Source organism: Alistipes communis (assembly GCF_006542665.1).
Taxonomy (GTDB): domain Bacteria; phylum Bacteroidota; class Bacteroidia; order Bacteroidales; family Rikenellaceae; genus Alistipes; species Alistipes communis.
The window spans coordinates 2,017,076-2,073,656 of sequence record NZ_AP019735.1; the positions used below are offsets into that span (position 1 = coordinate 2,017,076).

General features: G+C 63.2%; 50 protein-coding genes (2 of these 50 cut by a window edge). 17 read left to right on the forward strand and 33 right to left on the reverse strand.

The window, feature by feature from the left end:
• From gcvH to FMF02_RS08295, 3 genes are all read right to left on the reverse strand, one after another.
• On the reverse strand, window positions 1-262 hold the 5' portion of the coding sequence (gene gcvH / locus FMF02_RS08285) for a glycine cleavage system protein GcvH (protein ID WP_019130235.1). The gene continues 116 nt to the left of window position 1, outside the view; 262 of the gene's 378 nt are visible here — the first part of the coding sequence; the start codon lies at window positions 260-262; its stop codon lies off the left edge, out of view.
• A 165-nt stretch (window positions 263-427) separates the two neighbouring features.
• The gene (locus tag FMF02_RS08290) at window positions 428-1,177 is read right to left on the reverse strand and encodes a biotin--[acetyl-CoA-carboxylase] ligase (protein ID WP_141412803.1); all 750 of its coding nucleotides are present in this window, start codon (window positions 1,175-1,177) and stop codon (window positions 428-430) included.
• A 61-nt stretch (window positions 1,178-1,238) separates the two neighbouring features.
• Entirely contained in the window at window positions 1,239-2,066 is an 828-nt protein-coding gene (locus FMF02_RS08295; RefSeq protein ID WP_141412804.1) for a 2,3,4,5-tetrahydropyridine-2,6-dicarboxylate N-succinyltransferase, read from the reverse strand.
• 397 nt (window positions 2,067-2,463) lie between these two features.
• Here FMF02_RS08295 and FMF02_RS08300 point away from each other — a divergent pair, with 397 nt between their 5' ends.
• From FMF02_RS08300 to FMF02_RS08310, 3 genes are all read left to right on the forward strand, one after another.
• Window positions 2,464-4,608, forward strand: a complete 2,145-nt coding sequence (locus tag FMF02_RS08300) for a prolyl oligopeptidase family serine peptidase (protein ID WP_141412806.1) — start codon at window positions 2,464-2,466, stop codon at window positions 4,606-4,608.
• Window positions 4,609-4,996: 388 nt separating this feature from the next.
• On the forward strand, window positions 4,997-6,250 hold the full coding sequence (locus FMF02_RS08305) for an aspartate kinase (RefSeq protein ID WP_019130231.1): 1,254 nt from the start codon (window positions 4,997-4,999) through the stop codon (window positions 6,248-6,250).
• Window positions 6,251-6,419: 169 nt separating this feature from the next.
• A complete protein-coding gene (locus FMF02_RS08310; protein WP_141412808.1) occupies window positions 6,420-7,721 on the forward strand; it encodes an FAD-dependent oxidoreductase in 1,302 nt (433 codons plus the stop codon).
• A gap of 73 nt (window positions 7,722-7,794) precedes the next feature.
• Here the strand turns inward: FMF02_RS08310 and efp are convergent, their stop codons facing one another.
• Entirely contained in the window at window positions 7,795-8,361 is a 567-nt protein-coding gene (gene efp, locus FMF02_RS08315) for an elongation factor P (protein WP_019130229.1), read from the reverse strand.
• A gap of 220 nt (window positions 8,362-8,581) precedes the next feature.
• Complete coding sequence (locus tag FMF02_RS08320) at window positions 8,582-9,136, reverse strand: UbiX family flavin prenyltransferase (RefSeq protein ID WP_019130228.1); 555 nt, start codon at window positions 9,134-9,136, stop codon at window positions 8,582-8,584.
• 105 nt (window positions 9,137-9,241) lie between these two features.
• Between FMF02_RS08320 and FMF02_RS08330 the strand changes: the two genes are divergently transcribed.
• Complete coding sequence (locus FMF02_RS08330) at window positions 9,242-10,339, forward strand: hypothetical protein (protein ID WP_162502288.1); 1,098 nt, start codon at window positions 9,242-9,244, stop codon at window positions 10,337-10,339.
• A 147-nt stretch (window positions 10,340-10,486) separates the two neighbouring features.
• Here FMF02_RS08330 and FMF02_RS08335 read toward each other — a convergent pair whose 3' ends face one another.
• Window positions 10,487-11,095, reverse strand: a complete 609-nt coding sequence (locus FMF02_RS08335) for a polysaccharide deacetylase family protein (RefSeq protein ID WP_179952756.1) — start codon at window positions 11,093-11,095, stop codon at window positions 10,487-10,489.
• 221 nt (window positions 11,096-11,316) lie between these two features.
• On the opposite strand from FMF02_RS08335, the gene FMF02_RS08340 reads away from it, so the two are divergent.
• The 5 genes from FMF02_RS08340 (at window position 11,317) to recN (ending at window position 16,515) form a co-directional block, all read left to right on the forward strand.
• The gene (locus tag FMF02_RS08340) at window positions 11,317-12,327 is read left to right on the forward strand and encodes a DUF4837 family protein (RefSeq protein ID WP_141412813.1); all 1,011 of its coding nucleotides are present in this window, start codon (window positions 11,317-11,319) and stop codon (window positions 12,325-12,327) included.
• Window positions 12,328-12,498: 171 nt separating this feature from the next.
• A complete protein-coding gene (locus FMF02_RS08345) occupies window positions 12,499-13,326 on the forward strand; it encodes an outer membrane protein assembly factor BamD (RefSeq protein WP_019130224.1) in 828 nt (275 codons plus the stop codon).
• On the forward strand, window positions 13,316-13,639 hold the full coding sequence (locus FMF02_RS08350; RefSeq protein ID WP_019130223.1) for a DNA-directed RNA polymerase subunit omega: 324 nt from the start codon (window positions 13,316-13,318) through the stop codon (window positions 13,637-13,639). Before FMF02_RS08345 ends, FMF02_RS08350 begins: the two co-directional genes overlap by 11 nt.
• Before the next feature lie 28 nt (window positions 13,640-13,667).
• Window positions 13,668-14,864: a bifunctional phosphopantothenoylcysteine decarboxylase/phosphopantothenate--cysteine ligase CoaBC gene (gene coaBC / locus FMF02_RS08355; protein ID WP_141412815.1), complete on the forward strand. Its 1,197-nt coding sequence runs from the start codon at window positions 13,668-13,670 to the stop codon at window positions 14,862-14,864.
• A gap of 4 nt (window positions 14,865-14,868) precedes the next feature.
• Window positions 14,869-16,515 carry a DNA repair protein RecN gene (gene recN / locus FMF02_RS08360; protein WP_141412817.1) on the forward strand — a complete coding sequence of 549 codons (1,647 nt, stop codon included), beginning with the start codon at window positions 14,869-14,871 and terminating at the stop codon, window positions 16,513-16,515.
• An 89-nt stretch (window positions 16,516-16,604) separates the two neighbouring features.
• Here the strand turns inward: recN and FMF02_RS08365 are convergent, their stop codons facing one another.
• The 7 genes from FMF02_RS08365 to FMF02_RS08395 all read right to left on the reverse strand — a co-directional run bounded on the left by FMF02_RS08365 (window position 16,605) and on the right by FMF02_RS08395 (window position 25,171).
• Window positions 16,605-17,009: a hypothetical protein gene (locus FMF02_RS08365; RefSeq protein WP_026074856.1), complete on the reverse strand. Its 405-nt coding sequence runs from the start codon at window positions 17,007-17,009 to the stop codon at window positions 16,605-16,607.
• Window positions 17,010-17,147: 138 nt separating this feature from the next.
• Window positions 17,148-18,149, reverse strand: a complete 1,002-nt coding sequence (locus tag FMF02_RS08370) for an aspartate-semialdehyde dehydrogenase (protein WP_019130220.1) — start codon at window positions 18,147-18,149, stop codon at window positions 17,148-17,150.
• A 134-nt stretch (window positions 18,150-18,283) separates the two neighbouring features.
• Window positions 18,284-18,760 carry a GNAT family N-acetyltransferase gene (locus FMF02_RS08375; protein WP_141412818.1) on the reverse strand — a complete coding sequence of 159 codons (477 nt, stop codon included), beginning with the start codon at window positions 18,758-18,760 and terminating at the stop codon, window positions 18,284-18,286.
• Between the two features lie 26 nt (window positions 18,761-18,786).
• Window positions 18,787-21,186, reverse strand: coding sequence for a transglycosylase domain-containing protein (locus tag FMF02_RS08380; RefSeq protein WP_019130218.1), 2,400 nt, complete (start codon window positions 21,184-21,186; stop codon window positions 18,787-18,789).
• A gap of 48 nt (window positions 21,187-21,234) precedes the next feature.
• The gene (locus FMF02_RS08385; protein WP_141412820.1) at window positions 21,235-21,675 is read right to left on the reverse strand and encodes a hypothetical protein; all 441 of its coding nucleotides are present in this window, start codon (window positions 21,673-21,675) and stop codon (window positions 21,235-21,237) included.
• Window positions 21,676-21,708: 33 nt separating this feature from the next.
• Window positions 21,709-24,627 carry a DUF2268 domain-containing putative Zn-dependent protease gene (locus FMF02_RS08390; RefSeq protein ID WP_244611551.1) on the reverse strand — a complete coding sequence of 973 codons (2,919 nt, stop codon included), beginning with the start codon at window positions 24,625-24,627 and terminating at the stop codon, window positions 21,709-21,711.
• A gap of 172 nt (window positions 24,628-24,799) precedes the next feature.
• On the reverse strand, window positions 24,800-25,171 hold the full coding sequence (locus tag FMF02_RS08395; RefSeq protein WP_019130215.1) for a translation initiation factor: 372 nt from the start codon (window positions 25,169-25,171) through the stop codon (window positions 24,800-24,802).
• 577 nt (window positions 25,172-25,748) lie between these two features.
• On the opposite strand from FMF02_RS08395, the gene FMF02_RS08400 reads away from it, so the two are divergent.
• Complete coding sequence (locus FMF02_RS08400; protein ID WP_019130214.1) at window positions 25,749-26,813, forward strand: DUF4435 domain-containing protein; 1,065 nt, start codon at window positions 25,749-25,751, stop codon at window positions 26,811-26,813.
• Window positions 26,814-26,861: 48 nt separating this feature from the next.
• On the opposite strand, the gene FMF02_RS08405 is transcribed toward FMF02_RS08400, so the two are convergent.
• Together FMF02_RS08405 and cls are read right to left on the reverse strand one after the other, a co-directional pair.
• Window positions 26,862-27,452 (reverse strand): DNA-3-methyladenine glycosylase I, encoded by a 591-nt coding sequence (locus FMF02_RS08405; protein WP_141412822.1) that lies wholly within the window; start codon window positions 27,450-27,452, stop codon window positions 26,862-26,864.
• Window positions 27,453-27,495: 43 nt separating this feature from the next.
• Window positions 27,496-28,839 (reverse strand): cardiolipin synthase, encoded by a 1,344-nt coding sequence (gene cls, locus FMF02_RS08410; protein ID WP_141412824.1) that lies wholly within the window; start codon window positions 28,837-28,839, stop codon window positions 27,496-27,498.
• Window positions 28,840-29,012: 173 nt separating this feature from the next.
• On the opposite strand from cls, the gene greA reads away from it, so the two are divergent.
• Window positions 29,013-29,489: a transcription elongation factor GreA gene (gene greA / locus FMF02_RS08415; protein WP_019130211.1), complete on the forward strand. Its 477-nt coding sequence runs from the start codon at window positions 29,013-29,015 to the stop codon at window positions 29,487-29,489.
• A gap of 392 nt (window positions 29,490-29,881) precedes the next feature.
• On the opposite strand, the gene FMF02_RS08420 is transcribed toward greA, so the two are convergent.
• From FMF02_RS08420 to FMF02_RS08435, 4 genes are all read right to left on the reverse strand, one after another.
• The gene (locus FMF02_RS08420; RefSeq protein WP_141412826.1) at window positions 29,882-32,101 is read right to left on the reverse strand and encodes a S9 family peptidase; all 2,220 of its coding nucleotides are present in this window, start codon (window positions 32,099-32,101) and stop codon (window positions 29,882-29,884) included.
• 72 nt (window positions 32,102-32,173) lie between these two features.
• Complete coding sequence (locus FMF02_RS08425) at window positions 32,174-33,376, reverse strand: TlpA family protein disulfide reductase (RefSeq protein WP_141412828.1); 1,203 nt, start codon at window positions 33,374-33,376, stop codon at window positions 32,174-32,176.
• Between the two features lie 29 nt (window positions 33,377-33,405).
• Window positions 33,406-34,092 carry a hypothetical protein gene (locus FMF02_RS08430; RefSeq protein WP_019130208.1) on the reverse strand — a complete coding sequence of 229 codons (687 nt, stop codon included), beginning with the start codon at window positions 34,090-34,092 and terminating at the stop codon, window positions 33,406-33,408.
• A 159-nt stretch (window positions 34,093-34,251) separates the two neighbouring features.
• Window positions 34,252-35,250, reverse strand: coding sequence for a glucosaminidase domain-containing protein (locus FMF02_RS08435; RefSeq protein WP_141412829.1), 999 nt, complete (start codon window positions 35,248-35,250; stop codon window positions 34,252-34,254).
• Between the two features lie 78 nt (window positions 35,251-35,328).
• On the opposite strand from FMF02_RS08435, the gene FMF02_RS08440 reads away from it, so the two are divergent.
• From FMF02_RS08440 to FMF02_RS08450, 3 genes are read left to right on the forward strand one after another with little or no spacing between them, the layout of a single operon-like run.
• Window positions 35,329-35,934 (forward strand): DUF4254 domain-containing protein, encoded by a 606-nt coding sequence (locus FMF02_RS08440; protein WP_019130206.1) that lies wholly within the window; start codon window positions 35,329-35,331, stop codon window positions 35,932-35,934.
• A gap of 4 nt (window positions 35,935-35,938) precedes the next feature.
• Entirely contained in the window at window positions 35,939-36,964 is a 1,026-nt protein-coding gene (locus FMF02_RS08445; RefSeq protein WP_244611552.1) for a glycosyltransferase family 9 protein, read from the forward strand.
• Window positions 36,965-37,007: 43 nt separating this feature from the next.
• Window positions 37,008-37,364: a putative quinol monooxygenase gene (locus FMF02_RS08450; protein ID WP_141412833.1), complete on the forward strand. Its 357-nt coding sequence runs from the start codon at window positions 37,008-37,010 to the stop codon at window positions 37,362-37,364.
• 83 nt (window positions 37,365-37,447) lie between these two features.
• On the opposite strand, the gene FMF02_RS08455 is transcribed toward FMF02_RS08450, so the two are convergent.
• The 5 genes from FMF02_RS08455 to FMF02_RS08475 all read right to left on the reverse strand — a co-directional run bounded on the left by FMF02_RS08455 (window position 37,448) and on the right by FMF02_RS08475 (window position 43,409).
• The gene (locus FMF02_RS08455; RefSeq protein WP_141412834.1) at window positions 37,448-38,275 is read right to left on the reverse strand and encodes a glycerophosphodiester phosphodiesterase; all 828 of its coding nucleotides are present in this window, start codon (window positions 38,273-38,275) and stop codon (window positions 37,448-37,450) included.
• 267 nt (window positions 38,276-38,542) lie between these two features.
• Window positions 38,543-39,370, reverse strand: a complete 828-nt coding sequence (locus FMF02_RS08460; RefSeq protein WP_141412835.1) for a glycerophosphodiester phosphodiesterase — start codon at window positions 39,368-39,370, stop codon at window positions 38,543-38,545.
• Between the two features lie 46 nt (window positions 39,371-39,416).
• A complete protein-coding gene (locus FMF02_RS08465; protein ID WP_141412836.1) occupies window positions 39,417-40,658 on the reverse strand; it encodes an anaerobic sulfatase-maturation protein in 1,242 nt (413 codons plus the stop codon).
• A gap of 104 nt (window positions 40,659-40,762) precedes the next feature.
• Entirely contained in the window at window positions 40,763-42,304 is a 1,542-nt protein-coding gene (locus FMF02_RS08470) for an arylsulfatase (protein WP_141412837.1), read from the reverse strand.
• Between the two features lie 97 nt (window positions 42,305-42,401).
• On the reverse strand, window positions 42,402-43,409 hold the full coding sequence (locus FMF02_RS08475) for a LacI family DNA-binding transcriptional regulator (protein WP_019130199.1): 1,008 nt from the start codon (window positions 43,407-43,409) through the stop codon (window positions 42,402-42,404).
• A 216-nt stretch (window positions 43,410-43,625) separates the two neighbouring features.
• On the opposite strand from FMF02_RS08475, the gene rbsK reads away from it, so the two are divergent.
• Entirely contained in the window at window positions 43,626-44,543 is a 918-nt protein-coding gene (gene rbsK, locus FMF02_RS08480) for a ribokinase (RefSeq protein ID WP_141412838.1), read from the forward strand.
• Window positions 44,544-44,688: 145 nt separating this feature from the next.
• Here rbsK and argH read toward each other — a convergent pair whose 3' ends face one another.
• From argH to FMF02_RS08525, 9 genes are all read right to left on the reverse strand, one after another.
• Window positions 44,689-45,984: an argininosuccinate lyase gene (argH, locus tag FMF02_RS08485; RefSeq protein WP_141412839.1), complete on the reverse strand. Its 1,296-nt coding sequence runs from the start codon at window positions 45,982-45,984 to the stop codon at window positions 44,689-44,691.
• Between the two features lie 2 nt (window positions 45,985-45,986).
• The gene (locus tag FMF02_RS08490) at window positions 45,987-47,057 is read right to left on the reverse strand and encodes a M20 family metallo-hydrolase (protein WP_141412840.1); all 1,071 of its coding nucleotides are present in this window, start codon (window positions 47,055-47,057) and stop codon (window positions 45,987-45,989) included.
• Window positions 47,058-47,079: 22 nt separating this feature from the next.
• Window positions 47,080-47,856 carry an acetylglutamate kinase gene (argB, locus tag FMF02_RS08495; protein WP_019130195.1) on the reverse strand — a complete coding sequence of 259 codons (777 nt, stop codon included), beginning with the start codon at window positions 47,854-47,856 and terminating at the stop codon, window positions 47,080-47,082.
• 2 nt (window positions 47,857-47,858) lie between these two features.
• Complete coding sequence (locus FMF02_RS08500; protein WP_141412841.1) at window positions 47,859-48,815, reverse strand: N-acetylornithine carbamoyltransferase; 957 nt, start codon at window positions 48,813-48,815, stop codon at window positions 47,859-47,861.
• 15 nt (window positions 48,816-48,830) lie between these two features.
• A complete protein-coding gene (locus FMF02_RS08505) occupies window positions 48,831-49,964 on the reverse strand; it encodes an aspartate aminotransferase family protein (protein WP_019130193.1) in 1,134 nt (377 codons plus the stop codon).
• 352 nt (window positions 49,965-50,316) lie between these two features.
• On the reverse strand, window positions 50,317-51,276 hold the full coding sequence (gene argC / locus FMF02_RS08510; RefSeq protein WP_141412842.1) for an N-acetyl-gamma-glutamyl-phosphate reductase: 960 nt from the start codon (window positions 51,274-51,276) through the stop codon (window positions 50,317-50,319).
• The gene (locus FMF02_RS08515; RefSeq protein WP_019130191.1) at window positions 51,273-52,484 is read right to left on the reverse strand and encodes an argininosuccinate synthase; all 1,212 of its coding nucleotides are present in this window, start codon (window positions 52,482-52,484) and stop codon (window positions 51,273-51,275) included. Before FMF02_RS08515 ends, argC begins: the two co-directional genes overlap by 4 nt.
• 22 nt (window positions 52,485-52,506) lie before the next feature.
• A complete protein-coding gene (locus tag FMF02_RS08520; protein ID WP_026074849.1) occupies window positions 52,507-53,130 on the reverse strand; it encodes a GNAT family N-acetyltransferase in 624 nt (207 codons plus the stop codon).
• A gap of 673 nt (window positions 53,131-53,803) precedes the next feature.
• Window positions 53,804-54,724 (reverse strand): helix-turn-helix domain-containing protein, encoded by a 921-nt coding sequence (locus FMF02_RS08525; protein WP_019130189.1) that lies wholly within the window; start codon window positions 54,722-54,724, stop codon window positions 53,804-53,806.
• 212 nt (window positions 54,725-54,936) lie between these two features.
• Here FMF02_RS08525 and FMF02_RS08530 point away from each other — a divergent pair, with 212 nt between their 5' ends.
• The gene (locus FMF02_RS08530) at window positions 54,937-56,361 is read left to right on the forward strand and encodes an L-fucose/L-arabinose isomerase family protein (RefSeq protein ID WP_141412843.1); all 1,425 of its coding nucleotides are present in this window, start codon (window positions 54,937-54,939) and stop codon (window positions 56,359-56,361) included.
• A gap of 10 nt (window positions 56,362-56,371) precedes the next feature.
• On the forward strand, window positions 56,372-56,581 hold the 5' end (the start) of the coding sequence (locus FMF02_RS08535; RefSeq protein ID WP_162502289.1) for a calcineurin-like phosphoesterase C-terminal domain-containing protein. 1,326 nt of this gene lie beyond the right edge of the window; 210 of the gene's 1,536 nt are visible here — the first part of the coding sequence; it begins with the start codon at window positions 56,372-56,374; its stop codon lies off the right edge, out of view.

The window sequence follows — 56,581 nt, forward strand, 5'->3', positions numbered from 1 at the left end:
AAGGATCGGCGTCGACGGCTGCATTGAATTCGACGATCTCGCCCGATACGGGGAGGAATGCGTCCGACACGGTCTTCACCGCCTCGATCGTACCGAAAACCTCGCCTGCCGCGACGGTCTCGCCCTCGGTGGGCACATCGACGAAGACGATGTCGCCCAACTGGCTCTGCGCGAAATCCGTAATGCCGACGTAGGCCGTGTCTCCCTCCATACGGCACCACTCGTGGTCGTTGGAGTACTTCAAATTGGAAGGAACATTCATATTTTATCTTTTTTGCATGGAACTATCCGTTTCCGTCGCAGCGGTGCGATCCCGAAGGCCGTTCCGCCGGTTGCACCGGTCGCGCCGTTCCGGCCTTCTGTCCGGCAGGATGATCCGCGTCCCGAATTCCTGCGGCTTGAAGCGCCGGCGACACAAAGATACGTCTTATTTTTTCATTCCCAACTCCTCCGGCGATTTTTTCACCTCGAACTCGATCTCCCTGAAAAGATAGTCGTGCAACGTGCCGTCGGGGTGTTCGACCTGCAACGCGCCCCCTGCGCGGACACCGCGGATCACGCCCGTGAAACGGGTTCCGTCGGGCAGCCGGAAGGCCTGCGGAGCGTCGATCCGGTACATGCGGCGGCGATACTCCTCCGCAAGCGGCGCCCTGTCGTCCGCTTCGAGCGCGGCATACCGTCGCATGAGTGCGGCGTGGAACCGGTCGAGCACCTCTTCTCGGTCGAACGTGCGTCCCGCTTCGAGCGCCATCGAGGTGGGATTGGGCAGCGCGGGATCGAACTCCGTCTGGTTGACGTTGATGCCGATGCCGGCCACCGTGCGGGCGAGCCGCCCGCCTGCGAGGTGATGCTCGATGAGGATGCCCACCAGTTTGCGATCGCCGGCGTAGATGTCGTTCGTCCATTTGATGCGGGCGTCGATTCCGCAGGTGCCGAGGGTGTCGACCAGCGCGAGCGCCACGGCCTGCGAGAGCAGGAACTGCTCGCCTGCGGGAAGGAACGTCGGACAGAGCACGACCGAAAAGAGAAGGTTCACCCCTTCGGGACTCGTCCATGTATGTCCCCGCTGCCCGCGTCCCGCCGTCTGCCGTTCGGCGCAGATCACGTCGCCGTGGCCGTAACGCTCCTCACGCGCGAGGTCGTTGGTCGAAGTCGTCTCCGCAATATGATAGATCATGGCGAAATTGAGAATTTATCCGTTCGTTCTTAGGCTTGGTCGGGGAGAAACACGCCTTCCTTTACACCGCAACGCCGAAATCGCGCAGCGCGTCGTTGAGCGAGGTCTTCTTGTCGGTCGACTCCTTGCGCCGCCCGATGATGAGCGCGCAGGCCACGCTGTACTCTCCGGCCGGAAACTTCTTGGCGTAGCTTCCCGGAATTACGACCGAACGCGGCGGAACGTAGCCCCGGTATTCGACCGGTTCGGCCCCCGTGACGTCGATGATGTGCGTCGAACCGGTGATGACCGTGTTCGAGCCGAGCACCGCCTCGCGGCAGACGTGCGCCCCCTCGACCACGATCGCGCGCGAACCGACGAAGCAGTTGTCCTCGATGATGACGGGCGCTGCCTGCACGGGTTCGAGCACGCCGCCGATCCCCACGCCGCCCGAGAGGTGGACGTGGCTCCCGATCTGGGCGCACGACCCGACGGTGGCCCACGTGTCGACCATCGTCCCTTCGCCCACGTAGGCGCCGATGTTGACGTACGAGGGCATGAGAATGGCTCCCGGAGCGATGTAGGCGCCGTAACGGGCTACTGCATGGGGCACGGCGCGCACGCCCAACCGGTCGTAGTCGCGTTTGATGTCCATCTTGTCGTACCATTCCAGTTCGCCGGCGCGCAGAATGCGCATCTTCTGGATCGGGAAATAGAGGATCACGGCCTTCTTGACCCACTCGTTGACCCGCCACTGGCTGCACGCGAGGTCGACGGGTTCGGCCGTGCGCAGAAGCCCCTTGTCGATGAGTTCCACCACCTCGCGGATGGCGGCTTTGGTCGTATCGTCCTGCAACAGGCTGCGGTCGTCCCACGCCCGTTCGACGGTTGTTCGGAGTTCGTCGTACATAATCTTTACCGTTTTTATGACAGCCAAAGTTACGCAAATCTTCTCTCTTTTCCTACTCTTTGGCTCCGCCTTGAATGCTTTGTTACGGCAGAATCGGACGAACGGTTGCTTCTGCGCTCGACTTTTCGTATCTTCGGCCGATGCCGAAGATACCCGCGTTCGGCAATGTTCAAATGTTCAAATAAATTTGACATTGCCCCGCTTATTCGTATCTTTGGCTGCGCCTTAGATACTCCGTCTCGGCATAATCAAGCTGACGCTTGCTTCTGCCTTCGATTTTTTGTATCTTTGTCCGCATAAACGCCGGTCGAAGCGAGACGTTCGTCCGTAGCCCGCACGATTGCGGTAGCGGCGAGACACCCTCTCCGTCCGGCGGCAACAATACAAAAGCAGACCGATGAGACGATTCGTATGGACGGCGGCGACCCTCGCAGTGGTCGCGTTGATGCCCGGTTGTAACAGAAAGATGAAAATAAGCCATTTACCCTATCCCGACACGCGGCGCGACACGACCGTCGTCGTCGACTACCACGGTACGCGTGTCGCCGATCCCTACCGCTGGCTGGAAGACGACAATTCGGCCGAGACGGCCGCATGGGTCGAAGCCGAAAACGCCGTCACGCGCGACTACCTCGACCGGCTCCCTGCCCGTCAGGCCATTTACGACCGGTTGACGGCGCTCTACGACTATCCGAAGGAGGGCGCGCCCGAGCGGCACGGCGACTATTACTACTATTTCCTCAACGACGGCCTTCAAAACCAGTCGGCGCTGTGGCGCAAGCGCTCGCTCACGGCTCAGGGCGAACTGTTCCTCGATCCGAATACCCTTTCGGCCGACGGTACGACGGCGCTCGTCGACGTCTCGTTCTCCGACGACGGCCGTTGGTGCGCGTATGCCGCCGCCGAAGCCGGTTCGGATTGGGTGCGGATACATGTCGTGGATACCGCGACGGGTCAGTTGACGCAGGATGTGATCGAATGGGTGAAGTTCTCCGGCGCGACATGGGCCCCCGACTCCGAAGGGTTCTATTACAGCGCCTACGACGCGCCGAAGGCGAACGTCTATTCGTCGAAGAACGAATGCCAGAAGGTCTATTACCACCGTCTGGGTACGGCGCAGGCCGACGACATTCTCATATACGGCGATCCGGAGCATCCGCTGCGCTATTTCAGCGGCTGGGAGAGCGACGACGGCCGCTGGCTTTTCGTCCTCGCGTCGGAAGGTACGTCGGGCAGTGAAGTTCTCTTCCGCCCGGCGGACAAGGAGGAGCCGTTCCGTACGTTGCTGGCCGGCTTCGCCAACGACTATGCGCCCGTCGAGTGCCGCGACGACAAACTCTATGTCGTGACCAACGACAGTGCGGCCAACTATCGGCTGGCGCGCATCGATCTGCTCGAACCCCGGGGGTTGGAGACCGTCATCGCGGAGCACCCCGACGATCTGCTCGAAGCGGTCGCTCCGGGCGGGGGATACCTGTGGGTGAAATACCTCCGGAACGCGCAGAACAAGATCTACAAATACGATTACGAGGGCAACCGGCAGGCCGACGTGCCGCTGCCGGCCATCGGTTCGGTGCCGAGTTTCGGCTGCAAGGACAGGGAGCAGGAGATTTTCTTCTCGCTCAACACCTTCACCGCGCCTCCGACCGTCTACCGCTACGACATTCCCACGGGCCGCACTACCTGCTACCATACGCCGCAGGTGGCCTACGATGCGGCGCAGTACACTACCGAACAGCTCTTCTTCGAATCCTCCGACGGCGAGCACGTGCCGATGTTCGTCTCGCATCGCCGGGGGCTGCGGCTCGACGGCAGCAATCCCTGTTACCTCTACGGCTACGGCGGTTTCCAGATCAATATCACCCCTGCGTTCAAGCCCGAGCACATCCTCTTCATGGAGCAGGGCGGCGTGGTGGTGAACGTCAACCTGCGCGGCGGTTCGGAATACGGCGAGCGGTGGCACAAGGCTGGTATGCTCGACCGCAAGCAGCAGGTCTTCGACGATTTCATCGCGGCGGCCGAATTCCTCATCACCGAGAAGTATACCTCGCGCGAAAAGCTGGCCATCGCCGGCGGCTCGAACGGCGGATTGCTGGTGGGCGCCTGCGAAGTGCAGCGCCCCGACCTGTTCGCCGTCTGCCTGCCTGCGGTCGGCGTGATGGACATGTTGCGCTACCACCTTTTCACCATCGGCTGGGGCTGGGCGACCGAATACGGTACGAGCGACGATGCGGCGCAGTTCCGCACGCTCTACGCCTACTCGCCGCTGCACAACATCCGCGAAGGCGTCTGCTACCCCGCGACGCTCGTCACGACGGGCGACCACGACGATCGTGTGGTGCCGGCGCATTCGTTCAAATTCGCTGCGACGCTCCAATATGCGCAGGCGTGCGATGCTCCGGTGCTGATCCGCATCGAACGGAATGCCGGCCACGGCGCGGGCAAACCGCTCTCGAAGCGTATCGCCGAATCGGCCGACAGCTACGCTTTCCTGTTCTACAATACGGGGACGACGTACGGACAATCGGCGCCGGAGAATTGAAGGTCGGCGAAGGCTGATTGACCGCCCCTGTTCGTGCTGTACCGGAGCGGGTATCGAACCGTGGATGGAAGGGGCGGATGGATATTATTTAAAAGGTGCGAACTCCGGAAAGGGGCGCAGTGGTTATGCGCAGCTGGACAGCACGATGGCTCGAATAAGGTAAAACGGGAAACAAGGGTAAGGTACTTTTAAAGAGTAGGAGAGCGTCGGGATACCTGTCGGCTGACTGCCGAGGTGCAGGATGAAACAGGTGAAGGCCGATACGGTGTAAGCCCCTCCCTTTATCAAAGGGAGGGGACAGAGGGGAGGGAATGTTGGTATCCGCGCAGCGGCCATGCGCAGTGGAGCAGCACGACGGCTCGAATAAGGTAAAACGGGAAACAAGGATATGAAGGTCTATAAATTCGGCGGAGCATCGGTCCGCAATGCTGAGGGGGTGCGCAACCTGCGCAATATCATCGACGACGAACAGAACCTCTTCATCATCGTCTCGGCGATGGGCAAGACGACCAATGCGCTGGAACGGGTGTTCGAGGGGGTGCAGCGGGGCGACCGCGAAAAATCCGCTGCCGAGATCGCACGGTTGCGCGAATATCACGCCGCGATCATCGACGACCTCTGGCACGGCCCGACCCGTCTGGAACGGGTCGAGGCGTTGTTCGCCGAACTGGATCGCGTCGCCGCTGAGACGCAGTACCGTGCGGCCGACGCCGAGTTGTGGTACGACACGATCGTCGCCTTCGGCGAGCTGCTCTCGACGACCGTCGTCTCGGAGTACCTCGCCTCGGCGGGAGTGGCCAACCATTGGGTCGACATGCGCCGTGCACTGGTCACGCAGCAGCGCCACAAGGACGCTTCGGTCGATATCGACGCCTCGGCATTCCGCCTGCTGGCCGAAGTGGAAGGTGCAGCGGAGACGATCTTCGTGGGACAGGGCTTCATCGGCGGCGCGCCCGACGGGACGACTACGACGCTCGGCCGCGAGGGTTCGGACTACTCGGCGGCCGTGGTGGCCAATATTCTCGGCGCGGAGTCGATGTCGGTGTGGAAGGATGTCGACGGTGTGCTCAACGCCGACCCCAAGACCTTCCCCGACGCCGAGCAGATCAAGGAGTTGAACTACCTCGATACGATCGAACTGGCGTACAGCGGTGCGCAGATCATCCACCCCAAGACGATCAAGCCGTTGCAGAACAAGAATATCCCGCTCTACGTCCGCCCGTTCGGCGACAAGCGCAAGCCCGGAACGGTGATCCGCGGCACGTCGGCGCCCGTGACCGTCCCGATTCTGATTCTCAAAAAGGATCAGGTCTTCCTGACGGTGCGGTCGCGCGATTTTTCGTTCGTGCTGGAAGAGAAGTTCGCCACGATCTTCTCGCTGCTCGAACGCTACCGCATCAAGACCAATCTGATCCACAATTCGGCGGTCAATCTGGGGTTGTGCGTCGACAATTCGTGGCATATCGACGAAGCGGTGGCCGAATTCCGCGACGAGGGCTTCGACGTGATGAAGGTCGAGGATATGGAGCTGCTCACCATCCGGGGCTATACCGACGAGCTGCTGGCCAAGTACGGCTATACGCCGAAAGTCTTCGTCCGCCAGACGACCCAGTCCACCGCGCGTATCGTCCGCAAGAAGTAGGCGTCCGCAACCGTCGCGTGTGATTCCCGCAACGGTTTCTACACCGGTAATCGGCGGCATCTTTACGGGCCGGTCGGCGGTCGTATTCGCGGTCTGTTATCTCTGCGAGGCGAAGCGAAAACGCATCGTCGGATAATACCGCGGAGTACGTTCAATAACATTCGATACGATGGATTTCATCACACAGACGAAAGAGGTTCCGGTCGTGGGTTCGTACGACGTCGTGGTCTGCGGCGGCGGACCGGCCGGCCTGATCGCTGCGATCGCTGCCGCGCGCGGCGGGGCACGTACGGCGCTCGTCGAGCGCTACGGATTCCTCGGCGGCATGGCTACCGCCGGACTGGTGGCGCCGATCAGCGTCTTCAACTACAACGGCCGCCGCATCGTCGGCGGCATCCCGTGGGAGTTCGTCGAACGGCTCGCCGGAATCGGAGGCGCCGAGGAGGAGAAGCCGCTGGGCAATATCACCTTCTCGCCCGAGAAGTACAAGCTCGTCGCCCAGCGGATGCTGCTCGAAGCAGGCGTGACGCTCTATTTTCACTCCTACCTGACCGGCTGCCGGACGGAGGAGGGGCGGATCTCGCACGTCGTCATCGAGAACAAGAACGGCGCCGAGGCGCTCGTCGCCCGTTACTTCATCGACGCCACGGGCGACGCCGACCTGGCGCTGCGGGCGGGCGTCCCGATGCAGCCCGCAGGCACGACGCTGCAACCGGCCTCGCTCATCTTCATGCTCGGCGGCGTAGATACCGACGCGCTGCCGATGCTGCGCCACAGCCGGCAGGGTGTCAACTACCACGACCTCGCCATCCGCGAGGCGCTCGAAGCGCTGCGCGAGCGGGAGGAGGTACCCCTCTTCGGCGGGCCGTGGTACTGCGGCGTGCTGACGCCCGGGGTGGTGCTCGTCAACATGACGCGCACGCAGGCCGATATGGCCGACAACCGCGAGGCGACGGCCGCGGAGTGCCTGCTGCACGAACACGTCCACCTCTTCACCGAACTGCTTCGCCGTCACGTGCCGGCCTTCCGCAACGCCTCGCTGCTCGCTACCGCCACGCAGACCGGCGTGCGCGAGACGCGCCGCATCAGGGGTTTCCACACGCTCACGGGCGAGGAGTATCTCCATGCCGTCGACTTTCCCGACGCTGTTTCGCGGGGATGTCATCCGGTCGACATCCACGCCGCCTCGTCGACCGGACAGCGGTGCGAGTTCCTCAAAGAGGCGGCCTTCATTCCCTACCGCTGCCTGATCGCCCCCGGTTTCCCGAACCTGCTGGTAGCCGGCCGGTCGTTTTCGGCCGATGCGGTCGCGTCGGCATCGGTGCGCGTGCAGGCTTCGGTCATGGGGCTGGGGCAGGCGGCCGGAGCCGCGGCGGCGCAGTGCGTCCGCTCGGGCGTCGGCGTAGCGGAGATCGATGTCGGGCAGCTGCGCAAGACGCTCATCGAATATGGGGCCAACCTCACAGCCTGAATCTGCATGACGGAAAAAGGCGGCCGTCCCGATCGTCGGGACGGCCGCCTTTTTCCGTGAGCTGCGCCGTTCGCTACTTGATGCGCTCCACGTAGTCGCGGGTGCGGGTGTCGACGCGGATCTTGTCGCCGGTATTGATGAACAGCGGCACGCGCACCGTGGCGCCCGTGTTGACCGTGGCGGGTTTGAGCGAGTTGGTCGACGCCGTGTCGCCCTTGACGCCGGGTTCGGTGTAGGTCACCTCCATGTCTACGATAGGAGGGAGTTCGGCCGAGAGGACGGTCTCCTTCTCCGTGTGGAACATCACCTCGACGATCTGGCCGTCGGCCATCAGGTCGTAGTTGGTGATGAGCGCCTTGTCGATGTTGATCTCCTCGAAGGTCTCGGTGTGCATGAAGTGCGCTCCGAGGTCGTCCTCGTAGGTGAACTGGTAGGGACGGCGCTCCACGCGGACGAACTCCACCTTCGCACCTGCGGAGAAGGTGTTGTCGAGCACGCGGCCGTTTTCCAGATTCTTGAGCTTCGTGCGCACGAAAGCGGGACCTTTGCCGGGCTTGACGTGCTGGAAATCGACGATCTGGAACGTCTTGCCCTCCAACTCGATGCAAGCACCGATTTTGATATCAGCGGTTGTTGCCATAAAAATATCGTTTTTGTTTACGTGATTGATCGATAGCGCACAAAATTACAAAAAAAATCGGAAATACAAGATTCCGGGCCGAAAGTTCCCTGCCGAAGGGGCGTGCGTCCGCGAGCGGAGACATCCGCCCGAACTGCCGGAGGGTTCGGTATCCGCCGCTCGTGCGGAGGGTTCGCTCCGTCGATTCGTATGGCTGCGACCGATGCCGGCCGTCTGCGGCCTAAGACTCCGCCCCCCATTCGTAATGCTCGGCTTCGGGGCAGACGAGCGCGACGATGCGTTCGGTGACCGTGGCGCAGAGCGATTCGATGTCGGCGGGGCGGGCGTAGAACGACGGTGCGGCGGGCAGCACGACGGCGCCGCACTCGGCCAGCGCCGTGAGGTTGCGCAGGTGGATGAGCGACAGGGGCGTCTCGCGCACGACCAGAATCAGCCGCCGCCGCTCTTTGAGCATGACGTCGGCCGCCCGTTCGATGAGCGTCTGCGACACGCCCGAAGCGATCCGGCCGGCCGTACCGACCGAACACGGCACGACGATCATCGCATCGTAGCGCGCCGAACCGCTGGCCGGCGGGGCGAACAGGTCGCGGTTGTCGTAACGGACGAACTTCGGGTGGTCGGGCAGTGCGACGCCTTCGTGCGCCATGACCGTCGGCGCGACGTCGCTGTAAACGAGTGCTACGGATTCCACGCAGTCGAGTGCGGCGAGGCGCTCGGCGGTCTGGCGGGCGTAGACGGCGCCGCTGGCGGCGGTAACGGCAAGGATCAGTTTCATAGGCGGAGACAAAATTAACAAATACGCGGCGAATCCGGACACGATCGTCGCAAAAAGAATATTTTTTTATACATTTGCGGTATAATTTTAACGGTTAGTTAGTATATGAGATTCGAAAAACTTTTGCTGGCAGCGGCTGCCCTCTGCCTCGTCTGCATGGCGCCTGCGTGCAGCGACGACGATCCTGCGACCGATCCCGAACAGAACGAAACGCCCGGAACGCCGGGTGAGGGGGAGGGAGATGGAGATGACGACTCCGGAGAACCCGGGGAACCCGATACTCCCGACACACCCGCATTGACGGAGGGTGTAAGGGCCGAAGGATACTACAAGGGCGACTATCACGACGAAGGGACGGGCAACTATTGGATCAACTTCACCGTCGAAGACGAGAACGATCCCGGAGGCTACTATATCCTCTGCCTCGATTTCAACGGTTCGCTGGCGGCCGACCCCGATTTCGCGGCGCTGGACGTCAGAGACTATCCGATGAATGTCGGGAGTGGCTATCCGGCCGGAACGCTCAACGGCGACGGCGACACCTATCTGGCGCGCCACGACGACGAGGGCGATTTCACCTATTCCGAGGCGCAGAGCGGTTCGGCCAAGGTCGAGATGATCGAGGGCCTTTATAAAGTGACCTGCTCGCTTCTGCTCGAAAACGACGAAGTCTGCGACTTCGAATACTACGGGCCGCTGGCGTTCTACAACCGCACGCTGGACGGCAACATGAGCAATCTGACCGAGGACGTGGAGCTGACCTTCACGCAGGGTATGGCGATCTACTACGGCGACATCTACGAGATGGGTTCCGATGCGTGGAACGTCGTGCTGGCCGAGGCGGACTACGATCTGGACATCAACTACGGTCAGGGCGACGCCGTGCAGCTGGCGTTCAACGTCACGCACGGCGCCGGCGACTACATCCCCGACGGGCCTTATACGCTTCTCGACGCCAATACCGCCGAGGAACTGCCTGCGGGAACGATGATCGCCGGCATCTACGACGCCTCCTACGGCGGTTACTGGGGCTGCTGGTTCTATTCGGTGCGGCGCCAGGTCGAAGCGCGCCTCGTTTCGGGAATGGTCGACGTGAGCCGCGAGGGAGATATCTACACGCTGGAACTCAAACTCAAAGACGGTGCGGGGCGCAACGTGACGGCGACCTACATGGGCAAACTGACCTACTATTCGGGCGAATAACCCGTTGCGGCGATAATCCGCACGGGGGCGTTCTCGCTTTGCGAGAACGCCCCCGTAATTTTCAGGGTAGAGCGGGGGCTTCGCAGGGCGGGGACTTCCGCACGAGCGCTTCCCGGCGTCCGCCCGCAGCCTGACGGCGCGTGCAGCTTACAGGTCGATCGCCTTGCATTTGAGTCCCATGTCGCGGACGGCTTGAAGCGTGCGCGGCAGGGCGTAGCTCATGTTGCGGAACGACTTTTCGGAATCGTGGAAGACGACGATCGACCCGCCTTCGAGGTAGCGCGTGACGTTGCGCAGGCAGGTGCGGGGCGACAGCGCGCGGTTGTAGTCGCGCGAGAGGACGTCCCACATCACCAGCTTGTAGCGTTTGCCCAGTGCACGCGCCTGCGCCGGCGTGATGCGGGCGTAGGGTGGGCGGAACAGTTCGGTGTGGAGCAGGTCGTTGGCGAAATCGACGTCTTCGATATAGCGTTCGAGACTCATGCCCCATCCCTTCTGGTGGGAGTAGGTGTGGTTGCCGATGCGGTGGCCGGCGTCGAGGATGCGGCGGTAGAGGTCGGGATACATCTCCGCGTTCTTGCCCAGCACGAAGAAGGTCGCCTTGGCATCGTACTTGTCCAGCGTCGAGAGAATCCATTCGGTGATGCCGGGCGTGGGGCCGTCGTCGAAGGTGAGGTAGACGGCCGACCGGTCCTTCATCTCCCAGATGAGGTCGGGCATCAGCCAGCGGATGAATTTCGGCGGTTTGAGACGCATGTGCGGTTAGAAGACAATGACCGTGCAAATGTAGACAAAAAATACTATCTTTGCAAGGGCGGAAGCCCGCGTGCAGAGGCGGCGGCGCGGCCGGTCGTGCGGATCGCATCCGACGCCGTGCGGGACTTGCACCATCTTTGCAGCGAACGAATTTCCGTCTGGACGGGGCGGTCTCCGGCACCGGCGTCCGCACGTTCCTCGCACAAAAACGTATAGAACCGATGAAAGGAGTAGTAAAACTGGCCGTCGTGCTTGCCGTCGCAGCGTCGTGTTTCGGCTGCAAGGCGTTCCGCACGCTGGGCGAACAGCGCATCAACGCGCAGGGTGCGCCCTACGAACTGATCGTGGTCTGCGACCAGCCCGAATGGCAGGGTGCGCTGGGCGATACGCTGCGCAGCATTCTGACCGAACCCGTCGCGGGACTCAACCAGCGCGAACCGCTCTTCGACGTGCTGCGCGTACTGCCGAGCGGATTCGAGAATCTCGTCACGCGTCACCGCAACGTATTGCAGGTACTCGTCGACGCGGAGGTCGAAGAGCCGGCAGCGGCCGTGCAGTACGACCTCTATGCCCAGCCGCAGATCGTCGTGACGTTGCAGGGGCCGACCCAGCAGTCGCTCGTCGACTACCTCGGCGCGCACCGCGGGGAGTTGCTCTACGTGCTGGAAAAGGCCGAACGCGACCGCACGATCGATTTCGGCCGCAAATTCCCCGACAAGTTTCTCACGGGGCTGGTCAAGGAGCAGTTCGGCGTCGACTTCTCCGTGCCGCAGGGCTACAAGCTCCGTGCGAAGGACGACGATTTCCTGTGGATCTCCTACGAATTTCCGCAGGCCAGCCAGGGATTTTTCATCTACTCCTACCCCTACACGGGCAAACAGGCGTTGACGGTCGAAGCGCTGACCGAGGCGCGCAACCGGTTCGCGGCTCGCATCCCCGGTCCGTCGGAAGGCTCCTACATGATTACGGCCGACGTCTACGAACCCGACCTGCGCACCTTCCGGCTCGAAGGGCGGCTGTGGGTCGAGCTGCGCGGATTCTGGGACGTGAAGAACGACTTCATGGGCGGTCCGTTCGTGAGCTACACGACCGTCGATACGACTACGCAGCGCGTCTTCACGATCGACTGCTACGTCTACTCGCCCAAGAATCACAAGCGCAACTACATGCGCGAACTGGAACACCTGCTCTACCTGATCTCCGTGCCTGACAAGACGCCGGCGGACGAATAGCGCCGTTTTCGGAGCCGTCGTTTCCGCAGCCGGTGCGCGTCCGGACGACGATTCCCGATCGCCGCCCGCTCCGGTTCGTTCGGGGCCGGACAATTTTTCGTTTTGTTTTTCGTTAAATAATGCGTAACTTTGCACGACTGTGGAGTATTGCACGCGGAAACAAACCAAAGGATGAAAAAAATCTTATTCTACCTGCTCGGTATCGTGGCTCTGAGCGCCTCCCTGAGCGGGTGCAGCGGCATCAACCGCCTCATCAAGGGAGGCGATCCCGAAGCGATCTACGCCAAGGGCGTCGAATTGTACGATGCCGGAAAATGGAGCAAGGCCATCACGCTTTTGCAGAACGTCGAAAACTACTACTCGGGAACCAGCAAGGCCGACACGCTTTCGTTCTACATCGCCCGCGCTCATTTCAAGAACCGCAGTTACGACACGGCCTCGGAGTTGTTCGACACCTACCGCCGCACTTTCGGCCGCAGTCCTTTCATCGAAGATGCCGAAGGGATGTACGCCATGTGCTTCTACTACCTCTCGCCGTCGCCCCAGCGCGACCAGACGGTCACCGGCCAGGCGATCGTCGCCATTTCGGAGTTCATGTCGCGTTATCCCGACAGCGAGAAGTACGGGCAGTTCGAGCAGATGCGTAACGAGTTGACGGGGCGGCTCCACGACAAGGAGTTCCTGAACGCCTACACCTACTACAAGATCGGCAAGCACAAGTCGGCGATCGTGGCATTGAAAAACGCCCTGCGGAAATACCCCGAGACGCCCCACCGCGAAGAGCTGATGTATCTGATCGTCGGTTCGGGTTACGAGCTGGCGCACAACTCGGTGCAGCGCAAGCAGACCGACCGTTATCTCTCGATGCTCGACTCCTACTATACCTTCATCGCCGAGTTCCCCGAATCGACCCACCGCAAGGAGGTCGACCGCATGGCCAAAGAGGCGAAGGATTATCTGGCTAAGAATCAAAAAAACGATACGCAAGATGGAAATTAAAAAGAACATCCCCAACAACACCATCACCCGCAAGCTGGTGGATCTGGATCGCGAAACGGGCAATATCTACGAGACGGTCAACATCATCGCCCGCCGCGCCAACCAGATCTCGGCCGAGTTGAAGACCGAGCTCAACCGCAAACTCGCCGAGTTCTCGACGACGACCGACACGTTGGAGGAGACCTTCGAGAACCGCGAGCAGATCGAAATCTCGCGCTACTACGAACGCCTGCCCAAACCGGCGATCATCGCCACCGAGGAGTTCCTCGACGGCGAGCTTTTCTTCAAGGAGGGCGCGAAGACGGAGAACTGACCCGAAAGGGCGTAAGCCACCCGCTTCCATGTTGAAGGACAAACACATTCTACTGGGAATCACAGGCAGCATAGCGGCTTACAAGGCGGCTGTGCTGTGTCGTTTATTGAAGACGGCGGGCGCCGACGTGCGCGTGGTGATGACGCCTCTGGCCAAGCAGTTCATCACGCCGCTGACGATGGCCACGCTGTCGAAAAATCCCATTCTGGTCGACTTTTTCGACCCCGAAAACGGCGCGTGGAACTCCCACGTGGCGCTCGGCGAGTGGGCCGACTGTTACCTGATCGCGCCGGCCACGGCCAATACGCTGGCCAAAATGGCCCACGGCGTGGCCGACAACCTGCTGCTGACGACCTACCTCTCGTCGCGGGCGCCGGTGGTCGTCGCCCCGGCGATGGATCTGGATATGTACGCCCACGCCGCGACGCAGGCCAATCTCGACACGCTGCGTTGCACGGGCGTGCAGGTCGTCGAACCGGGCGACGGCGAACTGGCCAGCGGCCTGAGCGGCAAGGGCCGCATGGCCGATCCGGCCGAGATCGTCGCCTTCGCGGAGCGGCTTCTCGCCGAAAAAAAAAAGACGCTGTGCGGTAAGCGCTTCGTCGTGACGGCGGGCGCGACGATCGAAGCGATCGATCCGGTGCGCTACATCAGCAACCACTCGTCGGGCAAGATGGGCTACGCCATTGCGGGCGAGCTGGCGGCACGCGGCGCCGAGGTCACCCTCGTCACGGGCCGCACGGCCCTGCCGACGCCCGCGGGCGTCACGCGCTGCGACGTGCTCTCGGCCGAGGAGATGTACCGTGCCGCGACTGCGGCCTTCGACCGTGCCGACGGCGCGGTGATGTGCGCCGCCGTGGCGGACTACACTCCCGAGACCTGTGCGGACCGCAAGTTGAAGAAAGGCGACGGCGAGCTGACGATCCGCCTGCGCCGCACGAAGGACATCGCTGCCGAACTGGGCAGCCGCAAGGGCGGCCGCGTGCTGGTGGGATTCGCGCTCGAAACCGACGACGAGGAGGCGCACGCCCGCGAGAAGCTCCGCCGGAAGCACTTCGACTTCGTCGTGCTCAATTCGCTGCGCGACGCCGGAGCGGGTTTCCGCGGCGATACCAACAAGGTGACCTTCGTCTCGGAGTCGGGCAACGAACCGCTGCCGCTGCTCGCCAAACGCGAGGTGGCCGCCCGCATCGCCGATAAAATCGAAACGTTGATAAACGAATAACGCCATGTTACGCCGTCTGTCGGTCAGCAACTACATCCTCATCGATTCGCTCGAAATCGAATTCGATCCCCGCCTGAACATCATCACGGGTGAGACAGGCGCCGGAAAGTCGATCCTGCTTGGGGCGCTGGGGCTGTTGCTGGGCAACAAGAACGAGGGTGCTGCGCTGCGCGACACGCAGCGCAACTGCGTGATCGAAGGGGTGTTCGACATCGCCGCCTACGGTCTGCGCCCCTTTTTCGAGGCCAACGACCTGGACTACGCCGACGAAGCCGTCGTGCGGCGCATCCTAACTCCTGCCGGCAAGAGCCGCGCCTACATCAACGACCTGCCGGTGCAGCTCGCACAGCTGCGCGAGTTCGGCAGCCGGCTCATCGACATCCATTCGCAGCATCAGAACCTGATCCTCGCCTCGGAGGAGTTCCGCACCGAAGCGCTCGACACCGTGGCCGGCAACGGCGAGCTGCGGGCGGCGTATCGCGCCAAATACGAGCGTTTGCAGGAGTTGCAGCGCACCTGCGCCCGCCTGCGTGCGGAGGCCGACGCGGCCCGGCGCGACGAAGAGTGGCTCCGCTACCAGGCGGAGGAGCTGACGGCTGCGCGTCTGCGTGCGGGCGAAGTCGCTGAACTGGAAGCGGAACAGGCCGTGCTGGCCAATGCCGATCGGATCGGCGAGGCGATCACGGCCGTGCGCAACGCCTTCGACGGGGACGAAATCGGGGTGCTGGCGCAGGTCAAGAACGCCGAGGTGGAGATCGGACGGCTGGGCGGGAGTTATCCCCACGCCGCAGACTTGTCCCGACGGCTGCGTTCGGTGCTCGAAGAGCTCAAAGACATCGCCGCGACGCTCGCCGAGGACGGCGAGCGCATCGAGACCAACCCCGAACGGTTGCAGAAGGTGGACGACCGTCTCAATACGCTCTATTCGCTTTGCCAGAAGCACCGTGCGGCCGACGAGGGCGAACTGATTGCGCTCAGAGACCGCTATGCCGCACAGCTCGACGCCATTACGCACTCCGACGAGGAACTGGCCGCCTTGCAAACCGAGATCGGAGCCGCCCGCAACGAGGCCGAATTGCTGGCCTCCGAGTTGCACCGCACGCGCGAGCAGGCAGCTCCGGTCTTTGCCGGGCAGATCGTCGCCACGCTCGTGCGGCTGGGAATGCCCGACGCACGTTTCGAGGCGGCCGTCGTCGACTGCGGTGCGTTGATGGAGGGAGGCCGCGACCGTGTCGAATTCCGCTTCTCGGCGAACCGCACCACGCCGCCCGCCGCCGTCGAACGGATCGCATCGGGCGGCGAGCTGTCGCGTGTCATGCTGGCGCTCAAAGCGCTGCTGGCGCGGCGGATGCAGCTGCCGACCATTCTCTTCGACGAAATCGACACGGGCGTTTCGGGGCGCATCGCCGACGCGATGGGCGAGATCATCTGCGCGCTGGCCGAAACGATGCAGGTCGTAGACATCACCCACCTGCCGCAGGTCGCCTCGAAGGGGTCGACGCACTTCGTGGTTTACAAACGCGACGGCGAGACGCATATCGCCCGCCTGACTCCCGACGAACGGACGACCGAGATCGCCAAGATGCTTTCGGGCAGCGAAGTCACCGAGGCAGCGATGACGCAGGCGCGCATTCTGCTCGGCGGGAAATAATCCCCGTCGGTCGCTCCGGCCTTTGCAAAGTAAAGGCGTGATACCGTTGCGGTGTCACGCCTTTCGTTTGTCGGCCGGTTCGGCCGCTGTCACTGCACCGGCGGCAGCTCCACGCCCCGGCGGACGGGCGGCCCGATGGTGACGATGCTGTCGACGATGAATTTCGTAAAGCCCCGCCAGGGCAGCGCTCCGAAATACTCCTTATAGTGCAGTTCGAGCGTCCGGCCCCCTTGGAGCATCAGTTCCCGCGCAAGCGCAGGGTCTTCGACCGAGAACTCGAATTCGTAGGACTGGATCGATCCCGCCTCCTTGGAGCGGATGCCGGTCTGGATGAGTTTGCCTTCGTACGTCTTGAAAAGGACTCCCTTGTAGACGACATAGTTCAACTCACCGCTCTTGACCCCTTCGCCGAAGACGAAGAAGAAGCGGAAATAGAAGAATACGGTCAATGCGATGACGGCCAGTACCGTCAGAAGTCCCAAATGTTTTTTCATAGTTCCGATCGTTCGCCCGCCGCACGGCAGGCAATCCCGCCGCAAAGATAGTGCAATTTGCAATTAAAATGAAGCGCCGGAAATTAAACTCTCTTCCGCTCGGCTGCGTGGGGCGGCGGCTTTCCGGCCGAAAGCCCGTTACCGGTTTTTGAGCAGCCACTCGGCGATCTGCACGGCGTTGAGCGCCGCACCCTTGCGTATCTGGTCGCTCACGCACCAGAACGCCAGTCCGTTGGGGTTGGTCACGTCGCGGCGGATACGCCCCACGTAGACGGGGTCTTTGCCGGCGATGAAGAGCGGCATCGGGTAGACCTTCTGCGCCGGATCGTCCATCACGACGATCCCCTCGGCCGCTTCGAACGCCGCGCGCGCCTCGTCGGGCGAGACGGGACGCTCCGTTTCGAGCCAGATGCTTTCGCTGTGGGCACGCATCACGGGTACGCGCACGCAGGTGGCCGACACCTCGATGTCGGAGTGCATGATCTTGCGCGTCTCGTGGTACATCTTCATCTCCTCCTTGGTGTAGTCGTTGTCGGTGAAGACGTCGATATGGGGGATGACGTTGTAGGCCAGCTGGTAGGCGAACTTCTCGACCTTCGGCTCACGGCCTTCGGCCAGGTCGGCGTATTGCCGTTCGAGTTCGGCCATCGCCTGCGCCCCTGCGCCGCTGGCCGACTGGTAAGTGGCCACGTGCACGCGGCGGATGTGCGACACGCGCTCGATGGCCTGCAACGCCACCACCATCTGAATGGTGGTGCAGTTGGGGTTGGCGATGATGCGGCGCGGAGCGTCGAGCGCGTCGCGTCCGTTGACTTCGGGCACGACCAGCGGTACGTCGGGCTCCATGCGGAAGGCGCTCGAATTGTCGATCATCAGCGTTCCGTGGCGGGTGATCGTCTCGGCGAATTCGCGCGACGTGCCCGCTCCGGCCGACGTGAGGGCTATGTCCACGCCGCGGAAGTCGTCGTTGTGTCGCAGCAGCTTGACGGTGACGGGTTTCCCGCGGAACATATAGGTTTGTCCGGCGCTGCGTTCCGATCCGAACAGCAGCAGTTCGTCCACCGGCAGGGGACGCTCTTCGAGAATGCGCAGGAACTCCTGACCTACGGCGCCGCTCGCGCCGACGATTGCGATTTTCATGGTCGATCTTCTTTAAGTGTGGTTGAACGCTTCGGGAGTCAAAAGGATGCCTCCCGCAGCAAAAGTAAGAAAATCCGCGCGATTTTCCGCCGTCCGCCGGATTTTTCGGCCCGCTGCGGCGGAAAACGGGCGTCTCAGAGCAGCAGTTCGTAGTCGACGACGTCCAGCCAGCGGCCGAATTTACGCCCCACCTGTTCGAAATGCGACACGCGGCGGAATCCGATGGATTCGAAGAGCCGGCGGCTCGGGTCGTTGTCCGCGGTGATGCAGGCGACCAGCGCATGGCACTCCGTCGTGCGGCATTCGGCGACGAGCCGCTCGACGAGCCGCCGGCCGATGCCGAGTCCCGTACTGTCGGGGGCGACATAGACGGTCACCTCCTGCGTGTGCCGGTAGGCTGCACGTTCCTTCCAGTCGTGAGTATAGCCGAATCCGACGATCGCTCTCTCCCGTTCGCAGACGAGGCGGGCGGTTGCGCTCTCCAACCGCGACCGCATCTGTTCGGCATCGAGCGGTTCGGTCTCGAAACTGGCCGTGCTGTGCAGCACGTAGTGATTGTAGAGTGCTGCGACAGCTGCGGCGTCTTCGGGTTTCGGGGCGCGGATTGTCATGCTGCGGAATGTTGTCCGGGGCGGGATCAGTCGAAGAATCCCTCTTCCTCCTCCGTGTACTGTGACTGCTGCATCTCCTCCTCGCAGTCGTACTCCGTCACGCGGTCGGGGCGGCGGAACCGGTCCTGCTTGGAGATGCCGAGCGCCGGATTCTTGTAGACGGTCGAGAAGAATTCTCCCACGATCGGCAGGGCCATGATGCTGCCCTCGCCGCCGTAGGTCGGGTGTACCGACTGGTCTTCGCCGCCGACCCATGCACCCGCCACCAGCTTTGGGGCCACGCACATGAACCACGCGTCGCGGTTGCGCTGCGAGGTGCCGGTCTTGCCGCCCAGCTGTGCGTCGCCCAGATCGAACTGCCATTTCAGCCGGCCGGCCGTTCCGTTCGTCACGACGCTTTGCAGCATCGTGAGCATCGTGTAGGCCGTGCGCTCCGATACGGCGTCCTGCGATTCGGGAATGAAGGTGGCGATCAGGTTGCCCTGCCGGTCTTCGATGCGCGTCACGAAGATCGGGTCGGTATGCACGCCGCCGTTGGCGAAGGTCGAGTAGGCGCTCACCATCTCGAAGACGCTCGATTCGGAGGTGCCCAGACAGAGCGCGTAGACCGGATCGATGAACGAGCGGATGCCCATGTTGTGGATGAAGTCGGCCACCGCCTCGGGCTGTTTGGCCTGCTTCATGATCCACGCCGAGTAGTTGTTTCGGCTGCGCGCCAACCCCCATTTCAGGGGGTGCATTTCGCCGTCGTAGACCACCTTGCTCGCCTCTTTGGGCGACCACGGCGTGCCGTTGCTCGTATCGATCGTCACCGGCAGGTTGGGCACCGGCGTGCAGGGCGTCAAACCGAGGTGGTCGATGGCGAATGTATAGACGAAGGGTTTGATCGTCGAGCCGATCTGCCGCTTGCCCTGCTTGGCCATGTCGTATTTGAAATAGCGGAAGTTGGGGCCGCCGACGTAGGCCTTGACGCGGCCCGTCTGCGGTTCAATGGCGACGAATCCGGCGCGCATGATGCGTTTGTGGTGGAGGATCGAGTCGCGCGGCGAGAGGATCGTGTCGCGTTCGCCGCGGTAGGTGAAGACCCGCGTGGGGCAGGGCGTGCGGAAGATGCGGTCGATCTCGGCCTCGCTGCGCCCCTCCTCTTTGAGGGCGCGGTAGCGGTCGGAGTAGCGCATCGCCTGCCGCACGATCTTCTCGCGTTCTTCGGCCGACGTGTTCTGGAAGAGCACCTTGGTCGAACGGTACTGGGCGTCCATCTTGGGCTGGATGACCGTGCGCAATTGTTTGAGCATCGCCTCCTCGGCGTACTGCTGCATCGTGGAGTTGATCGTGGTATAGATTTTCAGCCCGTCCTTGTAGATGTTGTAGGGCGTGCCGTCGGCCTTCGTGTTCTTGTGGCACCAGCCGTAGATCGGGTTGTTCTCGTACTCCTTGACGGCCTGCTCGTAATCCCATTCGGTGTAGAAGTTGCGGCGCTTGGGGGGCCGGGCGTTCATCACCTGCCGCAGCATCTCGCGGAAGTAGGTCGCCTGCCCGTCGTTGTGCGAGACGGGGCGGTAGTTGAGCGTAATGGGCAGCGCCGAGAGCGAGTCGCGCTCGGCGTGCGTGATGGCGCCCGCTTCGGCCATGCGCGCGAGCACGAGGTTGCGACGGGCCATGGCGTTGTCGTAGTTGCGCACCGGCGAGTAGCGCGTCGGTGCGTTGACCACGCCTACGAGCACGGCGGCCTCCTGCAAGTTGAGCTGGTCGGGCGTTTTGTTGAAGAAGGTGTGCGCCGCCGACTTGATGCCGTAGGCGTTCGATCCGTACTCCACGATGTTGAGGTACATCGCGGCGATCTCCTCCTTGGTGTAGTTGTATTCGAGTTTGAGCGCCGTGATCCACTCCTTGAATTTCGCCAGCACGAGCTTGCCTTTGCGCAGCAGCGCGCTCTGGCGGCGTACCGTGTCGCGCGGGAAGAGGTTCTTGGCCAGCTGCTGCGTGATGGTCGATCCTCCGCCTGCCGAACGGTTCTGCAAGAGGATCGTCTTCACCCCTACGCGGATGAGCGACGGGATGTCGATGCCCGAATGCGAGTCGAAGCGGGCGTCCTCGGTGGCGATGAGCGCCGCGACGATCGGCGGCACTTCGCGGCCGTTGATCGAGGTGCGGGTCACCGAGTCCGAGGCGAACAGCTCCTCGTACTGCACGTAGGAACGGTTCTGCACGAAGAAGGTTCCCAGCACCTTGCCGTCCTCGGAGTAGATTTCCGTGGCGATGTTGCTGCGCGGGTTCTCCAACTCTTCGAACGAGGGCATGCGCCCGAAGGCTCCCAGCGCCGTCAGGGTAAGCATCGCGGCCAGCAGTACGAAGGGTGTGAGGGCCGCATACCACAGCCATTTCACATAGTTGGGGGCAGGTGCGCCCTGCGTCTTCTTTTTCACGTTGCGTCAGCGGTTTTTGTCGAGTGACAAAGGTACGAATTTTTTGATTTATTCAACGGCGTCGATTTTCATTGCGCCGTTTTCATCGACTATTTTCACGATTCGGCGCCCTTCCGTACCCATGTCGACGAAGTCCACCCGGTAGCGTCCGTCGCCCAGCGAGGCTACCTCTCTTATCTCCGACACGTCGTCCGGCCCGTCCTGCGCACCGGTGCGGAATAGCCATACCGCATACCCTTCGCCGTCGTAGCCGTAATCGGCCCGCAGTTTTCGGAGCAGACGCTGCGTACAGCATTTTTCCAGAATCGGGCCGCACGCGGCATTCCCGAAGACGCAGTTCATATAGAAATGCCGGATGAAGCGTTCGGCTTCGTTCGCGGCGGGGGCGGTCGTTTGCGGCGTTTCGCCGGCCGGCAGGTTCCGTGCCGACAGGGGCGGCAGGGCGCTGCCGGCACAGAGCGCGAATAGCAGCGGGAGGATTCTTTTCATGTCCGGTTCGGTTTCGGTTCGGTTTCGGTTCGGTTAGAACGGCAGTCCCAGCGAGGCCGACCACCACAGACCGCCCTTGCTCGGCGCGTAGAACGACAGCCGCAGCGTCGAGGTGGCCGACGCGGGCTGGCGGAAAACGTTGAAGTCGACGTAGAGGTCGCCGCCGAAGGAGTGGATGCGCCGCGTCTCGGTACGTCCTTTCCGGTAGTCGAAGGCGTCGAACTGCCCGTAGTCGGCGCCGAGGTTCAGCCGGATGCGCTTGAAGTAGAGCACCGAGGGGATGCCCCCTTCGGGATACCACACGGGCAGCTGGTAGTCGAGCGACGCGGCGAAGTAGTTGCGGCTGTTGATGTCGTTCGAGTCGAAGCCGCGCGGGATCAGCCGCGCCGACTTGTAGGAAAGGAACGACTCGCCCGCCGGGTTTTTGAACCCGCCGATCGAGGTCTGGTAGGTGGCGGCCGCCGTCAGCGAGTTGTGCGGCGCGAAGCCCGGCGTGTAGAGCTTGCCGTAGACCGAGATAAGGTCGCTGAAATGGTCGTTGGTGGGGTTGAGCGCATAGGAAGCGCTCAGCACGTAGCCGCGCGGTGTTATGAAGTCGCGGTGGGCGAGCTGCACGGAGTTCGAATAGCCGATGCCGAAGGTGAGCTTGTGCAGCCCTTCGCGGTAGCCGATGTGCTGGAGATTGGTGAAGCTGTGCGTCGCCTCGTCGTAGGTGAGTTTCCCGACGTTGGCCACCAGCCCGTTCGAAAAGTTCCATGCGGCCGAGAGGCTCAGCATGCGGGTGCGGTAACCTGCGGCGAAGACCAGCGGCAGCGTGGCGCCCGCCGAGAGCGAGTAGTATTTGTCCGGGATAGGCTGCGGCTGGGCCTGTCCCGCCGCATAGATCACCTGATTGCCGCCGTAGGTGCCGGCTGCTTCCAGTTCGACGCCCAGCCCGTTGTAACGCAGGCTGCCCTTGACGACCGACCCTTCGGCGTGGTTCCACGCATAGGCGAGGTAGCTCTCGGCCGACGAGAGGAGGTTTTGCGAGACGAGCGTCACGCCCAACTGCACGTCGATGTCGTGTTCGTCGATGATCTTGAAGGGGTTGACGGCCACGGGCATCCAGCTGTGCACCTTGAACAGGTGCAGCGGCCGCGAGTAGCGGCGCGCGCGGTGGCGTGCGGCCGACGAGACGGAGTCGGCCGCCGTGAAACGCACCGTGTCGAGATTCGCCACGGGCCATTTGCGGCGCGGCGGATTGACGACGTTGCGCGGCAGGCGCGACGGCCGCACGGGGCGTAGCGTGTCGATCGGCTGCCGTGCGGCGTGGTAGCCTTCGGCGTCGTAGGTGGTCATCAGCACGTTGCCCTCGCCGTCGGCCGACGGCGAGAACGAGCCGTAGGTCGAGGTCGAGAGCCGGTACTGGCGCCCCGTGGCCAGGTCGTAGCAATGCACCTCGTCGTAGCCCGAAGCGATCGATCCGAAATAGAGCCGCCCGTCGCGGGCCGTGAGGTCGCTCAGCGTGATGTAGGCCCCTTCGGTCAGATGAGTGGCCGTCCCGTCGGGTTCGATGCGGCCGAGCCACATGCCCGAATCGTCGGTGGCCAGGAAGTAGAGCCGCGCGGTGCGGTCGTCCCACGCCAGTCCGTGCAGTTCGGTCTGCGCCGGAGCCTCCCAGTGTTGCACACCCGCCTCGCCCGTGACGGCGAAACGCCCGTCGGGCGAGTATTCGACCCATGCCAGCCCGCGGTCGGTCGGCGTGGGGTAGAGCGCATGGCGCCGCCCGCGCACGGCTTTGGGCTTGCCGCGGTCGAGATCCATGTAGCAGAGCTGCGAGTTGACCCGCTGCTCGAAGAGCGTCGAACGCCGGTACTCCGTCCACCAGACCCGCCCGTCGGCGTAGGCCGGCCGCGTGGAGACGCTGCCCGTGTAGGCCACGGCGCGTTCGCGTCCCGACTCCGTGTCGATCGTAACGAAGCGCGTCGGGCGGTCGTAGTCGGTTTTGAGCGCGAGGACCCGCTGCGCGTCGACGGCCAGCGGAAAGGCGTAGGTCGTGTAGCTCTCCACCGGCTCCGCCGAGAGATAGCGCGACGAATTGCGCCGGGCGGGCAGGGCGTTCCAGTAGTAGTTCAGCCCGTCGAACGTCTCGGCGAAGAGCGTACCCACGTCGGTGCGATAGAATTTTTTCAGCGCGATCGAGGTGGTGAAGATCATGTAGGGGTTGCGGGCCCCGTACCACGCTACCTTGTCCCAGATGTTCTCGCGGTAGCGCGTGTCGGCGTAGGCAGCGATCTGGTAGCCCAGGTGGTAGTGATCGGGCACGTTGGTGCGGTACGAGCCGCAGAACCAGCGGTCGATGTTGCGGCGGCTGCGCACGGCGTCGCCGAGGGCGCGGTACTCCATGGTGAACGACGGTTGCAGCGCACGGCCGAACGACGACATCTGCGTCTCCATCTGCACGGCGTCGCCTTCGATGAGCCAGATGGGCAGCAGCAGCAGCCCCACGGTCGAACCCTGCTGTCCGAGCACGTAGCTCAATCCCTTGATGACGCCGCGGTTGAGGTTGTTGTACTGCACGGCGTGGCGGTATTCGTGCGCCACGAGCTGCTTGTACCACGGCATCGAGTAGCTGTCGATCGCGGGCGAGGTGAGGAACTCCACGCGCTTGGGCAGCCACATCACCAGCCCGTTCGAGCGGAAGTTCTCGGGGTGCATGACGAACGGGATTTTCAACGGCCCGTGGCGGAATCCGTAGCCGATCGAGGGCCGCGCGGCTTCGATGAAATGGAGCGTGCGCCGTGCGATCGCGCCGGCCGTGTCGGGGAAGATGACCTGCACGTCGGGGGTGCGGATCGTCCGCCAGCGCAGCGAGGCGGCGTCGGCCCCCCAGCTGTAATATTGCGCCCGCGCGACGGTCGCGGCGAGCAGCAGCGCTGCCACGAGCAGCGTATGTCGGATGGTGCGTGTCAACAGGTTTGTTTTTAAGTGGTTGTCCCGATTCGCCTTGCGGGGCTGCGGTCTGCGTCATGCGGACGAAGCGAATCTCCGTCGCCGGAGGTTGCGGGTGGTGCGATCCGGCGGATCGCACGGATTTTAGCCGGTGCGGTTCGGTTCGGGCCGGTCGTCTGGTTTGCGATCCGTGTCATCCTCCCGCCTTCTTGCAGCCGTAGCCCGCACGCAGCAGGATCTCGACGATGCGGTCGCGGTGGTCGCCCTGGACGATGATCTCGCCCTCCTTGACCGACCCGCCGACGCCGCAGCGCTGTTTGAGCATCCGCCCCAGCGCCTCCAAGTCGGCCGCCGTGCCGCGGAATCCCCGCACGAGCGTCACCACCCTGCCGGCACGCTGCTTGCGGTCGAGCCATACGCGCAGCGTCTGTTTGTCGGGCGGCAGGGTTTCTGGCTCTTCCACCTCGTCGGTGGTGTATCGGAAGTCGGGATCGGTCGAATAGACCATTCCCAACCGCGATTTCCAATCGTTAGCGTCGTGCTGTTTCATGTCGTTGAATTTCATTCGTCCATTTTTCGCCTCGGCATAGCTCGGACACCCGTTCGGCTCTGCACTCGGCTTAACGAAATGGTTGGATTTCTTTCTTCCATTTCTCGCCTCGGCATAGCCCGAACTTCGTTCGGCTCTGCATTCGGCTTAACGAAATGGTTCGTTTTCAACAGTCGTTTTCTCGCCATGGCATAGCTCGCGCAAGCGCGGCTCTGCCCATTTGGCTTAGCGAAAACGTTCGTTTTCGTCGGTTCGTTTCCGTTGTTCGGGGCGTGTCGTCGCGCCAGCCGCGCATAGCCGCTTCGCGGACTTCGACAATCCCTCCCCTCTGTCCCCTTCCTTTGAAAAGGGCGGGGCTTTTTCGGTGTCGGATTCGTTCGTTTTCGTCGGTTCGTTTCCGCGGTTCGGGGCGTGTCATCGTCGTCCGCCGCGGGGCCCGTTCTTCCGCAGGCGGGATTCGCCGCCCTCCGGCCTTCCCTTCTCCGGTTTTGTCGGAAACGGTCGCGGGTTTGTCCTCTATCTCCGATCCGAACGTCTTTTCGGGCGGTTTTGTTTTGTGCAAAAGTAATAAAATATTATCTTTGGCCACAGTATGAGCCGAAAATTCGTTGATAAGCTGGGGCGGCTGAATCCGTTCGGTTCCCGGTGCAAAGAGTTGCCGAAGGCACTGCCCGTCCATTCGTCGCAACGGTTGGTGCGGGTGTTCGTCGAGGGGTACGAGGACGTCGCCTTCTGGCGGGGCGTCTTCGACCGCTTCACCAACCCCTATCTGCGTTTCGAAATCTCCGTTCCTTCGCGCGAAGACCTGCCCAAGGGCAAGAAGGTGCTGCTCGGAATGATTCCGCAGGCGTCGGACGAACTGTTGCTGTGCGTCGATTCCGATTTCGACTACCTGTTTCATAACTCGACGGAGCAGTCGCGCGAACTGCTCTCTTGCGACCGCATGTTCCACACCTACGCCTACGCCACGGAGAATTACCTCTGCTATGCGCCGTCGCTGCACAACGTCTGCGTGCGCGCCACGAAGAACGATACGCGCATCTTCGACTTCGAGCGGTTCATGGCCGACTACTCGCGCATCATCTATCCGCTCTTTCTGTGGTACGCCTACTCGGCGCAGCAGGAGTCGGAACACATCTTCACGCTGGCCGATTTCCGTGCGTCGGTGCGGCTCAACTTCCTCGAAATCGAACACAACGGGCTGCGGACGCTGGCGTGGCTGCGCCGCAACGTCGCACGCCGAGATCAGGCGTTGCGCGAACGCCATGCCGAGATGATCGAACCGAAACGCGCTTTCGCCGAAAAACTCTTCCGGCGGGGCGTGACGCCGGAGAACACCTATCTTTTCATGCACGGCCACACGCTCATGGACAATGTGGTGATCGTGCTGCTGAACACCGTCTGCGAGAAGTTGCGCGAACTGTCGATCGCCAAGATCACGGCCTCTTCGAAAAAGGGGGTGGCGCTCAAAAACGAGATGTCCAACTACACCAATTCGCTGCGATCGATCCGCGACGTGCTGCTCGACAACGAAAACTATACCGATTGCTTCCTGTTCCGCCGTTTGCAGTGCGACATCGAGCGGTATCTGCTGAGCGTATTGGGCGAGAAACGAATGCGCGAAGTCTTCGGCGACGCGATGATCGTCCGCCCCTGACGTGCGGATCGTTCCCGGCGGTCGTGACGGTCGTGCGGAGGGTTATGCTCAGGGGGCCGTCTGTTGCCGGCCGCCTTTGCAGCGGCAGCCCGTCAGGTGGTCGTTCACGAACCCCGTGGCCTGCAAGAAGGCGTAGCAGATCGTCGATCCGAAGAATTTGAATCCTCTCTTTTTCATGTCCCGGCTCATTGCGTCCGATTCGGGCGAGGTGGCGGGAATCTGGCTCAGGCTCTTGAAATCGTTGACGATCGGCTGCCGGCCGGGAAAGAAGGAGAGCACGTATTCGTAGAAGCTGCCGAACTCTTTCTGAATTGCCCTGAATAGCTTGGCATTGTTGATTGCAGCGGTGATTTTCAATTGGTTGCGGACGATTCCGTCGAATCGCATCAGCCGGTCGACCTCTTCCGGCGTCATCTGCTCCACCCGCTCCGGGTCGAAACGGTGGAAGGCCTTGCGGTATCCTTCGCGTTTGCGGAGAATCGTGATCCAGGACAGTCCCGCCTGCGCGCTTTCGAGCACCAGAAACTCGAACAGGATCCGGTCGTCGTCGACGGGTTTGCCCCACTCTTCGTCGTGGTACTTGACGTAGAGTTCGTCCGTACCGGCCCAGCCGCAGCGGGCGTTTATCAGATCGTTCATCGTAATTTTTTTCTATTCTGAAACCTATGCAAGTCGCCGTTTGTTACAGCAGCGGTGCGAAGAGCCGTGCGATGCGGTCGCCCAGCCGGTAGCGCACCGAGCGGCGCCGCCACGCTTCGGGATCGATCGGAGTGCACGAGGCGAGGTCTTCGTCGAAGCGCCGGATCGCCTGCCGCACCGTCGCGGAATCGAGCAGCAGCGCCGTCGCCTCGGTGTTGTATTCCAGACTTCGGTAGTCGAAGTTGGCCGTGCCGACCGAGGCGACGCGCTCGTCGGCAATGAGCCGTTTGGCGTGGAGAAATCCGCCGCGGAAGCGGAAGATCTCGACTCCCGCGCCGAGCAGTTCACCCAGATAGGCGTCCGTGGCGCGGCGGGCGAGCCACACGTCGCTGCGTGCGGGCAGCATCACCAGCACGCGGCACCCGCGCCGCACGGCGCGCAGCAACGCTTCGTAGAGCGCGGGCGGCGGCAGGAAATAGGGCGACGAGATGCGCAGCGTGTGCCGCGCCTCCTCGATGAGCTGCGCGAAGAGATCGGTCAGCGTCGTGCGCGAACGGTCTTCGCGCGTCCATGCGATTTGGAGCGGGGAGCAGGGCAGATCGTCCGCCGGCGCGGCCGCGTAAAGTCCCTCCGACAACGGTTCGCCGCCTTCCAGCGCCCAGTCGGCCGCGAAGAGCCGTTGCAGGTCGTCGACGGCTTCGCCCTCGATGCGCAGGTGTTCGTCGCGCCAGCGCCCCAGCGCGTCGCCGTCGAGGTAGCGTTCGGCGATGTTGATGCCGCCCACGAATCCCGTGCGGCCGTCGATGACGGCGATCTTGGAGTGGTTGCGCCGGTTGGCGCGCGGCGAGAACCACGGGAACCGCAGCGGCGCGTAGGCGCGCACCTCGATTCCTGCGCCGCGGAGCCGCCTCACGAACCGTTCGGAAAGTTTCCACGAACCGATGGCGTCGTAAAGCAGCCGTACCTCCACGCCGGCACGCGCCTTGCGGACGAGGATGTCGGCGATGGCGTGGCCGATGCGGTCGTCGGCGAAGATGTAGTAGGAGAGATGGATGTAGCGGCGGGCACCCTGCAAGGCGGAGATCAGCGCGGCGAAGGCTTCGCCGCCGTCGTGGAGCTGTTCCACGCGGTTGCGGTAGCGGACGCGCGTCGAACAGCCGTACCACAGCATCCGCTCGATGCCGGCCGCCGGCCGGCTGTCGGTGGGCGGCACGTCCCGCACGGGTTTGCGGTATCCCGCCAGCAGGTAGAACAGGCTGCCGCCGATCGGCAGGAGCACGATGGCCAGCAGCCATGCGATCGCTACCACGGGCGTCTGCTTCTGCCGCAGTACGGCTGCCGCCGAGGGGATTGCCAGCAAGAGATATGCGGTGAGGAAAAGATACATGATCAGGGTCGGTTTTTGGTTCGCGGCATACTCTGTGCCAAAAAAAATATTTGGAAATTAAGAAATTACTTTTTATCTTTGTGTAGAAAACAGGCTATATGGGGTTCTGATCGCAAGATTGGAATTCTTATTTTTTTGTTGTATTGAAAAACTTTAAAAGGGAGATATTTATTATGGCAAAGGAGATTATTTATCTGACGGCTGAGGGTTACAAAAAACTCAAAGACGATCTCGACCACATGAGGTCGGTCGAGCGTCCGGCGATCTCGGCAGCCATTGCCGAAGCGCGCGACAAGGGCGATTTGTCGGAGAACGCGGAGTACGACGCTGCCCGCGAAGCGCAGGGGCTGCTCGAAATGCGGATCGCCAAACTGGAAGAGACGATCGCCAACGCGCGTGTCATCGACGAATCGAAGATCGACAAGAGCAAGGTGCAGATTCTCTCGCGGGTGACGCTGTTGAACCATACCAACGGGAAGCAGATGTGCTACACGATCGTATCGGAAAACGAAGCGAACCTGCGCGAGGGCAAACTCGCCATCGGTACGCCCATTGCCAAGGCGCTTCTGGGCAAGAAGAAGGGCGATCGGGTGGACGTGGAGGTTCCCGCCGGTACGATCCACTTCGAGATTCTGGATATTTCGATCTGACGCTGCGGTTTTCCCGCCTTCTGCGGGGCCGTCCTTCGGGGCGGCCCCGTCGTTTTTGCGGCACGGGGAGGCGGCGGCGTGCGGCCGGCCGCAGAGCGTGCTGCGTCGGGTGCGGCGGACGGGCGATGCGGGGAGTGCCCTCTCCGCGGCGAAAGGCCCCGTAGCTCCGATACCGCGGACGCCGGGTCTTCGGCGCTCTGCGCGGGATTGCCCGACGGCCGGCGCTCTCCGCACCGCACGGAGGCGCGGAGGCTGGACGGGTACGAGGGTCGGCGTTGTTGTCATCGTTCGATTCGAATAGTTGTCCGGCCGTGTGCCGGTGCGTTAACCTTGTTGCGTTGCGACGGGCAGCCTGCCGGATCCGCTGCCTGTGGAAACGCAGCGGCGGCCCGTTACAGGTTGCGTTCGACGAAGGAGATCATCCGCCGGCGGATCTGCCGCGTGTAGTCGGGCTGCATCGAGTGGTTCTGGTCGGGGTAGATCATCAGATCGAACTCCTTGCCTGCGTCGGTCAGTGCGCGGATCATCTCCGCCGAGTTCTGGAAATGGACGTTGTCGTCGGCCGTGCCGTGGATCAGCAGCAGCCGCGTGCGGTCGTCGCGCAGCAGCGGCGCCAGCATGAGCGGTGCGTTTTCGTTGTATCCTGCGGGATTCTCCTGCGGCAGGCCGTTGTAGAGCTCGCTGTAAATCGTGTCGTAGTAACGCCACGAGGTGACGGGCGCCACGGCGACGGCCGCCTTGAACAGCCCGTCGCCCTTGCAGGCGCACGAGAGAGCCATGAAGCCGCCGTACGACCAGCCGTAGATGCCGATGCGCTCGGCGTCGATCCACGGCTGCGCGGCCATGTAGCGTGCCGTCGACAGCTGGTCTTCGACTTCGAGACGCCCCAGCTGGCCGTAGGTGCTCTTCTTGAACGCCTCGCCGCGGTAGCCCGTGCCGCGGCCGTCGGTAGCCACTACCACGTAGCCCCGCTGTGCCAGCACGTCTTCCCAGTCGAGTTTCCAGCGGTTCTGCACCGTCTGCGAGCCGGGCCCCGAATACTGCGTCAGCAGGCAGGGGTAGCGGCGTGCGGGATCGAACCCTGCGGGGCGGACGATGTAGCCGCCCAGCGTGTCGCCGCGTTCGGTCGTGAAGGTGAAGAACTCCTTGCGCGGCAGACGGATGCTGTCGGCCAGACGGCGCAGGGCGGCGTTGTCGGCCACGGTGCGCACGGTGCGTCCCCGGGCGTCGCAGATCTCCACCCGCCCCGGATCGTCGGCCGACGAGAAGGTCGAGATGTAGTAGCGCATTCCGGCGCTCGGAGCGATCGTATGGAACCCCTTGTCGGGCGTGAGCAGGCGTTTGTGCCGTCCCTTGTAGTCGACGGCGTAGAGGTTGCGTTCGAGCGGCGACCGCTCGGTCGAGGTGTAGTAGACCGCGCGGTCGTCGGCTCCGACGATGCCGGTCACCTCCCAGCGCCCTTCGGTGAGCGCCCGCAGCGGTTCGCCGGGCTCGCCGAGGTAGAGGTGCATCCAGCCCGTCGCCGTCTCCTGCATAATGAGGAAGCGGCGTCCGCCGTCGATCCAGCGGAACGAACGGTCGGTTTCGTGGGCCACATAGCGGGGCGAACGCTCGCGGTAGATCGTCTGCTGCTCCGCCTGCGGCGCCGTGAGCGCGTCGGCCGCCAGTCGGCGGAAGACGATCTGCTGCTGACGGCGGTCGCGGGTCTCGTACCACAACTCCCCGCGCGGCGTCCAGCCGATGCGGGGAATGTATTGCGTGGTGTCGGCGCCGGTGTCGACCTTCGTCGTGCGGCCCGTTTCGAGGTCGAAGACGTGGAGCGTCACCACCGAATTGGCGTCGCCCGCCTTGGGGTATTTGAAGTCGTAGGCGCGGTTGTAGAGCGCGCCGTCGTAGCGCATCATCTCGAAGAGCGGCACGCGCGACTCGTCGAAACGCAGGTAGGCGATGCGCCGCGAGTCGGGCGAGACGGCGAAGGCGCGCGTGAAGCCGAACTCCTCCTCGTAGACCCAGTCGGTCGTGCCGTTGATCGTCTCGTTCCAGCGGCCGTCGCGGGTGATCTGCCGCGTGCCCTGCCGTTCGATATTGTAGACATACAGGTTGTTGCGGCTCGAAAAGACGATGTTGCGGCCGTCGGGCGTGAAGACGGCGTCGCGCGGGGAGGGGATGCCGAGCAGAATCTCGCGCAGGCGCCGGCCGTCGTAGTAGAGGTAGTGCGTGGTGAACGAGTGGCGATAGATCGGTTCGGCGCCGTCGGCCACGAGCACTCCGCCGTCCGGAGCGATCGCATAGTCGGCTATGTCGAGCCTGCGGCTGCCGGCGTCGCACCACGTGCCGGTGGCGCGGTCGAGCGAATCGAGGGCCACGGCGCCCTCCTCCGCGGCTGCGGGCAGCAAGGCCGTGCCCGCGTCGTCGACGGCATAGCGGTGGCGGAAGATGTTGCCGTCGCGGATCGTGGTGTAGTGTTCGCCGTCGGCCGTGGGGCGGATGCCCGCCAACTGTGCCGGACGGAAGCGTCCGTCGGCGATGTCGTCGTAGTCGAACGCCTGTGCAGCGGCCGTCGAGCAGGCCAGCAGCGCAAGGAAAAGGGTCGGTAATTTCGATATTCGCATGTCGTATTCTCTTTTTTTGTTCGGCGTACCCGCGGACGGGCGTCCGGTCTGCGAACGCCGCCGTGCGCGCCGTTATTGTTCGTGTAGCAGGCTGTCGATCGCCTCGGTGATCGTGCGGTCGCTCTCGGCGGGGGTATAGCCGCGGAAGGCGTGGCGCACGCGCCGTTCGGCGTCGACGAGCAGGTAGACGGGCACCGCCCGGTCGGGCAGGTAGGCGTCTACCGTTTCGTCCGTTCCGGCCAGCATCGGGTAATTGATCCGGTTGCGCCGCACGTAGACGCCGATCGAGCGGAGCGGCGTGCCCCACGTTTCGATTGCGACCACACCGACGTCGGCGGGGGTGTAACGCTCTTCGAGCGAGCGCAGGAAGGGGATCGAGGCGTGGCAGGGGCCGCAGCCGATGCCGGTGAACTGGATGAGCAGCACGCGGCTGCGCAGGTCGCCGAGCGATACGGCCGTCGAATCGGCGTCGACGAGCGTCCAGTCGGGCGCCTGCCGGCCCACGATGTCGTAGGGCTTCTTGGCTTGGTTCCGCAGCTTGCGCTTGCGCAGCATGTAGCCGTCGGGGTAATACGCTTCCAGCCGGAGCGGCGCTTGCGGCTCGTAGTCGATGCGCACGTCGAAGACCGAGTCGACGGTGATCTGGTGCGTCTGTTCGCGCCGCAGTTTGCGGGGCATCCGCTCGCTGTCGAAGACGATTTCGTAGGCCGAGTGCTCCGCTTCGGGAAACAGTTCGCGCGGCGGGCGGTTGTAGTAGGGGCGGCCCCAGAATTCGACTACGCAGTCTCGATCGATGTCCAGGCGCAGGCGGTATCCGTCGCCGCAGGGGGTGAACTCGGTGCGGATCGGATCGGAGGTGGTGAGCACGTAGCGCAGGATGGCCTCCGCCCGGCAGAAAAAGGTCATGTCCGTCAGGCGGTAGGGCGCTCGGGGAATCGAGAAGTCGTCGATGACCACTTCGCGCCTGTCGTGGTCGAGATCGACGGCGATCGTTCCGTCGTATCCTCCGTCGATGCGTGTCGTGTCGTCGGCGTTGTAATAGGAGAGGTAGCTGTGGCGCAGCGTCGTGTCGGCGCGGTTGCGCTGCTCGACGTAGTAGCGCAGGTAACGTCGGGGAATCGTGTCGCCCGGGAGATAGCTCTCCGAACTTCTCCAGTAGGCGACCCGTTCGATGCGTTCGAGTTGCGAAAGGGCCTTTTCGAGATAGGCCGACTGCTCCGTCCGGCAGCCCGTGCCGAGCAGCGGAAGCACGAATAGGAGGCAGATCGGTTTCATGGTTCGGAAAGCCGGGTGGTCGGGAGCAGTCAGATGTCCTCCACGTCGAAGTCGTAGTCCAGGCGTTTGCCCGTGACGAACTTCGAGTTGTCCATCTTGGTGTTGAACTGGTCGACCGTCACGCGCTTGGCGTCCTCGTAGGGAGGCGTCAGCAGGTCGAAGTCCAGCGAATAGGCGATCGCCGTTTCGAGGATTCCGACGAGCGCTTCGCGCGTAATGGCGGCGCGGCCGAAGGCGATCGGGCGCATCGAGGTCTGGCGTTTCCCCTCGACGAAGTAGCACCGTTCGCGGTTGATGAAGATGCGGCCGATCAGGTAGCCTTCGTCGGCGTTGCGGTTGAACTTGAACGAGTCCGACAGGAAGTTGTAGATGTCGATGATCCCGCAGTAGGAGTTGTCGCGGTCGGCCTGCACGTAGGGGCTCTGCCAGACGAGGTGGTTGGCGTCGAATTCGAAGACGTCGGTGTGCATCCGGAAGATCAGCAGGTCGCTGGCCACCTGGAACTGCGTTTCGAACTTGCCGCGGTCGCGGTATTCGATCCGCACGCGGCGGTCGATGCGGCCGTCGAGTTCGTCGTCCCACTCGGACGACATTTCGAACAGGATGTCTTTCAGTTCGTTGAACGTGGCGAACGTGTTGTCGAAGACCTGCTGTTTGAGGCTCGATTTGCGAACGATGGTTTCGAGGATTTTCGCTCGTAGCGGTGAAGGGTCCATCGGATTGTGAAATTAAAAATTTAAGCGTTGAAAATTAAAATCTTTTCGCACTTGCCGTAAATTATGCGTCGCGCCGTTCGCGCGGGGCCTTCCGGACTGCCGCGGCTGCCGTTTCCGGCGCGGGCCGCATGTGTCGGGTCCGTGCTGGAAAGGTACCGTCTACCGGATGCGCAGCGTCTGGCCGCTGCGCAGCGCGGCGCCCGCTTTGAGTCGGTTGAGTTTGCGCAGCGACTTTTCGCGCAGCGCATAGCTCTGGGCCACCGACGCGACGGTCTCGCCCTCGGTGACGATGTGATGGCGGGCGTTGCCCTCCCAGCGTTTCTGCTTGCGGTCGATGTAGATCTGCTCGCCGCGCACGGGCTGCGCCTTGCCTTTCAGGTCGTTGAACTTGCGCAGGTTCCTCGCCGAGATGCAGAAGATCTCCGCGAGCGATTCGAACGTGTCGCCCTCCTTGGCGACGATGTAGTTCACGCCGTTGGTGACATAGATGTTGTATCCCTTGTAGGCGTTGATCGTCACGCGGAAATCGTCGGGATCGATCCGCTCTTCGTTTGTGGGCGTCAGGGGATTCACGCTGCTTCCGGCCTCGAAGCCTTCCACGGCCTGCTCGGCGCGCGAGCGGTTGCGCGCTGCGTAGAGCGCTTCGCCCTGCGGGCGGTCGAGCAGGTAGAGCTGCGCCTCCTCGATGATGCGGCACAGCCGCTGCGCATAGTCGGGCGCGGTGGCGTAACCGGCCGCCTTCAATCCGCGCGCCCAGCTGCGGTAGTCGTCGGCGGGGTAGACGAAGAGCGAGTCGTAGCGCGGCTGCGAATCCAGGAAACGGGCATGATCCTCGTACGAGGCTTCGACCGAGCCGTAGGCGCGGAAACATTCGCCGCGGGCGTCGTCGTCGTGGAAGACGCGCCGTCCCGTCCAGTCGTTTTTGCACTTGATGCCGAAATGGTTGTTCGACGAACGCGACAGTGCGCTGTTGCCGCAGTCGGATTCCAGAATGCCCTGCGCCAGCGTGATGCTGGCCGGAATGCCGTAGCGTTCCATGTGCGCCACGGCGATGTGCTTGTAGCGGTCGATGTACTCCTCGCGGGTCTGGCGCGTCTGCGCATGGAGGGCGCCGAACCCCGAAAGGAATAAAATCGCGACGAGTATTGATTTTTTCAAAATTAATCGTTACATTTGTGTATAGTGAAACAAAGATAGCGATTTCTTTCGAGAATTACAACTAATGAAATGAAAGTTATGTTTACGGAAAATGCGAACCGGATATTCAATCGTGCGATCGACGATTACCACCGTTTCGACGATGTGGATCATCCGGTCGAGAACCCCTTCGACGAGGGTTCGCTCGATCATCTGCTCTATATGAAGAACTGGGTGGATACGGTGCAGTGGCATCTGGAGGATATCATCCGCGATCCGCAGATCGACCCCGTCGAGGCGCTGGCGATCAAGCGCCGCATCGACAAGTCGAATCAGGTGCGCACCGACATGGTGGAGTACATCGACTCCTATCTACTGGACAAATACAAGGCGGTCGTGCCGCAGTCCGACGCGCGTCTCAATACCGAAACGCCGGCGTGGGCGATCGACCGGCTGTCGATTCTGGCGCTGAAAATCTACCACATGCGTCAGGAGACGCAGCGCAGCGACGTGGACGAGGCGCACCGCGACGCCTGCCGCAAAAAGCTCGACGTGCTGCTCTCGCAGCAGGTCGACCTGTCGCGTGCGATCGAGGAGCTGATCGAGGACATCGAGGCGGGGCGCAAGTACATGAAGACCTACAAACAGATGAAGATGTACAACGATCCGGCATTGAATCCGGTGCTCTATGGCGCTAAGAAATAGAAAGTTGCCGCGACATATTCTGGTGATCCGCAATTCGGCGATGGGCGATGTGGCGATGGTGCCGCACGCCCTTCGCGCATTGCGCGAAGCGTACCCCGACGTTCGCGTTACGGTGCTCACGCGGCCGCTCTTCAAGCCTTTCTTCGCGGGGCTGGACGTCGATTTTCTGGAAGCCGACTACGCAGGCCGCCACAAGGGGGTGCTCGGGTTGCTGCGTCTGGCCGGCGAGGCGCGGCGGCGGGGAATCGACGCCGTGGCCGACATGCACGGGGTGTTGCGTTCGCGCATCGTCGGCCTGCTGCTTAGGCTGCACGGAATGCCGGCGGCGCGCATCGACAAGGGGCGTATCGAGAAGTGGTTCCGGCTGGGGTGTACGAATCCGGCCGCCTCGCCGCTCAAACATACCGTCGTGCGTTATTGCGACGTGCTGCGCCGTCTGGGCTTCGTCTTCGACGATCCGCAGCCTGCGGCGAAGCCGGTACGGCCGAATCCGTTCGGGGAGAAAAAAGGAGTGTGGATCGGCTTCGCACCCTTTTCGGCGCAGGCGGGCAAGACCTACCCCGAAGATTTGGCAGCCGGACTGGTCGCCGGACTGAGCGCCCGCTACGACCGCGTCTTCATCCACAGCGGAGGCGGCGGCGAAGCGGCCTTCGCCGAACGTATGGAGCGCGAACATCCCAATGTCACGGCGCTTTGGGGGCGCGTCCGTTTTGCCGGAGAGCTGGATCTGATCGCCAATCTCGACTGTGTCGTTTCGATGGACTCGCTGGCGATGCACATGGCCTCGCTGGTGGCCACGCCCGTCGTATCGGTGTGGGGCGCCACGCATCCCGCGCTGGGCTTTCTGGGTTACGGTTGTCCGCCGGAGGGGGTGGTGCAGCTCGACCTGCCGTGTCGTCCCTGTTCGGTCTACGGACAGCGGCGCTGCAAGTTCGGCGATTACCGCTGTATGCGCATTCCGCCGCAGGCCGTTCTCGACCGTGTGGAGGAGTGCTTGTCGATCCGTCGGGCGGAGGAAGCCGGCCGTTGAGGCCGGCGGGTTCGATTGCCTCGTGCCGAAAGATAATGATCTTATGAAAACACGAATTTTCCTCTTTCTGACGCTCGGCGCCTTTCTGGCGGGGTGTAGGAATAGCGCCACGGCGCCGAAGAGGGTACGCCTGAACGTCGAGATGAGCGTGTCGGCCGGAAATCGCGCGGCATTGCTGGAAAACCTTCTGCTGCTTGCCGAGGCGTCAAGGGCCGAACCGGGGTGCATCGGCTACGAGATCTACGAGAACAGCCGCGATTCGTCGCGCATCCTGATTTTCGAGACGTGGCGGGACGCCGCGTCGCTCGAAGCGCATCAGCAGACGGAACATTTCCGCCTGCGTGCGCCGCGCAACCGCGAACTCTCCGAGACGTCGGTGCTCAGCCGGTTCGAGTTCTGACGCCCGCGCGCTCCGTGCGGTCCGGAATGACAAGAGCCCTCGCAGCGCATGCTGCGAGGGCTCTTGTCGTCGGAGGCGGGCGATCAGTATTTCACCTTGATCCACGGAGCTTTCTCCGCCAGCCAGCCTTTGACCTCGATCGGTACGTCGGTGCACATGTAGTCGCAGCCCAGGTAGGCGCCGAGCATGAAGTCCTCGACCGACTGGCCGGGCCACAGGCTGACGATCAGCCCCTCCTTGTGCGCCTTCTTCACCGCCTTGCGGCTCGTGCCGTCCATCGTGGCACCCATGCGCTTGATGCCCATGGCCTTGCAGAGGTCGATCGTCTCGTCGTTGCAGGGCTTCGAGGTGATGAGCAGCAGATCGACGCCCGGATGCTTGGCTTGCAGGTAACGCAGGCCGCGGTAATCTCCCGAGGTGAAGACGAAGGTCGCGTCGGCCGGTTTGACGGCCATGACCGCGTCGTAGAGCTTGTCGCAGTAGGCATGGAGCCGCTCCTCGGGATAGAGCACCTCGGGTTTGGTTTTCATCTCGAATTCGACGTAGAGGCCCTCTTTGCCTTTGAGGAATTCGAGCAGTTCGTCGAGGAACATCATCTTGTTGCCCTGCTTGGTCGCCAATTGGCGGATTTCGGCCTCGGTCTTCTCCTCGACGGTTCCCGTGCCGTTGGTCGTGCGTTCGAGCGAGCTGTCGTGGGTGATGACCAGCGCACCGTCGCGGGTCATGCGGATGTCGGTCTCGAAGCCGCGGTAGCCGGCGTCGTAGCTGGCCTGGAAGGCCGAAAGGGTGTTTTCATCGTGTTCCATGCGTCCGCCGCGGTGCGAGAAGAGACGGATCTCCTGCTCCTGAGCCGAGGCGTCGAGCGTCGCGGCCATGCAGGCGGCCAGTGCGATCAAACGGATAGCTTTCATCGAATTTGAATTTAGGTTATGTAAGTTCTCGAATGTCATGGATGATCGTTCGCCCGTGACGGCGGGATTCACCCTTTTCGGGAATACCGCGTGCCGGGAGCGACGAACAAAAGTAGCGTTTTTTTTCGGTTTTGCAAACGCCGGCGTCCGATTCCTTTCGATTCCCTTTCATTTTCTTCCGGCCGGTACGCCTTCCGTTTGCGGGGAGACGAAAACCGGAGCCTTTCGGAGGCTCCGGTCGTGTGTCGGGCGGAGGAACGTGTCCGCTCAGTATTTCACCTTGATGTAGGGGGCGTTCTCCGCCAGCCAGTTCTTGACGCGGATGGGCACGTCGGTGCACATCAGGTCGCAGCCCAGATAGGCGCCGAGCATGAAATCCTCGACCGACTGGCCCGGCCACAGGATGACGGTCAGCCCCTCCTTGTGGGCGCGTTTGACGGCTTTGCGGCTTGTGCCGTCCATCGTGCAGCTCAGGCGCTTGATGCCTACGGCCTTGCTGAAATCGATCGTCTCGTCGCAGCAGGGTTTGCCCGTGATGAGCATCAGCTCGGCGTCGGGATGGTTCATCTGCATGTAGCGCAGCGCACGGTAGTCGCTCGACGTGAAGACGAACTGCGCGTCGGCCGGCTCGGCCGTCTTCACCATGCGGTAGAGTTCGTCGCAGTATCGGGCCAGCCGTTCCTCGGGGTAGAGCGCCGCGGGGTGGGTCTTCATCTCGAACTCGACGTAGAGGCCCTCTTTGCCTTCGAGGAATTCGAGCAGTTCGTCGAGGAAGAGCACCTTGTTGCCCTGCTTGGTGCGCAGTCGGCGGATTTCGGCCTCGGTCTTCTCCTCGACGGTTCCCGTGCCGTCGGTCGTGCGTTCGAGCGAGCTGTCGTGGGTGATGACCAGCGCGCCGTCGCGGGTCATGCGGATGTCGGTTTCGAAGCCGCGGTAGCCGGCGTCGTAGCTGGCCTGAAAGGCCGAAAGGGTGTTTTCATCGTGCTCCATGCGTCCGCCGCGGTGCGAGAAGAGACGGATCTCCTGCTCCTGCGCCGCTGCATCGAGCGTCGCGGCCATGCAGGCGGCCAGTGCGATCATTCGGATCTTGTTCATTTCGATCGAAGGGTTTGGTTCGTAATTTTCGGTTGCCGCAGGGTCTCTAACGGCCGTCGCCCATTCGTTTTCGCGCCCACTCCATCACGTTGGCGGGGGCGCGGCGGTGCATCAGTTCGTTCCGCATGAAGTCCATGTAGGGCTCCGCATGACGGAAAAACCGCTGGTAGCCTTTGCAGAGATAGTTCAGCCCGGGTTCGCCTTCGCGCGTGCGTTCGAAACGGTTGCGGGGGCACTCGCCGTTGCAGGCGAACAGGTAGCGGCAGCGGCGGCACTGCGTGGGCAGCGCCCGCAGTTTGGCGTCGCCGAAGGCCGTCTGGCGCGGGCCGCGCATCAGCTCCGTGAGCGGTGTTTCGAGGATGTTTCCCAGCTTGTATTCGGGGAAGACGAAGTGGTCGCAGGCGTAGAGATCGCCGTTGAACTCCAATGCCCCCGCATGACCGCAGTTCTTCGAGAGCGTGCAGACGCCCGGCGCTTCGCCCACCCAGTTGGCCAGCGTGGCGTCGAACAGCTGCACGAAAATGCGCCCCACGTCGCCGACGACCCACTCGTCGAACAGCGCGCAGGTGAAGCGTCCCCACTGTTCGGGCGTGACCGAAAAATCGGCCAGCGGGGCGCCGGCGTCGGCTGCCGAGGCGAGCTGTCGGCCGTCGTCGTGCGGCAGGATGCGTTCCACGACGGGGGTGAATTGCAGGAACCGGCAGCCGATCGAGCGAAAGAACCGGTAGAATCCCGCGGGGTCGTCGGCGTTGTGGCGGTTGACTACGGCCAGCGCGTTCCACTCCACGCCGTGTTTCTGCAACAGCGCCACGCCCCGCATCACCGCCTCGAACGTGGGGCCTCCCTGCCGGTCGCGGCGGTAGAGGTCGTGCGCCTCGGGCGGTCCGTCGAGCGAGATTCCCACCAGCCAGCCGTTTTCGCGGAAGAACTCGCACCACGCATCGTCCAGAAGCGTGCCGTTGGTCTGGATGCTGTTGTCGATCTGCCGTCCGTCGGCGTAACGTCGTTGCAGTTCGACCACGCGGCGGTAGAAGTCGCGCGAGCGCAGCAGGGTTTCGCCTCCGTGCCATGCGAAGGATACGGCGTCGCCCGCCTGTGCGGCGATGTAGTCGCGGATGAAGCGTTCGAGCAGTTCGTCGCTCATCGTCTGCGCGGGTGCGGCGGGGTAGAGGTTGCTCTTTTCGAGGTAGTAGCAATAGGTGCACCGCAGGTTGCAGCGCGCACCCGCGGGTTTGGCCATTACATAGAAGGGCCGCACGTATTGCCGGTATGAGAGTATTTCGTCCATTGCGGTGTCAGCGTCGGTTTGTCGCACCTCCCTTCGGAGGAGCTATTCGGCCGTCCGGCCCTTCGCGGCGAAGACGGAGCCTTCGCATGCGGTCGGCCTGCCGGTCAGACTTCGGGGATCTCCATTTTGAAAAGCGGATTTTCCGGCTCGGTATGCGAGGCGCGGATGAATTCCCACATCCGGGCCACCACGTCGGGGTGGTCGGCCGCCACGTCGTGCTCTTCCAGCAGGTCGTGCCGCACGTCGTAGAGTTCGAGCTGCGTATTTCCCTCCTTGACCTTGCGCAGCAGCCCTTTCCAGTCGCCCCAGCGCACGGCGACCCATCCCTTGCCGCCGGGGAATTCCCAGTAGAGGTAGTCGTGTTCCTGCTGGCGGCGCTCCTTGCCGCGGATCGTGGGCCACAGCGAGATGCCGTCGGTCGGGGGCGTTTCGACGCCGGCGATGTCGCACAGCGTGGGCATCACGTCGGGGAAGTAGCCGACGTGTCCGTTCACGTGCGGCCGGTCGATGCGGTCGCCCCACGCCACGATGAAGGGCATCCGGATGCCGCCTTCGCGCAGCGACGATTTGCCCCATCCCTTGCCGCTGCGGAAGGGATGCGCGCTCTGGAACCATTCGGTCGAGGAGCAGGAGTTCGACGCCGGCCCGTTGTCGCTCGTGACGACGATGATCGTGTCGTCCCAGATGCCCAGCCGCTTCAATTCGGCCACCAGCCCGCCGACCTGCCGGTCGAAATAGGTGATCATCGCGGCGTAGGTGGCGTGCGGCCAGCGCGAGGGGAAATACCCCTTGCCTTCGATCGGCGCTTCGTCGCCGAACTTCTCGACGTAGTACTGCACCATCTCGTCGGGAGCCTGCATCGGGCTGTGCGGGATGGGCGTCGTCCACATCAGGAAGAAGGGCCGTTCGCGGTTTTCGTTCACGAAGCGCAGCACGCGGTCGTACATGATGTCGGGGCTGTACGTCTGCTGCGTATATTTGTCGTAGCTGTGCGGGTCGAGCGGATCGGCGCCCTCGTCGAGCGGCGTTCCGGGAGGCAGCAGCTCGTTGTCCAGATAGATGCGGCGGTCGTTCTCCCAGAGGAAAGGCGGATAGTAGCAGTGCGCCTGTCGCTGGCAGATGCAGCCGAAATATTCGTCGAAGCCCATCTTGTTGGGCGTACTTTCGGTGGCGGGGCCGCCGACGCCCCACTTGCCGATCATCGCCGTGCGGTAGCCGCCCTGCCGCATCACCGAGCCGAGCGTCGGCGTGCCCGCTTTGAGCGGGGCCTGTCCTTCGAGCGTCGAGTCGCGCAGCATCGCTTCATGGTTCCACACGTCGCCGCGCGCGGTCATCTCGTCGTTGGCGCGGATCTGGGCGTGTCCCGTGTGCATGCCCGTCAGCAGGCCGCAGCGGGCGGGCGACGAGAGCGGCGCGGCCGAATACATGTCGGTGAAGCGGATGCCGCGTGCTGCCAGCGAGTCGATGTTGGGCGTTTCGATGCGCGTCTGGCCGTAACAGCCGAAATCGCCGTAGCCGGCGTCGTCCATCAGGATGAAGATCACGTTGGGCTTGCGTTCGGGCGTCTTGTCGCACGAAACGGCCGTCAGCGCGGGGACGGATGCGGCCCCCAGGACGAGTGCGCGGGAGAGGGTGGAAGTTTTCATTTCGGGTTTCTTTTTCGGGAAGTTTTTAGTAGTCTTGTTGCTTTTCGTTTGCAAATATAGTCTTTTCAGGTGAAAAAGAGCTTCTCTTCCCGAAAACTTATAATTTTCTCACCGACCGGCAGACGATCAGCGAAGGCGGCAGACGCCGTTGCTCCTCCCCGCCGGTTTCGCCCGCGATCCGTTGCAGGAGAATTTCCATCGCCTGCGCGCCGATCTCGTCGCTGGGCTGGCCGACGCGGGTGACGGCGGGGTCGAGGTAGTCGAGGTAGTCGTAGTTGTCGAACGAGACGAGCGAGATGTCGTCCGGAATGCGCAGTTTCATTTCGCGCACGGCTTTGAGCGCACCCAGCAGAATCGTGTTACTCAGCGCGAAGATGGCCGTGGGCCGCTGTCGGACGTGCAGCGCCCGCAAGGTCTGTTCGTACCCGTTGCGGATCGAGAACCCGTCGCCCGTGACGCGGGCGTAGGCGCTCAGCCCGTTGTCTTCGAGCGCCTGCCGGTAGCCCCGCACGCGGTCGGCCGACGGGATCGAGTGGCGCACGCCCTGGATGCAGAGGATCCGCCGGTGGCCGCGGTCGATGAGGTGCTGCGTCGCCTCGCGGCCGCCCCGCAGGTTGTCGGTCACCACGTAGGGCAGCGACGTCTTCGCGAAGTGGCGGTCGATGCAGACGACGGGCGTCTGGCGCGCGGTCGCTTCCAGAAAGGCGGGGTCGTCGCCCGCCGGGGCGATCAGGATGCCGTCGACCTTGCGCGACAGGAGCGAACGGACTCCCTCGCGTTCGTTGCGTTCGTCCTCCGACGTGTCGATCAGGATGACTTTGTAGCCCTTCGCCCGCGCTTCGTGGACGATGATGCTGGCGATATGGGCGAAATAGGGGTTGTCGATGCTGGGGATCAGCAGACCGAGCGTGTCGGTACGGCTGGTGCGCAGCCCTTTGGCCAGCAGGCTGGGCGTGTAGTTGCAGCGTTCGGCCTCGCGCGCGATGAGCGCGACGGTCTTCTCGCTGATACGGTATTTGGCGGCCTGTCCGCTCAGTACGCGGGAGACGGTCGAAACCGAAAAGCCGGTGCGTTGCGCGATGCTGATGAGGGTCTCTTTCGACATAGGCGGGTCTATTTCGAGACAAAGTTAGAAAAATATGTGAAAAACAGGGCCGCGATTTTGTTTTTTTACTTTTCGTTTTTACTTTTGCAGAACTTGCACAAACGTTTGCGTTGAAGCTGGACGGCTGTTTTGCGGGATGATGACCGCGGTTGTCCGCACGCCGGATGCGGAGCGTTTGAACCTGAAACTTTACTAACTAACCGATTTGTTCGATTTATGGGAAAAATAGTGGTGATCGGTAGCGCCAATACCGATTTGGTGGTGAAGACCGACCGGATGCCTTCGCCGGGCGAAACGATTCTCGGCGGCAGCTTCATGATGTCAGGCGGCGGCAAGGGGGCCAATCAGGCCGTCGCGGCTTCGCGGCTGGGCGGCGAAGTGACCTTCGTGGCGCGCGTGGGGAACGATCTGTTCGGCGAGCGTGCGCTCGCGGGCTACCGCGCCGAGCGGTTGGACGTGCGCCATGTGACGCGCGACGCAACCGTGCCGTCGGGCGTGGCGCTGATCTGCGTCGATGGGGCGGCCGAGAATTCGATCGTCGTGGCCCCGGGCGCCAACGAGCGTTTGTCGCCGGAGGACGTCGACCGGGCGGAGGCCGAGATCGCGGCGGCGGATTTCGTCGTGTTGCAGCTCGAAATTCCGCTGCCTGCGGTGATGCGTGCGGCCGAGGTGGCCGAGCGGCACGGCGTGCGGGTGATCCTCAATCCCGCCCCTGCGGCGGCGATCCCCGACGAGCTGCTGCGGCGCTGCTACCTGCTTACGCCCAACCGCGGGGAGTGCGCCATGCTCACGGGAATGCCCGTAGCCGATGCGGCCGGTGCGGAGCGGGCGGCCGACGCGTTGCTGGCGCGCGGCGTACGGCACGTGGTGGTGACGCTCGGCAGCGAGGGCGCACTCGTCAAGGGGGCGGAGAGCTGCGAACGGGTGGCGGCACGGAGGGTCGAGGCGGTCGATACGACGGGTGCGGGCGACACCTTCAACGGTGCGCTGGCCGTGGCGCTTTCCGAAGGGCGTCCGCTCTCGGAGGCGGTGCGTTTCGCCACGGCGGCTTCGGCGATCGCCGTCACGCGCATGGGCGCCCAAAGCGCCGTTCCGATGCGCGAAGAGGTCGATGCACTGCTGGCGGAGGTCTGACTACGATGCACGTGCGAAGCGTGCGGCGGGGCTGTGATCGGATCCCGACGTCGAAAATAAACGAGATCCGGCGAATTTCAGAATTTGAAATTCGCCGGATTCTCATTGCCGAAGTCGCGGACCCGCGTCCCGACGGCATCCCGACCTACTCGAACCGCTCCATCACGCGTTCCATCTTGGCACGGATGCGGTCGTTGCAGAGATTGCCGATACTCCCTTCGTGGGTGTGGCGCACCTCGCGCGTGGGCCGGTACGTTCCCGCCTGCACCTGCTCGCCTACGCGGCGGTAGGCCTCGCGGAACGGCACGCCCTGCAACACCAGCCGGTTGACGTCCTCCACGGTGAAGAGGTAGTCGTAACGCGCATCGTCGAGGATATTCTCCCGCACGCGGATATGCTGCAACATGAAATCGCACATCGCAAGGCATTCGGCCAGCGTCGCGGTGGCAGGAAAAAGGATGTCCTTCAACAGTTGCAGATCGCGGTGGTAGCCCAGCGGCAGGTTGGTCACGAGCAGCGCGATCTCGTTGGGAACGCCTTGCAGGCGGTTGCACTTGCCGCGCATGATCTCGAAGACGTCGGGATTCTTCTTGTGGGGCATGATGCTCGATCCGGTGGTCAGCTCGTCGGGGAACGACACGAAGCCGAAGTTCTGGCTCATGTAGAGGCACACGTCCATGGCGAAGCGCCCCAGCGTGGCGGCCACGGCGGCCACGGCCGCGGCGGCGGCGCGTTCGCTCTTGCCGCGGCTCATCTGCGCCGCCACGACGTTGTAGTTCAGGTCGGCGAACCCCAGCAGCCGCGTGGTCATCGTCCGATCCAGCGGGAACGACGAGCCGTAGCCGGCCGCCGACCCCAGCGGATTCTGATTGGCCACGTCGTAGGCGGCCGCCAGCAGTCGCATGTCGTCCACCAGCGTCTCGGCATAGGCGCCGAACCACAACCCGAACGACGAGGGCATCGCCACCTGTAAATGCGTATAACCGGGCATCAGCACGTCGCGGTAGCGTTCGCTCAGCTCCTGCAATCGGTCGAAGAGCGTGCGCACGCGGTGCGCCGTCTGCCACAGTTCGTCGCGCAGGAAGAGTTTCAGGTCGACCAGCACCTGATCGTTGCGCGAGCGGCCGGCGTGGATCTTCTTGCCCACTTCGCCCAGACGCCGCGTGAGCTGCAGTTCGACCTGCGAGTGGACGTCCTCCGTCCCCTCCTCGATCTCGAACCGCCCCTCCTCGATCTCGCTTCGGATCTGTTCCAGCCCCGCCAGCAGGGTCTTCAACTCGTCGGCCGTCAGCAGGCCGATGTGTTCCAACATCCGGATGTGGGCCATCGACCCTTCGACGTCGTACCTGGCCAGCCGCATGTCGAGCTGACGGTCGTCGCCCACCGTGAAACGTTCGATCATCTCGTCGGGTTCGAAACCCTTGTCCCATAATTTCGCCATCGTCAATATCTTTTCGCCAGTTCGGCAATGTAACGTATGTAACCTTCCACCCCCTGCTCCACTTCGCTGCGGAGCACGTATTCGTCAGCCGTATGCGAGCGCGCCGAATCGCCCGCGCCCATTTTGAGCGACGGGAACGCCATGAGCGCCATGTCCGACGTGGTGGGCGAGACGAAGCGTTCGACGCCGAGCGCCGCGGCCGCCCCGACCAGCGGGTGTTCGGGCGCGACGGCCGAAGCGCGGATGCGCGTCGAGCGCGGCACCGCTTCCGAACGCATGTGCCGGCGCACGATCTCGACCGTCTCTTCGTTCGTATAGGCGTCGGTCGTGCGTACGTCCACCACGAAGCGGCACTCGGCCGGCACGACGTTGTGCTGCGTCCCCGCCTCGATCTGCGTGGCCGTCATGCGGATCGGCCCCAGCAGCGGCGAGCAGCGTTCGAAGCGGTAGCCGCGCAGCCATGCGATGTCGTCCGCAGCGATGTAGAGGGCGTTGATCCCCTCGTCGCGCGCCGCATGGCCGGCGCGGCCGTGCGCCGTGCAGTCCAGCACTACCAGTCCGCGTTCGCCGACGGCCGCCCGCATCCGCGTCGGCTCGCCCACGAGCGCCATGTCGATCGGCCCCAGTGCGGGCAGCAGCGCCCGCGTGCCGTGTTCGCCCATGCACTCCTCCTCGCCCGAGAGGGCCAACAGCAGGTTGAAAGGCAACTCCGCATCGTAGTAGTGGCGGAAGGCGGCCGTGAGGGCCGCGACCGACGCGCCGGCGTCGTTGGCTCCCAGCCCGTAGAGACGTTCGCCCTCCCACGTCGCCGCGAAAGGGTCGCGCGTCCACGCCGCCGTGGGACGCACCGTGTCGTGGTGCGAGTTGAGCAGCAGCGTGGGCTTCGCGGCGTCGAAATGCGCCGCGCGCGCATAGACGTTGTTGTACAGCCGCTCGGCGGCGATGCCGTGCGCCGCGAGGTGGCCCCTCAGCAGATCGGCCGTGCGCGCCTCGTCGCGCGACACCGACGGAGTGGCCACCAGCTTTTCGAGCAGTGCGACCGCCTCGGCCTGCAATTCGTTCAATCTCTCCATAACCGTCTGCGCAATCGTTTCGTCAACCCCGGATCGTCGTGCCGCCCGCGTCGAGCAGCGCCTCGGCCTGCTTGATGACCACGCTCTCCACGCCGCTGGCGACGGCGCGCAGCGCCCCGTCGATCTTGGGCAGCATCCCCGCGCTGATCGCCCCTTCGGCACGCAGCGCGGCGTAGGTGTCGGGCGTGATTTCGGCGATGACGCTCCGTTCGTCCTCCACGTCGCGCAGCACCCCCGCCTTCTCGAAACAGAAGACGAGCTGCGTCGGCGCGATGCGCGAAGCGGCGACCGCCACGGCCGACGCCACGCTGTCGGCGTTCGTATTGAGCAGCGTTCCCCGCCCGTCGCACGTGATGGCCGAGAAGACGGGCGTCAGCCCCGCATCGAGCAGCGTGCGCAGCAATTCGACGTTCACGCCCCCCTCGGCGATGTCGCCCACATAGCCGTAGTCGACGGCTCCGGCCGCACGCCGCACCGAGGTGACGGCATCGCCGTCGGCACCCGACAGCCCGATCGCGCGGCAGCCTGCGGCCGACAAGGCCGCGACGAGCCGCTTGTTTATCAGTCCGGCGTAGACCATCGTCACCACGTCGAGCGTCTCGCGGTCGGTGATGCGCCGCCCGTCGACCATGCGGCTCTCGATACCCAGTTGCGCGGCCAGACGCGTGGCGAGCTTTCCGCCGCCGTGGATGAGCATCTTCGGCCCTTCGAGCGCAGCGAAAGCCTCGACGAAGCGCGCCGTCGCCTCGGGCGAATCGATGACGTTGCCGCCGATCTTGACTACGGTGATCCGTTCCATAGCTATTCCAGTCCCTCCAACAATCGTTTGAGCACCACCTGGGCCGAGATCTCGCGGTTGGCCGCCTCGGGAATCACCAGACTGCGCGGCGACTCGATCACCTCGTCCGTGACGATCATGTTGCGCCGCACGGGCAGGCAGTGCATGAAGAAGGCGTCGTTCGTGAGCGCCATCTTCTCGGCGTCGACCGTCCATTCGCGGTCGCGGCTCAGCACCCGGCCGTAGTTGGGATCGGCATAGGCCGCCCAGTTTTTGGCATAGACGAAATCGGCCCCTTCGAGCGCGCGACGCTGGTCGTGTTCCACACGTGCGCCGCCCACGAAGCGGGGGTCGAGTTCGTACCCTTCGGGATGGGCGATCACGAAGTCGTAGTCCGCGGCGTTCATCCACTCGGCGAACGAGTTGGGCACGGCCTGCGGCAGCGCATTGGGATGCGGCGCCCACGTCATCACCACTTTGGGACGCGCCGTGCGCTTGTGCTCCTCGATCGTGATCAGATCGGCGAAACTCTGCAACGGGTGGCGCGTAGCGGCCTCCATCGAGAAGACCGGACGCCCCGAGTAGCGGATGAACTGTTCGAGCACGCGCTCCTCGTAGTCCTCCGTCTTGTCCTGAAAGCGGGCGAACGACCGCACGCCGATCAGGTCGCAGTAGGAACCCATCACGGGGATCGCTTCCAGCAGATGTTCGGCCTTGTCGCCGTCCATCACCACGCCGCGCTCGGTTTCGAGTTTCCATGCGCCCTGATTCACGTCGAGCACCATGACGTTCATCCCCAGGTTCATCGCCGCCTTCTGCGTCGACAGGCGGGTGCGCAGGCTGGAATTGAAGAAGATCATCAGCAGGGTCTTGTTCCGCCCCAGATGCTGGTAGGCGAAGCGGTCGCGCTTGACTTCGAGCGCTTCGGCCACCGCCGCCGCGAGATCGCCGATGTCGGCGACACAGGTAAATTTCCGCATGGTCGTATCCGTTTTTTAATGAAAATCCTCCAACAATGCTTTCAGGCGCGCGACGAATTCGTCGGCCTGCGCCTCGCTCAGCCCCAGTGCCGGCAGCAGCCGCACGGTATGCGCTCCCGCGCCGCCCGTGAAGACGTGCTGCTCGAAGACGAGCCGGCGCCGCAGCTCCGAAGCCGAACCCTCGACGTCGAAACCGATCATCAGGCCGCGTCCGCGCACGTCGTGCAGCGCGGGCAGCGTGCGCAAACGTTCGAGCAAGCGGTCACCCACCCTGCGGGCGTTCTCGACCAGCCCCTCGGCCGCGATCGTGTCGGCCACGGCGATCGCCGCCGCGCAGGCCAGATGGTTGCCGCCGAAGGTGGTGCCCAGCATCCCCTTGCGGGCCTCGAACTGCGGCGCGATGAGTACGCCGCCGATCGGGAAGCCGTTGCCCATGCCCTTGGCAGTCGTAATCAGATCGGGACGGATGCCCGCCCACTGGTGGGCGAAGAAACGCCCCGTGCGGCCGTACCCCGACTGGATCTCGTCGAGGATCAGCACCGTCCCCGTGCGCTCGGTCGCCTCGCGCAGCGCGCGAAGGAATCCCTCCTCGGGGCAGCGGATGCCCGCCACGCCCTGAATGCCTTCGACGATCACGGCGGCGAACTCGCGCGCGGCGAGCTTGCGCTCGACCGCCCCGATGTCGTTCAGCGGCACGAACTCCACGTTGGCCGTGGCGTTGAAGGGCGAGCGGATCGCGGGATTGTCGGTCACCTCGACGGCGCCCGACGTACGGCCGTGGAAAGCTCCGCCGAAGGCCAGCACCTTGGCCCGCCCCGTGTGGAACGACGCCAGTTTCAGAGCGTTTTCATTGGCTTCGGCGCCCGAGTTGCAGAGGAAAAGCCGGTAGTCGTCGTAACCCGACAATGCTCCCAGCCGCTCGGCCAGCGTGTGCTGCAACGAGTTTTCCACCGAATTGGAGTAGAATCCCAGCCGTGCGGCCTGCTCCGAGATCATCCGCACGTAATGCGGATGCGCATGGCCGATCGAAATGACGGCATGGCCGCCGTAGAGGTCGAGGTACTCCGTGCCTGCTGCATCGTAGACGTAGCTGCCGCTGCCGCGCACCGGCTCGACCGGATATAAGGAATAGACATCGAATAGTTCCATCTTCTTCTTGCGAATTAAAAGAATTAAAAATAGCCGCCGCGCATCTGAGCCGCTGTCGGATGTTCCGCCCGCCGCCCGATGAAGAGGCCTTCGGAAGTCGGCTGCAACATGCTCTCCATAAGACCGTCCGCCTCCGAACCCTCCTCCGCGAGTCTCGCGCGCAGACTGTCGTTCGAAAAGGCCGTCGTCGGGACTCGCCTGCCCCGCCATCGTACAGGCGGCTCCATGAGCCGCACGAGCCGCAGCCTCCGCCGTCGGAGGCTCGCCATGGCTCCCCTCCGCAGGCTGCGACACGCGGCCGACCGCAGGGGGGGGGAATTCGGTTCTTAATTCTCGGCCCTGGCGCCCGGCGTCAGAATGCGCTCGCTTTGAGCCGCAGCCCCTCGCGCTCGTCGAGCCCGAAGAGCAGGTTCATGTTCTGCACGGCCTGCCCCGAAGCCCCTTTGAGCAGGTTGTCGATCGCCGAGACGATATGCAGCTTGCGGCCGTATTTGGCTACCTGCACCACCGCCTTGTTGGTGTTGACCGCCTGTTTGAGGTCGATCGGCCGATCGGCCACGAAGGTGAAGGCCGCATCCGCATAAAAGTCGCGGTACAATGCCTCGGCCTCCTCCTGCCGAAGGTCGCAGTCGGTGTAGACGCTGGCCAGAATGCCGCGGGCGAAGTCGCCGCGCATCGGCACGAAGTTGATTTCGGGCGCCGCGCCCCCCTGCATCGCGCCGAGCGTGCGGCCGATCTCCGAGAGGTGCTGGTGCGTGAAGGCCTTGTAGACCGAGATGTTGTCCGTCCGCCAGCTGAAATGGGTCGTGGCCGAAGGTTTCACCCCCGCACCCGTCGAACCCGTGACGGCCGTCGCGTGCACCTCCTCCCGCAACAATCCCTCACGGGCCAGCGGCAGCAGCGCCAGCTGGATCGCCGTGGCGAAGCAGCCGGGATTGGCCACGCGCCGCGCCGCACGGATGCGGTCGCGGTTCAGTTCGGGAAGTCCGTAGACGAAACCCTCCGACTCGTCGCGGAAATCCTGCGCCAGATCGACGATCCGCAACCCTTCGGGCAGGGCGTTCGCCGCGAGGAACTCGCGGCTCCGGCCGTGCGCCGAGCAGAGGAACAGCACGTCGATCGCCCCCAGATCGTATTCCGCCGTGAAACGCAGGTCGGTCTCGCCCAGCAGCCCGCCGTGCACGTCGCCGAGGGCGTTGCCCGCGTTGCTGTCGCTGTGGACGAATGCGATCTCGGCCGCCGGATGATTCACCAGCAGCCGCAGCAGTTCGCCGGCCGTGTAGCCGGCGCCGCCGATGACGCCGACCCTCATTTCTTCGCCTTGCCGTTACGTGCCTGCACGTTGTAGTAGATCTTCATCTGGTTGCCCAGAATCTTCGTGAAGCCCTTCACGTCGTCGGCCGTCCACGCCTTGTTGACTTCGCCGTACTCGCCGAAATCGGTCTTCATCAGGTCCAGCGGCGACTGCACGCCCACGAGCGTATAGCCGTAGGGACGCAGCGTCAGTTCCACTTCGCCCGTCACGTTCTCCTGCGAATGGTCGAGGAAGCGCTCGATGTCGCGCATCACGGGTTCGAGGTACTGCGCCTCGTGGAGGAACATGCCGTACCACGTCGAAAGCTGATCCTTCCAGTAGAGCTGCCACTTGGTGAGCGTATGCTTTTCGAGCATCTTGTGCGCGGCGATGATGAGCATCGGCGCGGCGGCCTCGAAGCCCACGCGGCCCTTGATGCCGATGATCGTGTCGCCGATGTGCATGTCGCGGCCGATGCCGTACTTCGCGCCGATGGCCTCCACGGCGCGGATCGCCTCGACCTTGTCGGCGTAGGGCTTGCCGTCGACGGCGGCGATCTCACCCCGCTCGAAGGCGATGCGCAGCGTGCGCGGCTCGTGTTCGGTCACCTGCGAGGGGTAGGCCTCCTCGGGCAGCGTCTCCTCGGAGTGCAACGTCTCCTTGCCGCCGATCGAGGTGCCCCACAGCCCCTTGTTGATCGAGTATTCCAGCTTCTTGAAATCGGCCTCGTAGCCGTGTTTTTTCAGGTAGTCGATCTCGTACTCGCGCGTGAGCGTCATGTCGCGCGTGGGGGTGATGATGCCGATTTCGGGGGCCAGAATCTGGAACGTCAGGTCGAAACGCACCTGGTCGTTGCCGGCGCCCGTCGAACCGTGGGCCACATAGTCGGCGCCGATCTTCTTGGCGTACTCGATGATGGCGATGGCCTGGAAGATACGCTCCGAGCTGACCGAAATGGGATAGGTGCCGTTGCGCAGGATATTGCCGAAGACCATGTATTTGATGCTCTTCTCGTAATACTCCTGTTCGATGTCGAGCGTGACGTGGCTCGCGGCGCCCAGCGCGAGCGCCTTCTGCTCGATGACTTTCAGTTCGGCGGGCGAGAAGCCGCCCGTGTTGGCGATGGCGGTATGCACCTCGTAGCCCTTCTCCTCGGAGAGGTATTTCACACAGAACGAGGTATCGAGACCCCCGCTGAACGCCAGTACGACTTTTTCCTTTTTCATGCTATTTCCGTTTTTTGATTTTCTACTTCTTTTTGAGGCTGAACACCTTTTTCAGCCAGTTCCGGAACGCCATCCGGTAGGGCGCCAGACGCGAATGCTCCCGACGCGGCTGCTTCGGGTCGTAGAGCATCCCCGTACAGAGGCACATGCGGCGGTGGTTGCGTTGGAGGATGTCGTAGTTGCAGCACCCTTCGCACCCCTTCCAGAAGGTCTCGTCGTCGGTCAGCTCCGAAAAGGTCACGGGCACGTACCCCAGCCGCGAATTGAGCTTCATGACCGGAAGCGATGTCGTGATACTGAATATCTTAGCATACGGGAATCGTCGTCGGGCTAGTTCGAAGGTCTTCTCCTTGATCCGCGCCGCCAAACCCATGTGGCGGTAGTCGGGACTCACGATCAGACCAGAAGTCGCTACATAATCGCCGTGCTCCCAGCACTCGATGTAGCTAAATCCGACCAGCCGGTCGCCGTCGAGGGCGACCACGGCCTTGCCTCCCTTGATCTTGGAGGCAATGTACTCCGGCGAACGCTTGGCGATGCCGGTGCCACGCTGCAATGCCGATTCGTAGATCAGCCGACAGATTTCGTCGGCGAACTTCGCATGATCCTCCTCGGCAAATACCACGTGAATCGAATTCATTCCCATGTCTTGCTAAAATGGTAAAAATAATAATAGTTTACTAACCTGACTGTTGAGTTACGTTCCGGCAAAGTTAAGGGAAATATTCCAAACTTGTCGCCTTCGGCCGGAAAATATCGCGGATCGGGGGCGCTTTCGGCTCGGCGACCGAAAATCGGGGCATCCGTTCCGTCCCTGCCGGCCGGAGCGAGGCGCCGGAGACGCGAACCGCCGCGGGACGCTTCGCGGGCGGAGGCCCGCCGTTTCGGCCGGTTTCCGCGGCCTCTCCCTTCCGCGGAAAATTCCGTTCGCATTTTCTTTTCGGAGAAAGAGCCGGAGAGGATCGCGGAGCGGGAATGTATGTAGGGAGTCCGCCGTCCGCCTCGCTGGACGATCACGATGGATCGGGGTCTTTTTTCCATCGAAAAAAGCAGCGGCGCGAAACCGATCCGTTCCCCTGCCGGTGCATCCGCTGCGTATGTCCGCGAACGTCGGAAATCGCAGGGTTTGCGCGGCAGCAGACCGCGCCGCTTTTCCCGGGAGGCGGGCGGATCGTCGAACGCAGCGTCGCCGCGACGGTTTCGAGAGGTGCCGGCGGCCCGGCAGGGTAAGGACGCGGGCGTTTTCCCGCGGTTCCGGCTCATCGGAAAGGGGCGTGCAGGTACGGTTCGGAGAGTCGCAGACGATGCGGACGGCTCCTTTACAAATGGATCGAATCGGGAATCTCCTGCAACCGGCCCTGCGTCAGGTCGCGGTACTGGTTGGGGGTGATGCCCGTCTTCTTCTTGAAGGCGATGTTGAAATGCGAGGGGTATTCGAATCCGCTCTCGAAGGCGATCTCCTGGCAGGTGAGCGCCGAATTGGTCAGCAGTTCCTTGCTCTTGTTGATTTTCAGTTCCAGCAGATATTGCGCCGGGGCGAACCCGACGTACTGCCGGAAGAGCCGGCGGAACCGCGAGTAGCTCATGCAGATGCGCGCGGCGACCTCCTGGCAGGAGAGGTTGCGGTTGAAGTTGTCCTGCATGATGATCTTCGCCTCGTTGAGCTGTGCGGCGACCTGCATGTCTTCGAGTGCGGTCTGCATGTGCTCGGCGTAGGCGAATCCCAGCAGCAGGTTGACGATGCCGGCCAGAATCTGCTGGAAGCCGCTGCCCTGCTCCTGCGCCGTGCGCAACGCCAGTTTGTAGAGATTGATGATATCCTCGTGATAACCGACGTTGAAAAGCGGCCGGTGCGGGTCGAGGAACTTCGCGCCGACCTTGCGGTCGATGTCGGGGCCGGTGAATCCGATCCAGTACTCGTGCCAGCCGGTCTTGGGCGAGGGGCGGTAGCTGTGCCACTCGCCGGGGAAGAGCAGGATGAACTTGCCGCCGCCCTCGAAGGAGGTCTCCTTGTGCGAAGCCGACACGAACTGCCCGTCGCCGCGCGAGATGTAGATCAGCTGGTACTCGTTGAGCAGCCGTCCCTTTTCGACCGAAAAGAGGTAGCGGACAGGATGGTTTGACGGCGGGTAGGAGGTTTGCGGTTCGATGATCTGATAGCCGGTTGTCGTGACGACGACGCCCCAGCGGTTGTCCTGCTCGTTGGCGAGCAGATACTTGATGTGAGCGGAGGTTTCCATCGGTCGGAGAGGTTCGGAGTGGGTTTCAGAGGTAAAGATAGATAATTTATCGGACCGTTGTCCGCCTCCTGTGTTTTTATATAACAATTAGGTCAAAAATCGAAATCGCACGGATGCCGTTTGTATAATCTTTAAATCAAAAACAGAAATCGAAGGGTCTCTATCCGTGCTACTTTTGCATTGAGACAAAAATCGAAAAAGTTATACGGTTTATGAATTCCAACGCAAAAATCGGCCTGTTCGGAACGGGGCTCGATACCTACTGGGGCCAGTTCGACGGCCTGCTCGATGAATTGAAAGGCTATCAGGCGCGCATCCGCGATCGGATGGAGCGCGACGCGGGCGTGCAGGTGGCGGACGCCGGCATGGTGGACAGCCCTGCCCGCGCGCTCGAAGCGGCTTCGCTCTTCGCCCGCGAGCAGGTCGATCTGGTGTTCCTCTATATGGCCACCTACTGTCTGTCGTCGACGATCCTGCCCGTCGTGCAGCGGCTCAACTGTCCGGTGGTGGTGCTCAACCTGCAACCGACGCCGGCCATCGATTACGAGCGGCTCAACGCCCTGGGCGACCGCGGCCGGATGACGGGCATGTGGCTGGCGAACTGCCAGGCCTGCTCGGCGCCCGAAATCGCCAGCGTGCTGGCGCGCAGCCACCGGCGGTGCGCCTTCGTGACGGGATGGCTCGACGATCCGGTCGCCTGGCGGCAGATCGGCGAGTGGATCGCCGCTGCGGGCGTCTGTGCCGGTATGCGTCGGAACCGGCTCGGCGTACTGGGACACTACTACGGGGGGATGCTCGACGTATATACCGACCTCACGCGCCAGTCGGCCGTCTTCGGGACGCACGTCGAACTGCTCGAAATGTGCGAGCTGCACGCCCTGCGCGAGCGGGTGACCGACGCGGAGGTCGCGGGCAAGATCGCGGAGTTCCGCGCGGCTTTCGAGGTGTCGCCCGAATGCGAGCAGGCGGAGCTGGAGCGTGCGGCGCGCACGTCGGTGGCCCTCGACCGCTTGGTGGCGGCGCACGGGCTGGGGGCGATGGCCTATTATTACGAGGGTGCTCCGGGCAACGACTACGAGCGGATCGTCACCTCCGTGATCGCCGGCAATACGCTGCTCACCGGACGGGGAATCCCCGTGGCGGGCGAGTGCGAGGTGAAGAACGCGCAGGCGATGAAGATCCTCTCGCTGCTGGGTGCGGGCGGCTCCTTTTCGGAGTTCTACGCATTGGATTTCGACGACGACATCGTGATGCTGGGGCACGACGGCCCGGCCCATTTCGCCATCGCCGAAGGGGCGGTGGGGCTGGTTCCGCTGCCGCTCTACCACGGCAAGCCCGGCAAGGGGCTCTCGATCCAGATGAGCGTCAAGCACGGCCCCGTGACGCTGCTGTCGGTCTGCGAGGGACCCGATGGGGTCTATCTGCTCATGGCCGAGGGCGAGTCGGTGGAGGGGCCGACGCTGCGCATCGGCAATACCAACAGCCGCTACCGCTTCGCCTGCGGGGCGCGCCGCTTCATCGAGGAGTGGAGCCTGGCCGGCCCGTCGCACCACTGTGCGATCGGTACGGGGCATGTGGGCGACACGCTGCGCAAGGTGGCCTTCCTGCTGGATATTCCGCTTGTCGAGATCAAATAAAACATTTCTAATGAACCGATTCGAAGCTTTGATGCGCCGCGCGGCCCTGGTGCTCGCGCTGTTGCTGACGACCGCCTGCGGAGGCGGTGAAGAGGAACCCCGGACGCCTCCTGCGGAGCCGCCCAGGGAGATCGAGGTCGATGCGTCGAGTACGCTCTACGGATTCGTGGGCGACACGGCGGGGAATCCTGTCGAGGGCGTGGTCGTAAGCGACGGCTTC

What these genes read in the sequence shown, in the direction of transcription:
- FMF02_RS08405 (WP_141412822.1), bottom strand. Translation starts at nt 27,452, where the DNA reads ATGAACGATCTGATAAACGCCCGCTGCGGCTGGGCCGGTACGGACGAA.
- FMF02_RS08425 (WP_141412828.1), bottom strand. Translation starts at nt 33,376, where the DNA reads ATGAAACCGATCTGCCTCCTATTCGTGCTTCCGCTGCTCGGCACGGGC.
- FMF02_RS08345 (WP_019130224.1), top strand. Translation starts at nt 12,499, where the DNA reads ATGAAAAAAATCTTATTCTACCTGCTCGGTATCGTGGCTCTGAGCGCC.
- greA (WP_019130211.1), top strand. Translation starts at nt 29,013, where the DNA reads ATGGCAAAGGAGATTATTTATCTGACGGCTGAGGGTTACAAAAAACTC.
- FMF02_RS08330 (WP_162502288.1), top strand. Translation starts at nt 9,242, where the DNA reads ATGAGATTCGAAAAACTTTTGCTGGCAGCGGCTGCCCTCTGCCTCGTC.
- FMF02_RS08300 (WP_141412806.1), top strand. Translation starts at nt 2,464, where the DNA reads ATGAGACGATTCGTATGGACGGCGGCGACCCTCGCAGTGGTCGCGTTG.
- FMF02_RS08395 (WP_019130215.1), bottom strand. Translation starts at nt 25,171, where the DNA reads ATGAAATTCAACGACATGAAACAGCACGACGCTAACGATTGGAAATCG.
- FMF02_RS08505 (WP_019130193.1), bottom strand. Translation starts at nt 49,964, where the DNA reads ATGGAACTATTCGATGTCTATTCCTTATATCCGGTCGAGCCGGTGCGC.
- argH (WP_141412839.1), bottom strand. Translation starts at nt 45,984, where the DNA reads ATGGCGAAATTATGGGACAAGGGTTTCGAACCCGACGAGATGATCGAA.
- FMF02_RS08515 (WP_019130191.1), bottom strand. Translation starts at nt 52,484, where the DNA reads ATGAAAAAGGAAAAAGTCGTACTGGCGTTCAGCGGGGGTCTCGATACC.
- FMF02_RS08305 (WP_019130231.1), top strand. Translation starts at nt 4,997, where the DNA reads ATGAAGGTCTATAAATTCGGCGGAGCATCGGTCCGCAATGCTGAGGGG.
- FMF02_RS08350 (WP_019130223.1), top strand. Translation starts at nt 13,316, where the DNA reads ATGGAAATTAAAAAGAACATCCCCAACAACACCATCACCCGCAAGCTG.
- FMF02_RS08530 (WP_141412843.1), top strand. Translation starts at nt 54,937, where the DNA reads ATGAATTCCAACGCAAAAATCGGCCTGTTCGGAACGGGGCTCGATACC.
- FMF02_RS08490 (WP_141412840.1), bottom strand. Translation starts at nt 47,057, where the DNA reads ATGGAGAGATTGAACGAATTGCAGGCCGAGGCGGTCGCACTGCTCGAA.
- FMF02_RS08470 (WP_141412837.1), bottom strand. Translation starts at nt 42,304, where the DNA reads ATGAAAACTTCCACCCTCTCCCGCGCACTCGTCCTGGGGGCCGCATCC.
- FMF02_RS08455 (WP_141412834.1), bottom strand. Translation starts at nt 38,275, where the DNA reads ATGAAAGCTATCCGTTTGATCGCACTGGCCGCCTGCATGGCCGCGACG.
- FMF02_RS08460 (WP_141412835.1), bottom strand. Translation starts at nt 39,370, where the DNA reads ATGAACAAGATCCGAATGATCGCACTGGCCGCCTGCATGGCCGCGACG.
- FMF02_RS08375 (WP_141412818.1), bottom strand. Translation starts at nt 18,760, where the DNA reads ATGACAATCCGCGCCCCGAAACCCGAAGACGCCGCAGCTGTCGCAGCA.
- FMF02_RS08520 (WP_026074849.1), bottom strand. Translation starts at nt 53,130, where the DNA reads ATGGGAATGAATTCGATTCACGTGGTATTTGCCGAGGAGGATCATGCG.
- argB (WP_019130195.1), bottom strand. Translation starts at nt 47,856, where the DNA reads ATGGAACGGATCACCGTAGTCAAGATCGGCGGCAACGTCATCGATTCG.
- FMF02_RS08475 (WP_019130199.1), bottom strand. Translation starts at nt 43,409, where the DNA reads ATGTCGAAAGAGACCCTCATCAGCATCGCGCAACGCACCGGCTTTTCG.
- coaBC (WP_141412815.1), top strand. Translation starts at nt 13,668, where the DNA reads ATGTTGAAGGACAAACACATTCTACTGGGAATCACAGGCAGCATAGCG.
- FMF02_RS08400 (WP_019130214.1), top strand. Translation starts at nt 25,749, where the DNA reads ATGAGCCGAAAATTCGTTGATAAGCTGGGGCGGCTGAATCCGTTCGGT.
- FMF02_RS08500 (WP_141412841.1), bottom strand. Translation starts at nt 48,815, where the DNA reads ATGCGGAAATTTACCTGTGTCGCCGACATCGGCGATCTCGCGGCGGCG.
- cls (WP_141412824.1), bottom strand. Translation starts at nt 28,839, where the DNA reads ATGTATCTTTTCCTCACCGCATATCTCTTGCTGGCAATCCCCTCGGCG.
- FMF02_RS08340 (WP_141412813.1), top strand. Translation starts at nt 11,317, where the DNA reads ATGAAAGGAGTAGTAAAACTGGCCGTCGTGCTTGCCGTCGCAGCGTCG.
- argC (WP_141412842.1), bottom strand. Translation starts at nt 51,276, where the DNA reads ATGAGGGTCGGCGTCATCGGCGGCGCCGGCTACACGGCCGGCGAACTG.
- recN (WP_141412817.1), top strand. Translation starts at nt 14,869, where the DNA reads ATGTTACGCCGTCTGTCGGTCAGCAACTACATCCTCATCGATTCGCTC.
- FMF02_RS08295 (WP_141412804.1), bottom strand. Translation starts at nt 2,066, where the DNA reads ATGTACGACGAACTCCGAACAACCGTCGAACGGGCGTGGGACGACCGC.
- FMF02_RS08525 (WP_019130189.1), bottom strand. Translation starts at nt 54,724, where the DNA reads ATGGAAACCTCCGCTCACATCAAGTATCTGCTCGCCAACGAGCAGGAC.
- FMF02_RS08440 (WP_019130206.1), top strand. Translation starts at nt 35,329, where the DNA reads ATGTTTACGGAAAATGCGAACCGGATATTCAATCGTGCGATCGACGAT.
- FMF02_RS08465 (WP_141412836.1), bottom strand. Translation starts at nt 40,658, where the DNA reads ATGGACGAAATACTCTCATACCGGCAATACGTGCGGCCCTTCTATGTA.
- FMF02_RS08310 (WP_141412808.1), top strand. Translation starts at nt 6,420, where the DNA reads ATGGATTTCATCACACAGACGAAAGAGGTTCCGGTCGTGGGTTCGTAC.
- efp (WP_019130229.1), bottom strand. Translation starts at nt 8,361, where the DNA reads ATGGCAACAACCGCTGATATCAAAATCGGTGCTTGCATCGAGTTGGAG.
- FMF02_RS08420 (WP_141412826.1), bottom strand. Translation starts at nt 32,101, where the DNA reads ATGCGAATATCGAAATTACCGACCCTTTTCCTTGCGCTGCTGGCCTGC.
- FMF02_RS08320 (WP_019130228.1), bottom strand. Translation starts at nt 9,136, where the DNA reads ATGAAACTGATCCTTGCCGTTACCGCCGCCAGCGGCGCCGTCTACGCC.
- FMF02_RS08430 (WP_019130208.1), bottom strand. Translation starts at nt 34,092, where the DNA reads ATGGACCCTTCACCGCTACGAGCGAAAATCCTCGAAACCATCGTTCGC.
- rbsK (WP_141412838.1), top strand. Translation starts at nt 43,626, where the DNA reads ATGGGAAAAATAGTGGTGATCGGTAGCGCCAATACCGATTTGGTGGTG.
- FMF02_RS08290 (WP_141412803.1), bottom strand. Translation starts at nt 1,177, where the DNA reads ATGATCTATCATATTGCGGAGACGACTTCGACCAACGACCTCGCGCGT.
- FMF02_RS08450 (WP_141412833.1), top strand. Translation starts at nt 37,008, where the DNA reads ATGAAAACACGAATTTTCCTCTTTCTGACGCTCGGCGCCTTTCTGGCG.
- FMF02_RS08365 (WP_026074856.1), bottom strand. Translation starts at nt 17,009, where the DNA reads ATGAAAAAACATTTGGGACTTCTGACGGTACTGGCCGTCATCGCATTG.
- FMF02_RS08370 (WP_019130220.1), bottom strand. Translation starts at nt 18,149, where the DNA reads ATGAAAATCGCAATCGTCGGCGCGAGCGGCGCCGTAGGTCAGGAGTTC.
- FMF02_RS08335 (WP_179952756.1), bottom strand. Translation starts at nt 11,095, where the DNA reads ATGCGTCTCAAACCGCCGAAATTCATCCGCTGGCTGATGCCCGACCTC.
- FMF02_RS08385 (WP_141412820.1), bottom strand. Translation starts at nt 21,675, where the DNA reads ATGAAAAGAATCCTCCCGCTGCTATTCGCGCTCTGTGCCGGCAGCGCC.